Raw genomic sequence first — 57671 nt, 5'->3', positions numbered from 1 at the left:
AAATAACGTTGATGAGTCGGGCCACCGGCAGTTTAGGGTTTATCCTGTTACCCATTGCAGTCACGTGGGAAACCCCTGCGTTCTCTGTGGCCCGATTACTTTACCTGTGCTGCCTGAGCAGCCTGTTGTTACATCAACCCTTTCTTCGCCAGCTCGGCTTTGAAGTTATCGCGGGTGATTAACACCACGTCGGTGACTTCGGTAAATTTCGGTGGTTCCTGACCTTTGCTCACCCAGTTGTAGAGCATCTGGCTGCTCTTATAACCGTGGATATCCGGGCTTGGCAGCAGAGAACCGTAGAAGCCGGTAGCGTTAGCTTTTGACAGTTCACTCACCGCATCCACACCGTTAATGCCGATACCGATGACGTCAGCGGCCTTAAAGCCCTGACCTTCTGTTGCGCGCACGCCGCCCAGCACGGTGTTATCGTTCATGCCGACAATCAGCCAGTGTTTCACTTCAGGATGCTGTACCAGCAGGGAGTTACCGGCATCGAATGCGCCGGGGATGTCATTAGACTTGGTTGGTACCTGATAGATCTGTTTTGCCGGGAATCCCGCAGCTTTCAACGCATCCATCGAGCCCCCGGTGCGGCGACGGGCGGTATCCAGCTCGTTGGCGGTAATCGCCATTACAGCCGTATCTTTCGCGTCCCAGCCGCGTTTTTGCATTTCTTTATACAGTTCCTGACCCTGACGCTCACCGATCTTGGTCGCCGCCATCATGACTAATGGCACGGTATCCATTGGCTTGCCTTTGGCGTTAACAAACTGGTCATCCACTGCGATCACTTTCAGACCATAGCCGCGCGCCTTGGCCATAATGGCCGAGCCCAGTTTGGGGTCCGGTGTACAGATAACAAAACCTTTCGCGCCACTTGCCGCAAGGCTGTCGATGGCATTCAGGGTTTTTTCACCATCCGGAACGGCGATTTTAATCACGTCAAAGCCCAGATCTTTACCGGCCTTATCAGCGAACTTCCATTCTGTCTGGAACCACGGTTCCTCCGGTTGCTTGACCAGGAAGCCCAGCTTCATGGTTTCGGCGATAGCTGATTGTGACATAACCGCTGCCAGCCCAATGGCTGCCAACGCTTTAGTGAATTTATGCATGATGCTCTCCGGCGCTAGTTGTTTTATCGCTGTTAAAAACGAATTGGTGTAAACGTTACCAGTTAACTTTCTTTTTTGGGTACAGAAGTAAATCAGGACGTTAGCGCGAGCCGCGATGGGAGCCTGCTTAAACGTTGGCCTATTTTTAGCGGGAATGGAGAAGAAAAATGTAGAGCGGTATCACATCTTAAAATCACGACAGAATGATCCATACATTTAGCAAATTTAACCGTCTATTAACTTTTGCAATGGATCACAATTTCACTGCTCATGGCAGAAAAGTGCATATTCTCAGCCAGCCATGACTAACCGTTATTTCTTACACATCACAGGATAAGGAGGTTTATTCATAACAGGAGATTCAAATGCGTACTGAAGCCATCACCCTGGGACTGGACTTTGGTAGTGATTCGGTGCGTGCGCTGGCGGTGGATTGTCACTCTGGTCAGGAGCTGCAAAGTGCCGTGGCAAACTATGCACGCTGGCAGCAAGGACTTTACAGCGATCCTCACAGCAACCGCTTCCGCCACCATCCACAAGATTATATCGACGCCATGGAGCAGGCGATGCTCGGCGTATTAAATGCGCTGAGTGAAACGCAACGTGCGGCCGTCGTCGGCATCGGCGTTGACAGCACCGGCTCCACCCCGGCCCCTATCGATCGTGACGGCAATGTACTGGCTCTGCGGCCTGAGTTTGCTGAAAACCCGAATGCAATGTTTGTGCTGTGGAAAGATCACACGGCAATAGAAGAAGCCGAGGAAATCAACCAGCTTTGTCACAGTGGCCGCTTTACCGACTACAGCCGGTATATTGGCGGGATTTACTCTTCTGAATGGTTCTGGGCAAAAATCCTTCACGTTACCCGCAACGATGCTGCGGTGCGCGAGGCCGCCGTGTCCTGGGTTGAACTGTGCGACTGGGTACCGGCGCTGCTTAGCGATACCGTCGCCCCTGATAAACTGCGGCGTGGGCGCTGCGCGGCAGGACACAAAGCCCTGTGGCACGGTGACTGGAACGGGTTGCCCGATGTTGAATTCCTGAATGCGCTGGACCCCAGTCTGACTCAACAGCTGGATTCGCCGCTGTTTAAAGAGACCTGGACGGCGGAGTTGCCGGTGGGCACCCTGAGTGCCGAATGGTCACAGCGCCTGGGTTTATCACAGCAGGTCACCCTTTCGGGCGGTGCGTTTGACTGTCACATGGGCGCAGTGGGCGCAGGCGCGCGGCCTTATACGCTGGTCAAAGTGATTGGTACCTCCACCTGCGACATTCTGATTGCTGACACCGAAAAAGTCGGCGATCGTGCCATTAAAGGCATATGCGGCCAGGTCGATGGCAGCGTGGTGCCTGGCGCAATAGGTCTGGAAGCCGGTCAGTCGGCATTTGGCGATATTTATGCCTGGTTCAGCCGTCTGCTGGGCTGGCCGTTACAGCAGGCAGCGCAGCAACATCCTGAACTCAAGCCGCAGCTGGCGGAGATACAAAAGTCGCTGATCAAAAACCTGACTGACGCCTGGGCCGCTAATCCTCAGTTGGATCACCTGCCGGTGGTGCTGGACTGGTTCAATGGCCGCCGCACACCCAACGCCAATCAGCGTCTTAAAGGCGTGATTACCGACCTTAATCTCGGCACCGACGCGCCGGCCCTGTTTGGTGGCCTGATTGCAGCGACCGCCTTTGGCGCTCGCGCCATCATGGAGTGCTTCGAGCAACAGGCTATTCCGGTTGAGAACATTTTGACCCTGGGCGGTATTGCCCGTAAATCCCCCGCCATCATGCAGGCCTGCTGCGACGTGATGAATCGTCCGCTGGATATCGTCGCCTCGGATGAATGCTGTGCGCTGGGTGCGGCGATCTTTGCCGCCGTGGCCGCCGGTGTTCACCGCGACGTCGAGCAGGCACAGAAAGTGATGGCCAGCCCGATTGACGTCACGCTGCAGCCCGATCCGCAGCGCGTCGCGCGCTATCAGGAACTTTATCAACGCTATCAACAATGGTGCGTGACGGCAGAACCTCATTATGCCGCACGTTCCGCTTCCGCTAAGTAAAGGAGTGGTTTATGCAACAGTTCAACGTGTGGTTTGTCATTGGTACACAGCACCTCTACGGAGCGGAAACGTTACGTCAGGTTGAGCAGAATGCCCGTCAGGTGGTGGAAGGTTTAAATCAGGCGGGACTGCCTGTGCGCCTGGAACTGAAACCGCTGGTGAAATCGCCTGATGAAGCGCTGTCGCTGTGCCGCGACGCCAGTCACGATCAAAACTGTGTGGGTATTATTACCTGGCTGCATACTTTTTCGCCGGCCAAAATGTGGATCGGCGGTTTAAACGTATTAACGAAACCGTTATTGCAGTTTCATACACAGTTCAATGCTGAAATCCCGTGGGACAGCATGGACATGGACTTCATGAACCTGAACCAGACGGCCCACGGCGGCCGTGAGTTTGGCTTTATTGGCGCACGTATGGGCCTGCAACACAGCGTGGTGACCGGTCACTGGCAGGATAAACACAGCCAGCAGCGCGTTGCCAACTGGATGCGTGCCGCACTGGCTAAACAGGCCAGTCAGAACCTGAAAGTGGCCCGTTTCGGCGATAACATGCGTGAAGTGGCCGTCACGGAAGGCGATAAAGTCGCCGCGCAAATCACGTTTGGCTATGCCGTCAACGGCTGGGGTGTGGGTGATTTGGTCGAGGTGATTAACAGCGTCAGCGATGGTGATGTTAACGCGCTGGTCGATGAGTACGAAAGCCACTACCGCTTTACCCCTGTGGCCGCCGTCGGCGGTGAAAAGCGTCAACATGTTCTGGATGCTGCACGCATTGAGCTGGGCCTGAAGCGTTTTCTGGACGATGAAGGCTGTAAGGCGTTTACCACCAACTTCCAGACGCTCCATGGGATGACCCAGTTACCCGGTCTGGCGGTACAGCGCTTAATGGGCCAGGGTTATGGTTTTGCGGGCGAAGGCGACTGGAAAACGGCTGCCCTGCTGCGCATTTTCAAAGTGCTGGCGGGCGACCGTCCCGGCGGAACCTCCTTTATGGAGGATTACACCTACCACTTCTCACCGGGTAACGATTTAGTTCTGGGCTCACACATGCTGGAAGTGTGCCCGTCCATCGCGCTGGAAGAGAAACCGCTGATTGACGTTCAGTTCCTGGGCATTGGCGACAAAGCCGATCCGGCGCGCATGATCTTCTCGACACCCGCAGGCCGCGCGATCAACGCCAGCGTGATTGATATGGGTGACCGCTTCCGTCTGTTGGTCAACGTGGTGGATGCCATTGAACAGCCTAAACCGCTGCCAAAACTGCCTGTCGCCCGTGCGCTGTGGAAGGCTCAACCGTCACTGGCAACCGCCTCTGAAGCCTGGATTCTGGCCGGCGGCGCGCATCATACCGTGTTCAGTCAGGCATTGAGCCTGGATGATATGTATCTGTACGGTGAGATGCACGGCATTGAAGTGCTGGTTATAGATGAACATACCCGGTTGCCTGCTTTCAAAGATGCCCTGCGCTGGAACGATGCGTACTACCATATGAAACGTTAAGATTGCTGAGACGTTGCGAACGGGTCAGATTGCTGGCCCGTTTTCATGGTTCACCGGTTACTCCATAAATTCAAGCGTCTGCCCGTCAGGACTCATCACGTATATCACTCTGGTTCCCTTTAACGGGCCGGCGGCGATGGTCTGGGGTTGGCCCGGCGTCTTCCAGCCGTGTAGGGAAACACGCTCCAGCAGTGCATCCAGATGTTCAACCCTGAAAGCCAGATGTGCATAGCCCGGCGCATAGGGAGGCGACGATTCATCCGGCACCACAATATTGTCATATTGCAGGAGCTCTATTTTCATGCCTGCCAGTTCAACCAGTGCCATTTGCACATCCGCGCCTCGCGCTCCCGTTACCTCATCAATTATCGCGCCGGACATGTTCCCTTCACGTAACAGTGTGCCGCCCAGCACCGCTGTCCAGAAGTGCAAGGACTGCTTGATGTTTCTCACTGAAAACCCGACATGATCGTAACTTTTTATCATCTGATATAGCCTTTGCGTTGAGGAATCGAGCTTTTTAAGAATGTATCATTAGCTTCATCGGCATAAATCACAGGGCGTGCTTTGCCGGAGTCGATATAAACCCAGGCAGCATAACCGCGACCGAAATAACAGAACGTCCAGGCTTCTGATCCCGCTCGTTCCAGTCACAGAAGCCAGAATAATCATTCAGTCTGGCGCTGTCGTGAGGTGATGGCTATTTGGCAACAAGCCCGGCAGGTAAACGATTATCGGGACAATAGCGGTAAGTGACTGCGCCCTGACCTTGTCTGAAGGTAAACCGGTGATGATTTATCATCGTCAGGGTAAACGTATCGCTGACGTCAGGGCCAGCCCCCACACCGGCATCAATGCAACGCTGAGTGACAACATAGTTGCGGCCCTGAGCAGACTGAATATTCAGCTTGCAGGCGTGGGTATGCGCACTATTCAGTCCCACCCCGTCATAGTGTTTTATCCCGGCGTTCGCGGGGTCACGACACGATTGTGATGTATCGACATAAATGCCCTTTTGCAGCGCTAATACCCCCTCCGCACAGGCCGGGGCGATAAACAGGACGGTCACTGAGGCTAAAATCATTTTTAAGCTGCTGACTTGCGCTCGCCCCTGAAAAATTTGTAGTGGTTTTTTTTGCATCCTCATCCTGCCGCTCCCTTTTCTGCCAGGTGATGCACCATCTGTTAAACATCAGACGATGGCTGGCATGCGTTCTGGATAGTAAATCCGGCGTTAAATGACCGGTTATCGTTCATACGACTGCGCGTTAAATTCTAGTGGTTAAAAGGATAAGCAGGCTTTTTATCGCAATAATTTAGCGGATGATAATCTTTGACCCTGCGTATGCCGATATCGTTTTCAAACGTCAGGTAGGCTGTGTGCGGTTTTTTCGTCAGCACATTCGCCACAAGTTCGATAAAATGCGCTTTGTTGCCCTCTTGAGGATAGCGTTCGAAGATTTCCTCAAAAAATGACAGGGGGAACATGTCTGCGTTCATCCCTCCATCCATAAATGCCCCTAAATGTACCAGCGCGATTTCAGGTCTTTTACGTACGGGGATTTCCATACTGGCATGAAGCGCGATTGCATCCCAAATCACCTCTGCTTTGGTTTCTGAAAACCCGTTTTCAATCAGATAATGGTGGGCCGCATCCGCCCCATCCAGTTCAAATCGCGCCTCTTTGATGTAGTTATCTGTTAACCCTAAATCGTGCATGATGCAGCCAAGATACAGCATCTCTTCATCAAAAACTTTTCCCAGCTTTTTCCCAATTGATGCGCCGAAAAGATAGGTTCTGACAACATGATTAAACAACGGCACTGATGAGCTGGCGGCCACCAGCGCGGTGGCGCCATCGGCGATGGCGCTATGCGGGATGGTAATTCCCGCAATGCTGGCCGGCAGTATCGCTTTCCCCTTTGTTAACGCTATTGCTGGCATCGCCTTGCCTGCGGCGTTAACTATCGAAGCACACATTACGCAACAGCATGAATAAAGAAACTCTCTGCGTTTCATATCCGTCTTTCCTGAATAAAGTCTATCGTTAACCCCGGTGTGCCGACGCAGGCGCCAGTTTTTGGGCGGCCTTCTCAATGAGAGGTTTTTTCGCGTTAATCATTTCGGCTGAGCGCGCCATCACGTCCTTTCTGACAGCGGCGGGGGCCGTTTCCAGTCGACCGGCGTTGAAAGGGGGCGCTGGCGCATATTCGAGTCCGAGCTGCGCTTTCATCGCCGTTTCTTCTCCGCAAAGTTCGGCAATGAGGGTCAGGGCAAAATCAATTCCAGCGGTTACGCCTCCGCCGGTAATGATGTTTCCATCCCTGACCACGCGCCCAGCATCAGGTATGGCACCGAACAGCGGCAGTTGGTCACGCCATGCCCAGTGACTGGCTGCCCGCTTGCCCACCAGCAAACCTGCCGCCCCCAAAATGATCGAGCCAGAGCAGACCGAGGTTATATACGTCGCGGATGATGCGAGTTTCTTTATTGCCGCCATATAGACGTCGTCCTCAAGGGCATTGGTGCAGCCACTGCCCCCCGGGACGCACAGCACGTCACATTTCTCAATTTGCATCAGGTCTTTCAACTCAGCGCCCGTCAGCATGGACAGCTCTTCCGCCGACAGAGGCAAGGATGGGCGTAAACTGCGGCGTACGAGAGAAGAACTGATAGGGCCCGGTAAAATCCAGTTGCGTCACACCGTCATAGAGGGGAATGAGTACGTCAAAATGTCCGGTCATGATTTTTACCTTAATCAATGAAGTTTTCAGGACACAAACTAGCATCTGGCGTAATATCCTAAATGACATTAATCGTTCAATTTAGGACATCATGAGAATCTGCTTCTACATTTTTGACGATTTTCAACTGCTCGATCTGAGTGGCCCACTGGCCGCTTTTCAGATGGTGTCGTTTACCGAGCACCCTTTCCCCTACACGCTCAAGGTCTGCTCTTTTCAGGGCGGAATGATAAAATGTACCGCGGGATTTGCGCTTGAATCTGAGCGCCTCGATCCTCAACAAGCCTGCGATTTACTGCTGGTTGTCGGCGGAAAAGGTGCCCGAAGGATTAAAGGATCGACGCCCGAGGGCGAAGCGATCAAGACGGCCTGCCTGAACAGCAAACAATTTGGCAGCATCTGCACCGGCGCGTTCGTCCTGGCCTCGCTGGGGCTGCTGGCGGGCAAAAATGCCACGACGCACTGGAAGCAAAAACGTGCTTTTGCTCAGCAATATCCTGATGTCCAGCTGTCGATTGATAGCCTGTTTGTGCGTGATAGCAACGTCTGGACGTCGGCAGGCATCATCAGCGGGATCGATCTTGCGCTGGCCATTATCGAAGACCATCTTGGCGGGGATATTTCCCGAAAGGTCGCGCAGGAACTGGTTGTGGCTCAGCGCCGGGCGGGCGGCCAGACACAATTTTCGCCACTGTTACTGTCTGAGCCTGAGTCATCCAACATTCGCAGCGTGCTGAATTATATTCATACGCACCTGGATGCAGACCTGTCTGTGACTCGCCTGGCGGAGATAGCCTGCCTCAGCCCCAGGCAGTTCAGCCGCAAATTCACCGCTGAAACCGGTGAAACGGTGGCGAGAGTGGTCGAGCGGATTCGGGTAGATGCTGCAAAAGGGATGCTGGAAAACGGGGTGGGCAATGTTGAAAAAGTCGCCAGGCTCTGCGGTTTTGGCAGTACCGGACGAATGAGGCGGGCATTTTTAAAATACTGGGATAAATCTTCCCAGGCCTTTAAATAACACCGGCCTTCTTTCGGGCAGCGCGACATCAGCCCTGCCCGTCGTTGTTCGGGCTTATCCTGGCTGACAAGGCATTTTTAAAATGACTGACGTGACAGCAACGGACTGTCGACCAGCACGCTATTGCGGTGGCTATCCCCGTTAATGATATGCAACGTACTCAGGCGACCAATTTCGTAATGCGGCAACTGCACCGTCGACAAAGGCGGCAAAAACAGATTACCGATGCCAACCAGATTATCGTAACCCAGCACCGCAATATCCTGTGGGATACGTATTCCCTGCCCCAGCAACGTCTGATAAACCATAAACGCAATGCGGTCATTGCCACATATCACGGCATCGAACTGCGGCTGCCCCTGATGAATATGTGCCATCAGCATGTCCGGGATATCGCGGTAGTGCTCGTCACCATATTGCATATAACAATGATCAAGATTATCGGGGTTAATATTGGCTTCACGACAGGCCTGATCCAACCCCTTACGGCGGCGGCGCGTCGCCAGATGGTTGATCGGTAAATGCAGACAGAGCGGTCGGCGGTATCCTGCCGCGAGCAGTGACTGCACTGCGTGATACTGGCCTTGTTCGTCGTCAGGGATATAGCTGGCCACCGGCTCCCCTTTATTCTCACAATTCGCCAGCACGCAGGGATGCGTCAGTAGCTTGGGTGGCACGCTGACTTCGCGCAGTCCCATGGTCGTAAAGATGATGCCGCCAGGCCGGTGCGCAAGAAGCAGATCGACAATATCATCGGGGTTATCATCTGAAAACATGTTCACCACGAAGCTGTTCCAGCCATACGCGCGCGCGGTTTCCTCAATGGACAGCGTGATCTCGACAGAAAAAGGCGTGGTGACCGTATCCAGCGCAAGCACACCAATCGTTTTGTTTTTGGCACCGACACGCCGAACCTGCCTGGCAGAAAGATCCGGCACATAGTTAAGCTGTAATATTGCCGCCTGCACCCTGGCAAGGGTTTCTGCCTTCACACGGTCAGGGTCATTCAGCACCCGCGATACCGTCATTAACGATACATTAGCCAGTCTGGCCACATCTTTTAAAGACGCCATACCTCTCCATTAAGCCTGCCCACGATTCCGGCCTGGTTTTCATGCATCCCGCTATTAACGGATGCTGTGCCACTACCCATGCCCTTACCACAGCGTAAATCTCAGAAATATGCAAACCCGAATCAAAAAGTTGATCGAGGTCTCAACACATCGATGTTAACGTTAACTTTTGTGATTAACATCGACTATTGCACTCAAACGCAGTGTACACCACAAATGTTAACGTTACCATTCTGGCATATCCTTCTTATGAGATTATGTAGATGAAAAAACGGCCTTCCCGCAGCTATTTGCTACTCAGCGCACTGCTGTTCTTTTTCTTTATGACCTGGTCCTCTTCCAGTTCACTTCTCTCCATTTGGCTTCACCAGGAAGTCGGCCTTAAGGCGTCGCAAACCGGCATCATCTATTCGGTCTTATCCGTATCGGCCCTCTTTGCCCAGGTTTGTTATGGTTTTATTCAGGACCGACTGGGTCTGCGCAAACATCTGCTGTGGTTTATTACCGCCCTGCTGATTCTCTCTGGCCCTGCTTACCTGCTGTTTAGCTATTTGCTGAGTGTGAATATTCTGTTGGGTAGCCTGTTCGGCGGTGTGTTTATTGGCCTGACCTTTAACGGCGGTATCGGTGTGCTGGAATCCTATACCGAACGCGTTGCCCGTCAGAGCAGCTTCGAGTTTGGCCGGGCCAGGATGTGGGGCTCCCTCGGTTGGGCTATCGCCACGTTTTTTGCCGGGCTGCTGTTTAATATCAACCCCAATCTTAATTTCCTGGTGGCATCATGCTCCGGACTGGTTTTCTTCTGCCTGCTGGCGCGTTTGAAAGTGGCGGCCCCGGCAAGTATGGAGAAACTCGAAATCGGGGCTAAAAAAGTCTCGCTTGCCGATGCCTTTCGCCTGCTTACTCTGCCGCACTTTTGGGCGCTGATCTTTTTCGTGGTCGGCACCTGTATTTATGGCGTGTACGATCAGCAATTCCCGGTTTATTTCTCTTCTCAGTTTCCGACGTTAAAAGAAGGGAACGCCATGTTTGGCTATTTAAACTCCGTCCAGGTCTTTCTGGAGGCAGCAGGTATGTTTTGCGCGCCCTGGCTGGTTAACCGGATTGGCGCTAAAAATGGTTTGATATTCGCCGGTATGGTGATGGCGCTGCGCATGGTGGCATCAGGCCTGGTGGTAGGTCCGCTGCTGATTTCCATCACCAAACTGCTTCACGCTGTTGAACTCCCTATCCTGTTGGTCGCCATTTTTAAATATAACAGTCTGAATTTCGATAAGCGTCTGTCTTCCACGATCTATCTGGTGGGCTTCGCCTGTACCAGCTCAATTATTGGCACCGTGTTATCGCCGCTGGCGGGCTTTAGCTATGAGCGGTTTGGCTTCGCCCAGTCCTATCTGATTATGGGCATCATGGTGTTCTGCACGACGTTTATTTCCATTTTCCTTTTGCGCTCAACTAAGTCCTCCTCTGAGCCATCCTTGTTACAGCAAAACGCTGTGTAATTTATTGAGAGTAAACACAATGACATCTTTATTAAAACAGGCTGAACAGGCACTTGAAACCTCGCAATCCGGGATTAATCCACGCTGGTATCCACGTTATCACCTTGCCGCTCGCGCAGGCTGGATGAACGATCCTAACGGCCTGGTCTGGTTTGAAGGCTGGTATCACGCGTTCTACCAGCATCACCCCTACTCCACAAAATGGGGACCGATGCACTGGGGGCACGCCCGCAGTCAAGATCTGGTGCACTGGGAGCATCTGCCGGTTGCGCTGGCACCGGAAGGCCCGGCAGACAAAGACGGCTGCTTCTCAGGCTCTGCCGTGGTGGACGGCGACACGCTGGCATTGATTTATACAGGCCATAAATTTCACGGAGCCGCCGACACGGATGACAACCTCTATCAGGTTCAGTGCCTGGCAACCAGTCGCGACGGTATCCACTTTGAACGCCAGGGTTGCGTGATCGATACCCCGCCAGGCCTGCATCATTTCCGCGATCCCAAGGTATGGCGCGAAGGTGAGTTCTGGTACATGGTTGTCGGCTCCCGCGTCGAGGACACAGGTCAGGTGCGCCTGTATCGCTCCGCCGATCTGCGTGAATGGCACGACGAAGGTGTTTTTGCCGAGGCGGCAGACGGAATGGGCTTTATGTGGGAGTGCCCGGACTTCTTTTCCCTGGGCAATCGACGCGTCCTGATGTTCTCCCCGCAGGGGATCGCAGCGACAGGTTATCACCATCGCAATCTGTTTCAGAGCGGCTATCTGCTCGGCGAATGGCAACCCGGTGAAGCCTTCACCCATGATGGACAATTCATTGAGCTGGACCATGGTCACGATTTTTATGCGCCGCAAAGCTTCCTGACCCCGGATGGTCGCCGCATTGTCATCGGCTGGCTGGATATGTGGGAATCACCGATGCCCGAACAGCAGGACGGTTGGGCCGGGATGCTTTCTCTGCCACGTGAGTTAAGCCTGGGCGATGATAACCGTGTGCGGATGAAGCCCGCGGCCGAGGTCGCCGCCCTGCGTGGCCGTTATTATGCGGTACCGGTGCGCGAGCTGAACAATCAAACCCTGTCTATCGGGGAACATGCCGAGGCGGTTGAAGTGCGGCTGGAATGGGATCTCAACGCATCTTCGGCGGAGCAATATGGTCTTGCGCTGGGCGACGGGCTGCGAATTTACGTCGACAATCAGGCCCAACGGCTAATTGTAGAGCGTCGTTACCCGGAATTTTTGCTTGAGGGAACACGCAGCATTTCCCTGCCAGCAGACAAGCGACTGTCGCTGCAAATTTTCATTGACCGTTCCTCTGTGGAAGTGTTTGTCAATGCGGGCACCGCATGCCTGAGTAGCCGAATTTACCCTCAGCCTGACAAGCGTGATTTAACATTGTTTGCCCATAACGGCGTCGCCGCCTTAGAAGACGCTGGGTACTGGTCTCTGGACAGATAATTCCGTCCTGATCCGTAACGCCTCTTAGCTACTGATTTTTTATTTCTGTCAGTCTCTGACTGGCTGCTCTCGCCTGAAATAATGAGACAGAAAAATGGATGAAATATTAACGCCGTTCCACCGGGTTAGTGTGATGAATAGAAAAAATAGGGTTTCGGGAAAAGAAACACTGGCATTGATGCTGTCATTAGCGGCCTTTCCTGCTGTAGCCGAAAACACACCGGACTCGTCAAATGTTTATACCGGGAACTATCAAAGTTATTTTTATGATGAAACGGATAATCACCCTATCCGCACGGCGCCTGCTAAAAAGGAACCTGCGCCGCCGGTCAGCCACGTTTCCTCCTCGCCGGTTACGGTGGACAGGACAGCCGAACATGCCGCACCACCCGTGCCGGCGACCTTATCCCCTGCAGGCGAAAATAACATAACCGACCCTGAACTCAGCAGTAAGGTGGCTATGCCAGCAGATGTCAGCCTGCTGCGTTTAAGACAGGAAGATCCGCCGGTTCACTGGAACAGTATCGGCCGCAATATGGAGGCTGGCGGCTTACACGGCAACATTGGCACACAGATAGAAATTGATGATGTTCGCTGGCGTGATAAGAGTAGAAACAGCGGAAAGTTTAAGCTCGCAACCATACAGGCTTTTTTAAGGCATGATGAGTTACCAAACTGGTACTTTGGTTTCTGGAATGCCCGGGAAGACAGCTATAAAGGCCAGTTTAGCAATCAGAAATACGATGCCACCAATACGATTAATGAGTTTTTTGTTGGCCATATCTTTGAAACCTGGCGAGGTAATATAGGCACAGAAGCCATGATCGGTTCCGAAACGGCCACGAAACGCTGGAAGAATCGTTTTAAAGTCTGGCAGGACCTGCGACTCAGTAATAAATGGAGTCTTGCCGGTTATGCTTATGGCGAATATCAGCCCCAGGGCAATGAACCGGGAAATGGCGATCTTGAACAATATATTTTTGAAACTGAGCCGGCTATTCAATATCGCGTGAATCCGGATATGGGATTGTATTTACGGCCTTATTATTACTATAACCGTCAGGTACGTGAAAACTGGGGTGACATTGTTGAAGTGGAATGGAAAGTAACGGCCGGGCTTTGGCGAAACTGGTATCCGCTTTTAACCTCGCTGTATGTGGGCTTCGGTCAGGACAAAACCGAGAACGCCAGTAACGCCAACGAAGTTTTTTATAACGGCCGCTATAAATTTATCGGCGGCACCCTCAGCTATCCGGTGTTTGGTGAAGTCAGACTCTATGGTGAATTCAGAGCAGAATTTACGAAAGAAGACGGACTCTGGACATATAAAGGTCACTCATGGAATCCCTTTACCGTGGTTGGCGTGAATTATAACTTCTGATATTCAGGTGCAGCATGAAAAAATTAACGTTAGCGACATTCGTCGCACTGCTGACGCTTTCCGTTGGAAATACGCCAGTTTATTCACAACCCTCTAAAGAAACATTACAAAATAAAAGCATTACGCGAATTAATGGCTTTTTTCCGCGAGTGGAAGGCTCATTTATTGGCGATCCCATGCCGGTGTATAACAATGGCGAATTTGATATTTTTTATCTTAATGATGTCCGTGGCGGCAGTGACTTAGGCGTGCACGCGATTCATCTGCTGTCGAGTGCCAACTTATATGATTATCAGAACCACTCTGAAGTGATTCCCTACGTCAATAACGTTGACAACCCGGAACTGCTGTTGGGAACCGGATCGATCATTAAAGTCGGCGACACCTGGCATGCCTGGTATACCGCCCACAATGAAAACGTGTTTCCGGTGGAGTCCATTATGCACGCCACCAGTAAAGATCGTCTTCACTGGGTTAAACATCCCAATGACACCCTTCTGCCGGGCAAGAAGTATCGCGGTAATGACTTCCGCGATCCTCACGTTGTCTGGATTGAAGAAAAAAAAGAATACTGGATGTTAATTACCACGCGTAGCAACGGCCGAGGGGTTATTGCCCGTTACCGTTCAACCGATTTAACAAACTGGGAAGACAGCGGTATCTTTTTCGATAATGACACTATCACCACGAACGCCAATCTCGAATGTCCGACACTGGTGTTCTTCAACGGGCGTTGGTATCTCAGCTTTAGCGATCAGTGGCCGCTGCGTCTGACACAGTACCGTGTCGCGGATAATCCGGAAGGGCCGTGGCGAAAAACGAATAATTATGTGGTCGATGGCTCAGGTTTTTACGCGGGAAAACTGGTACGCAAAAACGACCGCTTATTCGTTTTCGGTTGGATACCTACCAAAGCAGGAAACCGTGACAGCGGCAATATTGACTGGGCAGGGAATCTGGTTGTTCACGAGTTAATCGCGGAGCCTCAGGGCCAGCTCAAGAGTGTTATTCCGCAGGAATTGCAGACCGCCATCGACGCGAATCCAGGTCCGGTTACCACGCTGACAGAAAGTAAAACGCTAAAAACGACCACACAGTTCGCATCGCTACAGTCCTCTGTGTATCCGCCCCTGCCTAAACGCGCGGTGCTGACTGCCACCGTGGATATTCCCTCTGCCGGCATGGTTATGAGCTTTGGCCTTACTGACGACAGCATCAGTAAGGCCGGGCTGAACGTGGTGTTCAATAAGAGCAAAGGGAAAGTTTATTTTTTTAACTCTCCGCTGACCTCAATTCATCAGGACAATGCGGAATCCTGGGTAGATGTTCCGCTTGATGAAAAAATTGAGTTGCGCGTCCTGATACAAAACTCAATTGCTGTTTTTTACATCAACAATAAGGCGGCATTCAGTACCCGGATGTATTCCATGGAGGGGAAACCCTGGAGCATCAGCCTGCCTCAAAACGATCATTTTCACGCGACGTTGAAAATAAAAGAAATGATTTAATGGGATCGTATTATGAAAAAACATCATGCCCTGAGTATTATTTTTGCCCTGCTGTGTCCAACCCTGACCCATGCGAGCATGAGCGTCATGAAGGATTTATCAGGCACCGTTATTGCGGTCGATCCGTGGTCCTATCTGGATGAAGATATCATGTGGACCTCTGCCCGCTCATCAAACCCAGCTGGCGGTCGCGTTCATGGCCAGTTAAAAATGAAATATGCGATTGAGGATAACAACTGGCGTAACAGCCATTTTCATAACGGCAATGACTCACTCACCTTTGTGCAGGGCGTAATGCGTCATGATGCATTACCCGGCTGGTATCTGGCCTTTTCTGAAGGGCGAACCACCAATTATAACGGTACCTGGGAAGACCAGACTTACCTCAGCCAGAATCAGTGGACTCAACTTATTGTCGGCCACGAATATTTCTACAAACGTCTGCGCTACGGCTGGGATGTGATGGGCGGAAGTTCGTCTGTAGAGGACCGCTGGCAGGGGCGCGTCAAATTCTTTACCGATTTACGTTTAACAGACCGCCTCTCATTCTTTAATTATCTTTATCAGCAAATCGATCACCGCCGCAGTGGCGGTTCACAAAATGATCGTGATGTGCGTTCATTCCAGATTGAGCCGGGTGTGCAGTATATTATCAACAACACAACGGGCATCTGGTTTCGCCAGCAATTCGCCTCGGGAATTTTAGACAGAGAACAATGGGGCGATATAGACGAAAAAAGCTGGACCACATCCGTAGGCGTCTGGCATAACTGGGGAAAACTCTCTACAACCCTCAGCGGGGGATATGGACATTATAAGAAAAATAATGCCCAACCTGAGGATGGTGAAATATTCCAGAACACACGCAGTCGTTTCCTGAAAGTGTCGATGAATTATCCGCTGACTACGCGCTTTACTGTTTCTGGCGAAGTCACGGGGGCATTGAAAAATCAGAGTGGCAGTTGGGTCACTCAAGGCGATGCGATCACTACCCGTTACACGTTGATGCTGGATTATAATTTTTAAACAGGGGCGTAAATCATTCGCGGTGTAAGGGAACGGATCATGTTATTCGACACAGCCGGACTTACGCCGCGAACCTGATCACGATAGTGATAATGATGATAACTCTGAGGTTACGGAGAGATGATGGATAATGAGGCGTTCAGGTCAGTAATATCACTGTATGAAAGAAACGCTGCCGCATTTGCAAAACTGCGCGCCACCAACCTGTCAGAAAAACCCTGGCTGGACAGATTCCTCCATCATGTTCGTCCCAACGGACATATTCTGGATCTGGGATGTGGCAATGGAACGCCGATTGCCGGGTATCTGCTGAGCCGTGGGTTCCGTGTGACAGGCATTGACGGCTCGCCTTCAATGATTGCCCGCTGCAAAGAAACCTTTCCTGAACACACCTGGCAAGTGGCGGATATGCGGGAGCTGCAGTTGGGACATCGTTTCGATGGTATTCTTGCCTGGGACAGTTTTTTTCATCTTACCCGTGCCGATCAGCGGCAGATGTTTGCCATTTTTTCTGCGCATGCCAGTAAGGGCACCGCACTGATGTTTAACGCTGGCCCGGCGGACGGCGAAGCCATAGGTGAATTTCAGGGTGAGCCGCTTTATCATTCCAGCCTGTCGCCGCTTGAATACGCGTCACTCCTGCAGCAGTACGATTTCCATATTGTGCATCATGTTGTCGAGGATCAGCAGTGCAATGGCCGGACATTATGGCTCGCAGCTAAAGATTAATCCTCCCGTTGCCACCCACAACAGCCCTTACTCGTCGCATTCTCGCCAGCATCGTGTGTGAGTCTGCACCAGCAGGCTGATGCCGTCTTGTCAGCAAGGGCCGCATTAATCGCATTGATATAAGCCTGTGGCAGTCGGGTTCTGCAACCGGCCCCATTCGCCTGACCGTTAATAATTCGCTATCATCCCTCCCTGCTCACTCCTCAGGCTTACTGATGTCTACGATCGTTGATACTTTTATTGCTCCGCCGTGCCACGAGGCGATAAACATTCTCTATGAGGATGACCATCTGGTGCTGATCGACAAGCCCAGTGGACTACTGAGCCTGTCGGGTAAAAACCCACAAAACCTGGACTCGGTACATCATCGCCTGGTGCAACTGTTTCCTGGTTGCACACTGGTTCACCGGCTGGATTTTGGCACCTCGGGGCTGATGGTCGTGGCGCGAAATAAAACCATTAACGCCGCGCTTTGCCAGCAATTCAGCGCGCGCGCAGTCACCAAGCAATACAGCGCGCTGCTGTGCGGTCATGTAACGGATGAGCAAGGTGTGATTGATGCCCCCATTGCCAAAGATGCGGCCAGCTTTCCACGGATGTCGATTTGCCCGCGCCATGGCAAACCAGCCCGGTCTGGTTACCAGGTTACTGAACGTTTATATCAAAAACGGGATGACGCCACGGCCCTTCCCCTGACGCGGGTGACGCTGAGCCCGGAAACCGGGCGCACGCATCAGCTACGTATTCACTGCCAGCTGTTGGGTCATCCGATTCTGGGCTGTGATCTCTATGGCGGTCTTGATCTGCCGGGTACGCAGCAGACGCCGCGGCTCATGCTTCATGCCAGTGAACTGCACTTTGTCCATCCCGTCAGTGGCACGCCGTTTCACGCTCGCTGCCCCAGCCCGTTTTAACGCACGTTAATCATACCGCTGGCCCGGCCGCCTTGCACTGCGCGGCACCGGCTCTTCGCATCGCACCGGATATCGGTTTATTTCAGCCGTAAGTTGTCCAGGAAGTCTGCGATCACGCTCGCAATCACCTGGCCGTGCGTTTCGAGCGCGAAGTGTCCGGTATCAAAGAAACGAATCTCTGCCGCAGGCAGATCCCGTTTCCACGCACGTGCGCCAGCAGGCAGGAAGAAGGGATCGTTCTTTCCCCACACCGCTAACAATGGCGGCTGATACTGGCGGAAGTAGTTCTGGAACACCGGATACATAGCAACATTTGACGCGTAATCCAGCAGCAGATCGAGTTGAATGTCCGCGTTACCCGGCCTAAGAATTTGCAGGCCTTCAAGCGTGTAACCATCGGGTGAGACACGACTTTTATCCGGCACGCCCTCAAGATATTGCCATTTGATGGAGGCGGGCGTTGGGAAGTCTTGCAGCGCATTGCGGTTCTCCTGAGTCGGTTCCTGCCAGTAGCGCTGAATCGGTTTCCAGCCCTCTCCCAGCCCTTCCTCGTAGGCGTTACCGTTCTGAGAAATAATGGCCGTGATCCGCTCCGGATGACTGACGGCAAGCCGCCAGCCGACAGGTGCGCCGTAGTCGTGCACCATCAGTGCATAGTTATTCAGCCTGAGCTGCTGTGTTAACTGTTCGATAGTCATCGCCAGTTGCTCGAAGGTGTAAGCGTACGCGTCCCGCGCGGGCGCTTCGGTAAACCCGAATGCAGGCAGGTCGGGAGCGATCACGTGATAGCGCCCAGCCAGTTGTGGAATCAGTTCTCTGAACATAAATGATGACCCCGCAAAGCCATGCAGTAACAGTATTGTTGGCCTGCTGGGATCGCCCGCTTCGCGATAAAACACCTTGACGTCGCCGACCTGCTCGTAGCGGTATTTTACGCCATCCAGTTGCTGTGCATCGTTAACGTCGTGCGTACGCAAACTGTCTGTCGTCGTAATGGATTTTGAAGCCGCCATGATGTTTCCTTATGGTGTAACCGTTAAAGTTGTTATTTGAAGGTTACGATCTTATTTGCTAACCTGTCAAATATGTTTTTAACAGTTACAGGCAGCTATGAATCCCGATCTCAACACCCACGACTTCCTTTTCCTGGCGGATAACCTCGCACTGGACTTTATCAATAGTGAATACGGCGTGGTCGAGCAGCGACATGACGGTTTCAGCGACGATCGACGCGTGATGCTCTGGCTGGAGATGGCAGGGATCTGGCCGGATGGCGCGCCTTTACAGGCACCTGATGGGCTGTTACATGAAGCGCGGGCGCTGCGCCATAGTGCACGTGCATTAGTCGATGCTGCGATGAATGGCTTATCTGCGGAACTGACCGTTCTTAACAGGCTCTATAAGGACGGGCGCCCGACGGAGCGACTGGCGTGGGATGATGACGCGCAGCGATACCAGATCGCGATTAGCCACGAGGAGATAAGTACAGCCATCCTGCTTTGGCCGGTGGTCAACGCACTGGTCGAGCTTGTTGTCAGTGACAGCTTTACGTACGTGCGCCAGTGTGAAGCACATGACTGTATCCTGCTTTTCCATGACCTCAGTAAATCGCACCGCCGCCGCTGGTGCAGCATGGCGACCTGTGGCAATCGCATGAAAGTCGCGGCGTTTCGATCCCGAAAGCGATCGGATCAGGCTTGATTATGTATCCCGGCTCGCCTGAGGATGCCGGGACGATGTTATCGATGCTCAATACCGATAAATGCGCGGTCAACCTGGCCCAGGGTAATGCGCCCTGCCGCCGCCGTCCGAGCGGCAAACGGCGCGAGCCCTGCGGCGAGAGTGCACAGCACTTTGCTGCAAGGCTCAGCGGTTATCCCGCCTGATTGCAGTCATTACCACATCAGATCATCGGGTACTTTGAAATCAGCATAAGGATCGTCTTCATCCTGCGCTTCCTGACTCAGCGCACTGTTTAAGACGATACTGTTCGCATCACGTTCGGCAATTTTATCGGCAACGCTCGCGGGGATAATGGCGTAATGACTCTCTTCGCTGTTGTCTGCCTGCAAACGCGCAATCGCCAGACGGCCACTAATAAGCTGTGACTGGGTCAGCTTATCGACCATTATCTTTTTAATCAGATTATTATCGGTGAAGTTAAAACCAATATTGCCTTTAGAAATGTCGATTTTATTCATTTCGATCAGCTGCTTCACCTGCGCCTTATATTCTTTTGAAAGCGCAGCCTGCCGGTGTTGTTCATTGAGCTGTTTGTCGCGTTCAAGCTGGGCTTTTTTGTTTTCTTCCACAGCTTCGCGCGCCTCGCGGGCCTGAACACGCGATTTTTTGGCCGTTCTCTGGACCTTGTCCATTTTCTTACTGGTGACCAATCCCGCTTTTAACAGCTGCTCTTGTAAGGTGAGTTTTGCCATCTTCTTCTCTGAATCTGATAAGGAATGGGCGGGATTATACCTGAGGCAGTGTCAGATTGCAGACGCTGATGTGGTGCGCGCTTAAGATCGGAGAGTCAGTTGTACGTTGCATGAGGTGTAGCGGGTTACTGCGATTTTCCTGGCGTGAAAGTTGTCGTTGTCGATGCCACCGGAATGCTTACAGGCTGCCAGTGCCTTGTTGAGAAAGGCGCTGGCAGTTCTGGCCCGAAGCTGTCAGACCTTGAGCAGTTTCACCGTGGCATCGATATCAATCTCATCCTCAGAGAAGATTAAGGTCGCCCCCTGAAAAGTGGTGATCGCCAGTTTCTTCAGCGTACGCATCTCATCGGCCTGGTCGGCTGATTTGGGTTTGATATTGTTCATCAGAATGCCCACAGACAGCACCGTATTTTCTTTATCAATGCGGCTACTGGCAGGGACTTCTTCGCTGTAAACCACAAAAGACTTAATGGCGGTAAGCTTAAGCCGCTCGCCCGCAATGAAGATGTATTTGCTTTCCGGCAGGACTTTCACCGCATAGGCCGACAGCCCTTTATTGTTCGTGGTGGGCTCAAACGTGACCGACGCATCTTTCTTAATCAGATCAGGGTTGGCGACCTTAATCACGTGAAAATAGCGGTTATCGCCGTTTTCATCTTTTATAAAGCCAAAGCCTTTATCCTGAAACCAGGTTGTGATTGTTCCATTCATCGCCATTACCGCCTACCTAATCGTTAATCTACTCAATTTTTTCAGCGCGCAGTGTAAAACACAATGCAGGCGCAAACTACGCCTTTGGGCTAAGTCGGGCTGATAAATTTCTGCGCTGCCGGTGGGCGGCCCCGGGGAACGACGCTGACGAAGCCATCGGGGCATGATTAACGCTATGCGGATAATGCCGCGTGCTATGGCGAATTGAGCAAAAACCACTCCATTCAGTGGTCAATAAGAAATTATCTGTTCGCTCACCACGATATACTTCTTTTATACAAATGAAAGGGGTTAATCACATGATTTATAAACCAAAATTTATCAGCTTCGATTGCTATGGAACGCTAATTAATTTTGAAATGGGACCGACAGCAAAGACACTTTTTGCCGATCGCATCGCAGAACAGCGGATGCCCGCCTTTCTTGAAAGCTTTCGTTTCTATCGTCTTGATGAAGTGCTGGGCGACTGGAAGCCCTTTTTCCAGGTGGTGGAAAACGCCATTCAGCGGGCCTGTAAAGCTCATGATGTGGCCTACCGCGATACTGACGCGCAGGCTCTCTATGACGCCGTGCCCACCTGGCAGCCGCATCCTCACGTTGTGGAAACGCTGGAACTGATATCCCAACATTTTCCTTTAGTGATCCTGTCGAATTCGATGACCGATCTTATCCCACACAGCGTCGCCCATCTTAAAGCGCCCTTTCATGCTGTCTATACCGCAGAAGAGGCGCGTGCCTATAAGCCGCGTGCGCAGATTTTTGAATACATGTTTGACCAACTGGGCTGCGGGCCAGAACACATCATGCACTGCTCCTCCAGCTTCCGTTATGACCTGATGACGGCATCCGACCTCGGCTTTATGGGCAAAGCATTTATCGATCGTGGGCATGAGCCCGCCGTCGACGGCTATGGCGTTGAACGGCTCACCAACTTCCGCCAGCTTGCCGGCCTGTTGGGCCTTTGATTTGTCTCCAAAGACGGTAAAGCGAGGGAAAATGATGCTTGATGAACACACCAACCCTGCTGTCGCATTGAGCACAGCCGCGCCGGCCCTCTCACTTCCGGCCATTCAATCTTTAGTGTCTGAAATGTATGGCATTGAGGGCAACATTCGGTCACTGGCCAGTGAGCGCGATCAGAACTGTTGCATCGAGCAGGCAGACGGCACGCGCTATGTGTTGAAGATCAGTAATCCTTCTGAAGCGCTGTCGATTGTGGATTTCCAGATTAAGGCGCTCAACCATGTCGCTGAGGTTGCACCCGACCTGCTGATTCCGCGTGTTGTGCGGACGCGCAAAGGACAGGATTGTGACAACGTCACTCTAGTTGATGGTGCAAAAACCACTGTCAGGATGCTGACCTATCTGGACGGGATGCAGGTTAAGGACACGGACCGAACGCCTGCACAACGTCGTGCCATGGGCACCTGCCTGGCCCAACTCGATCTGGCTTTACAGGGTTTCACACATCCTGCCGCCAGCCATGATCTACTGTGGAACGTTTCTGCCGCACATCGTCTGATGGATAAACTGGAGGAACTCGTCGACCCCACGCGCCGCAGGCTGGCGGAGAAATTTATGACGCGTTTCACCACGCACGTCCTGCCGCGCCTGTCGGCAGTCAGGGCGCAGGTCATCCATAACGATTTTCACCTCTACAACGTGATGGTGGCGCCAGAGGAACAGGACCGCATTACCGGGATTATCGATTTTGGCGACATGCTTTATGCCCCACTGGTGGGCGAAGTCGCGACCGCTGCGGCCTTTCAAATGTCAGGCCAGCCCGATCCGTTTGAAGGCGCAGCCCAGTTCGTGGGTGCCTATCACAAAACGCTCCCGCTCAACGACATGGAGCAAGACATCGTTACCGATCTGATGGCCACCCGTCATCTGATTACCGTCCTGATTACCGAATGGCGCGCGGTCCGCTATCCCCATAACCGCGCCTATATCATGCGTCATAATCCAGCCGCCTGGGAGGCGCTGTCCTTCATGGCGGATCTGTCTCGCGATGCGGCACGTGACCGATTGCTGACTGAACTCTGAAACGGGAGAAATTAATGAAAAGCACCACCGATCTTAATATGGTAAACGCCTATATCCCCGGTCAGGCCGACGTGGGACCGGAAACGGCCGCGATGATCGAAAGGCGCGATGCGCTGTTGGGTCCGGCTTATCGTCTGATGTACGAGCATCCCTTACACATCGTGCGCGGTGAAGGCGTGTGGCTTATCGATCCTGAAGGCCGTCGCTACCTGGACATTTATAACAATGTGACCTCACTTGGGCATTGTCATCCTGCCGTCACCGAGGCCATTTGTCAGCAGGTTAAAACCCTCGCGACGAATACCCGCTACCTGCACGACACCATTCTGGAACTGGCCGAACGTCTGCTGGCAACCGTGCCGGAAACGGCGCTTGCGCATCTGATGCTGACCTGCACAGGCAGTGAAGCCAACGATCTGGCCTACCGTATTGCCAAAATACGGACCGGCGGCACCGGCATCATCGTGACCGAAACTGCTTACCATGGCATCACGGACGCGGTTTCTCAGTTCTCGCCCTCGCTGGGCACCTCGGTTGACCTTGGACCTCATGTGCGTCTGGTGCCCGCGCCCCGTCTCTACCATGCCGAGGGGGCCGATCTCGGCGAGCGCTTCACGCGTGATGTCGAAAACGCCATTGCCGATCTGCAGCGCCACGGCATTAAGCCCGCCGCACTGATCGTCGATTCGCTGTTTACCAGCGATGGCATCCTGCCTGGCACAGCGGGTTTCCTGAAAGGCGCGGTCGATGCCATCAAACAGGCCGGAGGATTGTTTATTGCCGACGAGGTGCAGCCTGGCTTCGGACGCACGGGCGAAAACATGTGGGGCTTTCAGCGTCATAACGTCATCCCGGACATCGTTACGCTGGGCAAACCGATGGGCAACGGTCAACCGATTGCCGGGCTGCTGGCCACGGCTGACGTTCTGGCAGAGTTCGGTCAACGCGCCCGTTATTTCAATACGTTTGCGGGCAATACGGTTTCCTGTGCCGCCGCGCTGGCCGTCCTGAAAACCATTGAACAGGATGACCTGATTGCCCATGCCCGCAAGGTAGGCGCACTTCTGCTTGAGGGCATTACCGCCCTCAGTCACAAGCATGAAGCCATCGGCGATGTGCGTGGCGCGGGCCTCTTTGTTGGCGTGGAACTGGTTTCCGATCGCCCTTCCCGTACTCCGGACCGCTGGCTAACCAGTCAGGTGGTGAACAGAATGCGCCAGAAAGGTGTCCTGCTGAGTGCATGCGCAATGGGACATAACGTGCTGAAGATTCGTCCGCCCCTGGTGTTGACGGCGGAACAGGCGCAAATGATAATCGAGGTACTCGATCAGTCGTTAACGGAAGCGACTGCCGCCAGGGCGTCACAGCCCATTCCGAGGTAATCACCTGTCTATGTCACATCCTAAGCCTCTCGATCGTACTGATATCAGAATACTTGAGCATCTTCAGCGCGAGGGGCGTTGTTCAATAGTTGAACTGGCTGAGGCGATTAGCCTCAGCCCCAGTCCCTGTTTAGCGCGTACCCGACGCCTGGAACAAAGCGGCATTATTTCGGGTTACGCCGCCAGGGTCACGCTGAACAAACTGGGCAACAATCTGGTGGTGTTTTCCGAGATCACGCTTAATAGCCATTATCCTGCCGATTTTATTAAATTTGAATCCGGCGCCTGTCAGTACCGGGAGATCGTGGAGTGCTATAACATCAGCGGCGGCTACGACTATCTGTTGAAAATTATCGCCCCCAATTTATACAAGTTTCAGGACCTGATGGAGCGTTTGCTGGAAGATGAGATTGGCATAGCAAAATTCGCCAGCCGCGTGGTACTTCGGCAACCCTGGCAGTGGCGCGAGGAGCCGCTAACCGAGATTGCGACAGGCCAGACAAGCTGGAAACAAGGCTAACGGCGCGCCTTCACCGCTCGCGCCTGTGCCGACAGAGACGCTTTACCTCAACGTATTACTGATGCAGCATGGAAAATGGCTATCCCGATGTATAACCTCTGAACGGTGTGGGAAATGATCATGCGACTTGAACTGGCTGTCCTGCTATTTACAGGTTCAACCGCAGCGCTGGCAGCAGCACCTGCCGACGATGCCTGGCATACTTACATGGCTGAACTCACCCGGCAGTGCCCATCTAAGCACCTGGAATGGCTCGCTCCGGCTGATATTCGTGATGCGCTTGATGATTACAAATCACATATGAATACCGATTTACAGCATGCGATGACGGCTTCTGAACATCACCGCTGCCAGGGCGTTTCGGCAGGTGCGACATGTGACAATAGCGGTGACCTGGATATCGCGCAGAAAAACGGTCTCGTCCCCTCTGTGGCGGCCTCATTTTGTCACCGCTTTGTGAGGTGCAGCAAGCAATCGGACTGCGACAGCCAGAGCGCACCCTGACGCAGACTTATAATTTACTGCGCTGCCCCTGTTAACTTCGACCGTACGGTTTTGTATTAACCCAGTTGGTCGCTCAAGACATCGCCCTTAAAACGCTAAATCTGCCTGCGCCTTAGCCTGTTCGCGAGCATGGCCCGGCGCACTTGCTGCATCGCATCACGACATTAATCGTTAGCACCTGCCTTCATCCGCACATCCCTCGCGCTCCTCTTTTAGAAAATCAACAAATGCGCGCAAGGGCGCAGACATAAACCGGCTGGGAAAATAGAGCCACGGCCCTTCAAAAGCAGGCCACCATGCTTCGAGTAACGGATGGAGTTCGCCTGTTTCAAAGTGAGGCTGAAGCCAGTTTTCAAACGTCGCGATAATGCCCTGGCCTTTTATTGCCAGATCGATCGCCCCCGACACACCATTGACCCCAATAGTCAGACGTCCGGGCGCATCGACGCGGACAGTTTCTCCGTTATGCGCAAACTCCCATGGGATCAGCGCGCCACTGGAATATCGCAGGCGAATGCAGTCAAGTTCCGTTAACCTGGCGGGATGTGACGGCGAGCCGTGAGCGGCGAGATAAGCCGGTGACGCCGCCAGCGCTAAACGCTGTTGACGAGGGCCGATGGGAATGGCAATGGCATCCTGGGCAAGGTGCTCGCCATAACGTATTCCCGCATCGCAGCCTTCCGATGTGGCTTCGATGAGGCGATCATCGACCATGATTTCCACCTGTAAGCGCGGATGACGAGCAAGAAACCGATCGATCAGCGCGGGAAGGATATCCACCATGACGGCACCCGTGACGTTCAGTTTAAGCACCCCGCGCACCGCCTGCTGAGAGCTGGCAACGTCGTTCAGTATGCTCCGCATTTCGCTGAGCAGTGGCGACATACGTTCGGACAACATCCGGCCGGCTTCAGTCGGCGTTACGCTGCGCGTCGTGCGGATAAAAAGCGGCACGCCAAGGCTCAGCTCAAGCGCGGTCACCCTTTCACTGACGGTAGAAGGAGACAGCCCCAGCTTTTTGGCTGCCGCACGAAAGCCCTTAGCATTAAACACTGCCAGAAAAATCGATAAATCGTTCATCTACACGGCCTACGATTGTTCGCCATTTCGATCAGGTTATTCGTATTAGCCTCTGTTATCAAACAGCATTGCCTGGGCTATAAATGCTGAACACGCCCGGTAATGCGTTTAGCGGGGCCATATCACCAGCAGAGATAACTGAGGCAGCAGAAAATGACCAACAAAAGTGTTCTTATCACCGGCGCGAACAAAAGCATTGGATTTGAGACGGCCAGGCAACTGGGCTTACTGGGTTATAAGGTCTGGTTGGCTTGTCGTGACGAGCAGCCTGGCCACGCAGCGCTGAACACGCTCGCCGCAGAAGGGCTGGATGTGCATCTGACGGTGATGGATGTGACCCAGGCCGCCAGCGTTCAGGCGGCGGCTGAACAGGTACTGAAGTCAGATGGAAAACTGGATATTCTTATCAACAATGCTGGCATTGCCGGGATTCAACCTGTCGCCCCCAGCGAGCAGCCAGTCAGCGATATTATGGCGGTGTATAACACTAACGTTTTTGGTGCCATCAGCGTGACCCAGTGTTTTATTCCGTTACTTAAACTCGCGCCCCAAGCCAGAGTGATTATGGTGAGTAGCGGGCTGGGATCGCTGGCGTGGGTCGCCGATCGGGCACATCCCTATTCACGCGTCCAGGCAATGGGTTATACCAGTTCGAAAACGGCGATGAATGGCGTGACCGTGGCATTTGCTCATGAACTGACTGCGTTTGGCATTAGCGTAAACGCCGTCGACCCAGGCTACACCGCCACCGATTTTAATGGGCATACAGGCTACAGAACGGTTGAGGAAGCGGCCGATGGCATTGTCTGGCTTGCCGATCAGGCTCCCCAGGCGATGACTGCGGGCTTCTTTTTTGATCGAAACCGCGCGCCCTGGTAATCGCCCTTTCAGTCACCTTGTCGGTTAAAAGAATCTCACGCTTTTCGCCCTGGAAGCGATCCGCGCATCATGCTCATGGATGGGGCTTACCTTCAGCTAAGGCTTCCAATACCGACAGGTCTGTTTTACTGATAAAGAAAGGTTTTCATTTAGAGGCTGAACGCCCGCAGTCTGGTTCACGCGCACTTGGGCGTACTCACCAGACTGGGGCAATCATGGTAATGACGAACGACTTAAGGTTTTAAAATCACTTTTGTCCAACCGCTGTCGCGATCGTCAAAGTGCTTATAGCCTTCTGCCGCTTCAGACAGTTTTAAGCGATGCGAGATAATCTGCCCTGGATTCGCTTTATCCTGCGAAATCAGTCGTGCAAGCTGGCGGTTATAAGCTTTAACATTCGCCTGACCGGTACGGATGGATTGTCCTTTGAACCAGAAACTACCAAAGTCAAAAGGCATTTTGCCCTCTTTCGCCAGATCAGTCGCTGCACCCGGGTCCTGTGGAACAAACACGCCCACCACGCCAATACCGCCCGTGGCTTTTGTTGAGGCAACCAGGCTGTTCATCGTGTCAGAATTGTCTTCAGCACCATGTTTGTTGCAGCACTGATAACCCACACATTCACAACCGCAATCGGTGCCGCGACCATCGGTGAGATCGAGAATCTTATTTACCGCATCAGCCCCCGTGGCATTGATGGCAATCGCACCGATTTTTTCCGCCAGTGCCAGCCTGTCGGCATGCGTATCGACAACATAGACCTCCGATGCGCCTTTGATAATGGCCGAATGCGCTGCCATGAGTCCCACCGGGCCGGCACCGTAAATAGCCACACTTTCACCAGCTTTTAAGCCCGCAAGCTCTGTGGCGTGCCAGCCGGTCGGGAAAATGTCGGACAGCATGACGTAGTCATCTTCCTTCTCAATCGCATCGGGCGGTAATACCAGGCAGTTAAAATCGGCAAAGGGGACGCGAAGCAACTCGGCCTGACCGCCTTCCCAACTTCCCATTTCGGCAAAGCCATAGGCAGCGCCAGCAGTACCGGGGTTGGCTGTCAGACAGTATCCCGTCAGCCCTTTTTCACAGTTTTCACAGAATCCACAGCCTACGTTGAACGGCAGGCAGACATAGTCACCTACGCTGATTCGCTCTACGCCACTGCCAATTTCAACCACCTGCCCCAAATTTTCATGCCCTAAAATACGGCCCTGCTCGAAGCTGGTGCGTCCTTCATACATGTGAAGATCTGAGCCGCAGATATTGGTGGTGGTGATGCGAACCAGAACATCGGTGGGGCGGACAATTTTGGCATCGGGCACATCTTTAACTGAAACATCAAAGGGTCCGTTATAAACGACTGCTTTCATACTCTTTCCTCTCGGGTCATTGATGATTCTGCGTTAGCGTTTCCTTATTCACAGGACATGGCAATACAGAATCAGCGTTATCTGGCTTATTCATTCGGCCTTTGGCAGATAATAAAGTTACTGCGAAGATAATGCGGTTTTTCTTAAAAAAGCATTTCAACCAAAACAAAATTAATTATCGACAAGGAAGTTTACGCCCATTAAAAAAAGGCATTTTCAGACTATTCCGGCCTGATTTATTACAAACAATAACGTTGCCACTTAAAATGATGGCAGTGCCAGTCAATCAGGTAGTTATAAATATCATTCGCCGTCTTGTTTGCTTTCAATCACCTTTCAAAGCGTAACTTATATGACGGAAATTGCAGGCAGCCAGGAGAAATAAATGAATAAAAATTTAATTATACTTATTAAACAGCAGCTTATTCCACTCCAGTATTATGTGATCGGACGTTACAGAGACGGCAAGCGAAACCGTAAATGATTCATTTTTAAGCATTGATTTCAGCACCCATGATAATATCATGCCAGTGATAACGATATTTCCCCCTCCAGGCAGATACTCATAATTCGCTATCATGCTAAGCACGCCTCCGCTTTTATTCATTATTGACCCCATTATTTTTACTACCGCGCACCGCGAATTAAAATACGGGTTACAACAGGGCGCTATTTCATTCAATGACGTTTATCCCTGCCCTGGCTTCTGGTCATGGGTAAAATCATCGCGTTATTGATAGTCAGAGGGTGAACGCGTTTATCTCACATTAGCGCCCCTCTTACCCAGCCGCTGTTTGGCTGTACCCTGTGGCACTAAGCAGTAACAAAATGGGATATCTTTTCGCCCAAATCCAAAAGAAAAGTATCTCGCGAGGCAAAGGAATCGGTGACGTGCGGAGGCAATGTATTCATAAAGGTAAAATGACCGGCATCTTTCACAACATGAAGATCTGTCTGCGTGTGATGCGCTAATGCCGCGTTGAGAAAGAGTGCCTCTGAAAGTGGCGTAACGCTGTCCTTTTCACCCGCCCAAATCTGAACAGGGAGGTTGACGGATGCCAGCGACGACGGCGCGCGAAAAAAATCTGCTGGCGGTGCTAAAAGCACCAGTTGATTTAACCTCTGCCTGCCGTCAAAAACGACCGACTCTCTTGCTTTGGTCCAGGCTGTGGCCCCGGCGTGCATCAATAAAATCACCGTGCCAAGTGAATGCCCAACCCCGGTTATCGAGGCATAGTGGTTGCAAAAGTTGTTCCCGGCTAAGGCGAGCCTTTGGCTACGTTCCAGCAATTCAGCCCTGGAGGGAAAGGGAGAGGTCAGGCGTTCAAAATGCGGCGCGACAACGGAAATACCCTGCCGGGTAAAGGTCTGCAGAAGCTCAAGGTGGCGCAGTGGGCTTCCCCCCAGCCCGGCGACAAACAGGATACATCGCGTCGCCTCCTTTACCTGCAACAAGGTGACTTCAACATTTTTGTCTGCGTGTTTAACGATGGAGGTTTCCACCCCAATGCGTTTAATCATGAAGATGGCACCCTGCTGAACGTCTGTCGGGACAGCCTAACAAGTTATCACAGGCGATGGAATGGATGTTTTATGCCCTGCCTCGCAAGCTAAAAACGACGCTCTGCACGAGGAGATGTGCCGGGCGAAAATCCTTGAACGACCCAAAAATAAGAGCGCATGGCGGCCCTGAGCCGGAGCGACAGGGGCTTACTCAGACAAAGCGCCATTCAAACCCGTTTGCGGTTTTATTCAGATAACCCGCAGACGACTGGGCGAAGTGCGAACTGAAACATAATGCCTGATGATCGGCGGCCCATTCCATTGCCCACCGGCGTTGCACTTCCGCCTGGTCGGCATCTGCACAAAAGCGAGAGGCCAGATGGGGTTGCCTGACCTGAAGTTCGTTATGCATAAGATCGCCGGTAAATAAGGCATATTCTCCCGCGCTGTGCAGAATAATTGACGCGTGATCGTGGCTGTGACCGGGCGTGGGCACAAAGCGTAATAATTCAGCAAGGATCGGTTTTGTCGTCATATCCAGCGTTTCAAGTAAGCCAGCCTCGATAACCGGATTGATGCTGTCCTCTAACAGGGTTTGTCTTGCAGGATCGTTTTGCCAGTTTTTCAGACCGATATCGGAACAGTAATAGCGCGCATTCCTGAAAAACGGCGTCCACTTGCCTTCCACCTGGTGGGTGTTCCAGCCCACATGATCGCCGTGCAAGTGGGTGATCAAAACAAAATCCACCTCATCGGGATCGATGCCCGTCTCGCGGAAACGATGTTCATAAGGTGTATCCAGTTGATGAGAAAGCGGAGATCCGGGACGCTCACGCCCGTTGCCACTGGCTGTATCAATGACAAGGGTGGCGCCCGGTGTCCGGACAATCCAGCTATGCACCGAAAGCGAGATGTTTTCAGGGGAAAGGCTATCCAGTTGCTGGTCAGGATAGAGCATACTTACCGATAAAGACGCCTCAAGTTCAGGCACTTTAAAAACCTCACAGTCACCCACGCGATAGATCGATTTGTGTTTCATAAGGCCCCTTAAAAACAGAATGGAATGATGCGTCCGGTTTGCATCATCGAATCATGCCATCCACTACGGATGTAAACAAACAGCAGAAGTACAGTTGTCCTGACGTTTATACGGCGATCAGCACCTCTGTACGTTCCACTCTCCCCAAATACGCGATTAGCAGCGGGCTTCTTTGTCTACCGCATCGGCGTCGGTCAGGGTTGCCCTGACATGAGGCAAACTCTGCGGATAATTTTGCTGAATAAACTCAATCATTTTTTCCCGTACGTAACAGCGTAAATCCCAGGCTGTGGGGGAATTCTGTGCCGTCATCAATAACCTGATGGTCATGGTTCTTTCGGTCGTATCGGTCACCTGAAGCACCTGAGTCTGTTGATCCCAGAGTTTTGTTTCGCTCAGCACTTTTTCAAAATGTCTGCGGAGCGGCTCCAACGGCATGGAGTAATCCACATAAAGAAACACCGATCCTAATATTTGTGCGTTATTACGCGTCCAGTTCTGGAAGGCATTTTCTGTAAAATAGGTAATGGGCAGCACCAGTCGGCGTAGATCCCAGATACGCACAACGACATAGGTCAGATTTATCTCCTCAATCCATCCCCATTCTTTTTCAACGACCACGGCATCGTCAATTTTTATTGGTTGCGTAAAGGCGATCTGGATGCCAGCAAACAGGTTGACCAGCGACTTCTGCAGGGCAAAACCAATGATGATCCCTGCTACCCCGGCACCGGCCAGAATTGTCGTGCCGAATTTACGCACACCCGGAAAACTGAGCAGAATCATCGACAAACAGAATGACACAAGGATGACGATTGCCACTTTTTTTACATAGATTAACTGCGTGCGAATTTTACGGGCACGAAGGTTATTTGAAAGATTAATGTCATAGCGTATAAAAAGCATATCCTGTGCGACATTCGTCAATCGAATCAAAATAGAGCAGACGGATAAAATAATAAATATATTGGCGGTAGCCGTTATGAAATTAAGGGATTGCGGGGGGATATTGATATAATTCACCCCGATATTGATTAACACTAAAGGGATAAAAAGAAACAGGGACCCACGAAGATGCTTTTCAAGGGATTTGAATAACTTTCTGTCGCGACTCTGCCAGTAACGGATAAACCTGAGAAGAATAAATCGAGCAAGAAACCCCACTATTAATGAGAGAATAACGAGTAATACTGCAGGTACCCAGGCTGGCGCACCCGATAACTCACCAAAAATCAAAGACATCATATTCCCTTCCATTCCACCGACAACATTCAGTTGCCAGACAAGTCACTAAAATCAGTAACCGTTGTTCTCTCGGTTATCTGCGAACGACGTGATCACGTTTAATAGTTTATGAAAAATTTGACCCACTGCATTCTTAAGCGGGTAAAAAACCGCTATACGGAGCGAGCAGCCTATCGGCAAGCTGCCACTAACCTTATGAATATGATGTATTTAATTACCCTGCCAGCCAGTACAATTAAGACATGTATTGTTACCTTCTTATTAAAACAGTGATGTTTGCATAGCCTGTTTGTGGCACAAAACGGACCGGCGCGTTGAGCAATAGCAAACTTCCGTTATACCAGGCGATTTTGCTCAAGATCGGCAAGTAAACCTGGCCCTTGCGGCTTCCAGGCCAGTTCCCGTTGAGTGATTGTCGCAGAAGCAGACATGTCCTGAGTGACAAATTTGCTTAACCAGCCAAAATGTTCAGATGCTTCGGCAGGCTCAATATTCACCACCGGCACATTGAGCATGTGGCCAATCGTTTCGGCAATCCTGTGCATCGCAATGCCTTCTTCTGCAACGGCATGATAGCGATCACCCGCGCGGTTTTTTTCAAGTGCCAGTCGATAAAGATGAGCAGCATCACTGATGTGCACCGCCGACCAGCGGTTCTGGCCCTCTCCAACACAGGCAGAAAAACCTTTTTGCCGGGCCGTCTCAATCAGTGCGGTTACCAGGCCTTGCTTCAGAGGATTGTGTACCTGCGAAAGCCTGATGACAGAAACATTAACCCCCTGTTGTAAGGCAGTTATTGCGCCCAGCTCTGACGCCTTGCGCGGATTAGGATGTTGAGGGTTAAAGTGGTTTTCAACCGCCATGCTGTCCGGGCTGGGAGAGCCCAGCGCCACAGCGGATGTAACAATCAACGGCCGCTGCGTTCCCACCAGCGCTTCGCCCATCGTCTGAATCGCCAGTCTGTCCTTTTCGCAATTAGAGATGAAAGTGGAAAAATCGTGATTGAACGCCGCATGAATGACGCCGTCGCTCAATAGCGCTCCGCTTCGCAGGCAGGCATGATCGTCAACGTCGCCAAAAAAGGGTTCGACACCTGCAGCAGTCAGGACATCAGCCCCCTTCCGACTTCGGGTAAGGCCTGAAACCTGGTAGCATGATGCAATGAGCTGAGCGGCAACGGCAGTGCCAATAAACCCCGTTGCACCTGTAAGAAAAATTCGCATCTTATTACTCCTTTATGAACCATGAATTATTTTGCCACCCGATGCGGCTAATTTAGACGTGGGACGTAATACAATCTATGCTGCAACGTCGCTGTTTTATGTCCAATCGTCCGGAGCAGATTATGGATCCCCTTTCACAACTGTTATCGCTACTCAAACCTGAAAGTTATGCTTCGGGCGGCGTTGTGCTGAATCCGACGCTGGCGGTTCAGTGGCCCGCTCACGATGGCGTTAAATGCTACGCCGTGGTATCAGGCGAGTGCTGGCTGTCGGTAGAGGGCATTGCAGAGCCCGTAAGGCTCACCGCCGGAGAGTGTTATCTCTTACCGCCCGGCCCGCCTTTCAGACTGGCGACAGACCTGGGATTAACGCCCGTCGACTTTCGGGAGGTTCGTTCTGAAATGATTTCAGATATCGCCGCAAGGACGCATGAGACGGCAGGTTGTTTTCTGGTCGGTGGCCATTTTCTGTTGGCTGGCCAGGCTGCGCGCATGCTTCTGAATCCACTGTCACCCGTTGTGCATCTTCGTCAGGAGACAGATAAAAAGGCGATGCACTGGGCGCTTGAACGGATGGCGCAGGAGGTCCGCAATCCTCTGCCGGGCAGCGGACTTATCGTGCATCAACTGGCTTTTATGCTGTTAATACAGGCACTGCGATTGCATGCGGATGACAACGCAGCCGCCAGCGCGGGCTGGCTTTTTGCGCTTCGGGATAAAAAACTGAGCACGGCGATAGCCTGTATACATGACGCGCCCGGATATGGCTGGACACTGGAAAAGCTTGCCATAAAAGTGGCCATGTCGCGTTCAGCGTTTGCACAGCATTTCAGGCAAACCGTGGGAACATCCCCCATTGAATATCTTACGCAGTGGAGAATGCTGTTAGCCTGCGACCGGTTACACCGCACCGATGACTCTGTCCTGCATATTGCAACCTCCCTGGGATACGCATCAGAAAGCGCCTTCAGGAAAGCTTTTAAACGCGTTATCGGTTGTTCGCCAGGCAAATTACCGGCAAGGGAGAGCAATGACCCTGCAACCCACCCTCTTTTTACCTGAGTGTAGTTTTCCCCTTCGCTTTAGGGCTATGCCCGCCGAAGCCAGGAGTGGCGCGCAGCACGCGTTAAAAAAATCACCGGGAGGAGGCGCGATAATCATCACAGCCGCGCCGCCTGGTGACCGGCACACTGTTATTCGTGCGGAAAGACTGAAGATTCGAGTTTACCCCGGCGATCCCATCGGCTGGCGATCAGCCATAGCAGTGCCGTCACCAACCAGCCAATAATCCACGAGATGTCATTGCCGGCAAAAACCCAGGTAAGAGAACCATGATGTAACGGGTTATCGATAAAGGGCAACTGCACCATCACCCCCAGGCAGTAGACCGTAATACCGGCCCAGTTCCAGCGGCCATAGCGTCCGTCTGGCGTTGACAGTGCCGGGACATCCACTTTGCCTTTCGTGATGAGATAGAAATCAGTCAGGCTTATCGCGCTCCAGGGGACAAAGAAGGCCAACAGGAACAGCAGGAAATGCGTGAAGGATTTCAGGAAGGCCGGTTCACTGAGCAGTGCAATGATGCAGGCAACGGTGACCATCAGGACCACAAACAGAACGCGTGCCCCCCGACTGAGCGAAGTTTGCTGGCGGAAGCCCGATACAATTGTCGTCAGAGACATAAAGCTGCCGTAGGCATTCAGGGTAGTAAAGGTGATTTTCCCAAAGCAGATCGCAAAATAGATCACCATCGCCATCGTTGCGGTGCTGCCTAAGCTCACAATATAGCCGACCTCATTGCCTGAAAACGCCTTCCCGGCAATCGCGGCAACAATAACTCCCAGGCTCATCGAAGCCTGGGTGCCAGACAGGCTGCCAAAGAACACCGAACTGAACAGCTTCACCGCAGAGACATTGGCGGGCAGATAGCGCGAATAGTCGGAGACGTAAGGACAAAAAGCAATTTGCCAGGAGGAGGAAAGCGACACCGCCAACAGGAAGTTAGCCAGGGTGAAATGCCGGTTCTGCCATACCGCTGTTAAGTCATGGGTCGAGAGCAGCGTAATAAACAGATAGGCAAAAGCCAAAACGCCAATCACGCTCGCCAGTTTTCCTAGCTGATGAATCACGCGATAACCCAGTACGGCAATGACCACGATGAGGACGCTAAACAGGATCATCCCGGCAGCGTTACTGACACTGATAAGCTTAGCCAGCGCCTGTCCTGCCAACACCGTACCGCTGGCAGAAAATCCCACGTACATGATGCACACCAGCACCAGGGGAATGACCGCGCCAAAAACGCCGAACTGCATGCGGCTGGTAATCATCTGCGGTAAACCGAGTCGCGGCCCCTGGATCGCATGTAAGGACATGATACCCGCACCGACGATCTGCCCGACCAGCAACCCCACCAGCGACCAGACGACATCGCCCCCCAGAACGACAGCCAGCGCACCTGTGACAATCGCCGTGATTTGAAGATTGCCGCCAAACCAGAGCGTGAACTGGCTAAAAGGATGACCGTGACGTTCGCGCAACGGGATGTAATCAATAGAACGGGTTTCAGACAGGCGCTGTTTCTCTGCGCCTGAATAATCTGCTGCAGATGGTTCGGCTGACATCGTTACCTCGCTGGACCCTGTTCGGGGTAAGTTGGGGTTTTATTGTTGATCGGGTGTTACTGCAATTGGAGATACATGTATATACATGTAGCGATGTTGTCATGCGAGACAGGAAGTTACAAGGCAGTCGGTCATTGGAAAATGTGATGGTGCTGGCAAGCCTGACAGATGTTCGTAGCAGAATGCACTCCCTTGCCGCCGTGTCGTCTTGCCCTTTTTCTCGCGATCTATACCGGTGGCTCAGATCTTCATGCGCTGTTGTTCCCCCTGCCTGAGCGCCTTCGGCTAGCAGGGAAGACGGGCAAAAACGAATGCTGGAGAACCTTACACGCGAGCGCTTTGTAGTTTATCTGCCGGAACGATTTCGTTCACCACGCCCCACGCTTTCGCCGTTTGTGCATCCAGAATCTGGCGGGTTAGCAGGAAATAACGTCCGCGGATTGAGCCAATCACCTCAGGCCAGAGCACCTGGCCGCCCTTCCCTGAATCGCCTTACCAGAATAGGGAGCAATCCATTCTCGTCAGGTAAAAAAAAGCGGCTCCAGAGAGCCGCCTTGATTTCATGACACGGTCAACTCAGCCGTTTCACCGGCGCGTTCCGTTGGCGATCCCACATAACGGTCAACAGACGCTGCAGTGCGATAAACGCAAACAACAGAATGCCGATAGCAATCTTGGTCCACCAGGAGCTGAGCGTGCCGTCGAAGTTGATCCAGGTTTGGATAAGCCCCTGGATTAACACGCCAAACAACGTGCCCAGTACCGTGCCCACGCCACCGGACAGTAAGGTACCGCCGATCACGACGGACGCAATCGCATCCAGTTCTACGCCCAACCCTGCCAGAGCATAGCCCGCCGAGGTATAGATGGAAAAAACAATGCCCGCCAGCGTCGCTAAGGTGGTCGACAGCATGTAGATCTTGATGGTGGTGGCGCGGGTTGAAACGCCCATGAGCTGCGCGGAGGTCAGGCTGCCGCCAATTGCATAAACCTGATTACCAAAGCGGGTACGGTGCGCCAGAATAATGCCTCCGGCGACTACCAGCAGCATGATCAGCGCCAGCAGACTGAGCCGACCGCCGCCAGGAACCTTCCATGCCATGCTGGACAGCGTGGCGTAAAGCGGATGATCGATGGGAATCGAGTTCTCAGACACCAGGTAGCTGCAGCCGCGCAGAAAAAACATCCCCGCCAGGGTGATAATAAACGCAGGAATTTTCAGCGCATCGATCAGCCAGCCCATCATGGCACCAAACATCGCCCCCATACTCAGGACCAGGGCGAACGCCAGGACCGGATTGAGGTGGTAATCGCCGATAACCTTTGCCAGAAACACGCCAGAAAACGCGATGACGGCCCCCACCGACAGATCGATCCCGCCCGACAGAATCACAAAGGTCATTCCAACAGCGATGATGCCGAGGAAGGCGTTATCCGTCAAAATGTTACAGATCACCCGGGTTGAGGCAAAGCCGGGAAACTGGCTCAGGCAAAACAAATAGCCCATCACAAACACCAGCAGTGTGATCATTAAAGGCAGATGACGTTTAATCATGATGGACGTCTCCGTTTAAACATCGCAATAAAGCGCGGGGATTGCAGCAACAGGACGCACATCACGACTATCGCCTTCACCACCTGATTCAGCTCTGGCGGAAAGCCAGACAGTAAAATACCGGTATTCATCGACTGGATAATCAACGCGCCAATCAGTGACAGTGCGATATTAAACCGACCGCCCATCAGCGATGCCCCGCCAATCACGACGGCCAGAATCGCATCCAGTTCCAGCCACAATCCGGCATTATTGGCATCCGCACCGCGAATATCCGCCGCCACAATCAGGCCGGCTACCGCTGCGCAGAGCCCGCTGATGGCGTAGGTGGACATCACCACCAGCCAGCCATTCACCCCGGCATTACGTGCGGCGCGCAAGTTGATGCCCACGGCCTCAATAAACAGCCCCAGCGCCGTTTTGCGCGCCAGCAGCCAGACCAGCAGCGCCACCGCCACGGTAATCCACACCGGCACCGGTAATAACCAGAGTGAACCATTGCCAAACCAGCCCAGGCTGTCGTTGTTAAAGGTCACGATTTGCCCTTGAGTGATAAGCTGAGCAATACCGCGTCCGGCCACCATTAAAATCAGCGTGGCAACAAACGGCTGGATACGGAGCAAGGCCACCAGAATGCCGTTCCATATGCCGCAGGCCAGACCGCTGGCCAGCGTCACCATAATGATAAAGGGTACACCGTGCCCGGCGACGGTCAGCGTAGCGGCGGTGGCGCCGGCAATCGCCATCACGGCGCCGACCGACAGGTCGATCCCGCCGGTGGCGATGACCAGCGTCATGCCGATGGCCAGTAAAGCAACGGGCGCGGCGCGGTTGATAATGTCGATCGGACTGCCAAACAGCCGTCCGTCCTGAAGATGAATCGCAAAAAAGTTATTCGCGACCAGGCTGTCAACTAACAGCACCAGCAACAGGGCAATAATCTGCGGCATGCCGGGCGGCAGCCTGAACTTGCGACGTTGAGGTTTGGTCGCGGTGACCGGGGATTCAAGCATGCTGCGTACCTCCATCAGCAATAGCGTTAACGATTGCCGCCACAGAAAGCTGCTCCAGTGGAATCTCAGCCACCTGTTTCAGGTCACGCATGATCAATACGCGATCGGCGTAGCCCACCAGCTCTTCCAGCTCCGATGAAATCACCAACAATGCCAGGCCATCGGCACATAAGGATTCTATCAAGCGGATAATTTCGGCATGAGCGCCCACGTCAATCCCGCGCGTCGGCTCATCCAGGATCAGAAACTGCGGTTTCGTCACCAGCCAGCGTGACAACAGGACCTTTTGCTGATTACCGCCGGATAACAGCTCCACAGGTTGCTCCGCGTGCGGTGTGCGAATACCCAGACTTTTAATAAAGCGCTCGGCAATGGCCTGCTGTTCCCGCTTTTTAATCGGACGTAACCAGCCGCGCTGCGCCTGTAATGCCAGAATGATATTTTCACGCACCGAGGCTGCGCCGATGATGCCGTCTGTTTTACGGTCTTCCGGGCAGAACCCCATGCCAAGGCGAGAAGCCTGTGCAGGCGTGCGAATATGTTCAACCTTCCCTTTGATTTTTGCCGTACCGCGATCGGCGCGACGAATGCCAAACAGGACTTCTGCCGTCTCCGTGCGACCGGACCCCAACAATCCGGCCAGCCCCACCACTTCGCCAGGTCTGACCTGCAGGTTGAAGGGCTCGATAGTGCCCTTTTTGCCGTAGTCTTCAAACGACACCACAGGCTGATTGCTGCGTAGCGTACTGCCCTGCCGTTGCAATGCGGTGGCCATCAGCTCTCGGCCAATCATCAACTTTACCAGCTCAATCTGCGGCAGGGTTGCTGTGTCATGCGTGGCGATGAATTTACCATTGCGCAGGACGGTGATGCGGTCGGTAATGCGGTAAACCTGATCCAGAAAATGCGTCACAAATATCAGGCTCATGCCGCGATTCTTTAGCTGCGTCATGAGGGTAAAAAGCATTTCAACTTCACTGGCATCCAGACTGGCGGTGGGCTCGTCCAGAATCAGGACCTGCGCAGAGAGATCGACGGCCCGGCAGATGGCGATGATCTGCTGCATCGCGACCGAGTAGTGACCGAGAGGTCGGGTGACGTCCAGGGCAAAACCGTAATTACGCATCAGGGCATCGGCATCGCGAACCATGCGCTTACGGTCAATCATGCCGAAACGGCGCGGTTCCCGACCGATATACAGGTTGTCAGCCACCGACATGTTCGGCAGCAGATTAACTTCCTGATAGACCGTCCCGATACCGATCTCCTGGGCTTCGGCGGTGCTGCGCGGCGAAATCGACTGACCGTTTAACGTGATCGTGCCGCTGTCCCGGGTATATACGCCGGTCAGGACTTTAATCAGTGTGGATTTTCCTGCGCCGTTTTCACCCAGCAGCGCCATGATTTCGCCTTTGCGCAGGCTGAGTGAGACATCATCCAGCGCTTTCACGCCGGGGAAGCCTTTGCTGACGCCGCTGATGGCTAAAAGAGGGTGTTCATCGTGTGTGGTCATGCTGTCAACTCCGCACTACATCATAGAAAGCCGCCCCGAAGGGCGGCCTGCGGCTTAGTAACCCATGTTCTTTTTCTTATCTAACTCTGCCTGCGCGTCAGCAGGTAAAAAGAGTTTTGATTCTGTTCTGATAATTTTTGGCGGTAAGGTGCCGTCTTTTTTGAATTTTTCCAGTGCATCAAATGCCGGGCCGGCCATATTTGGCGTTAACTCCACGTTGGCATTGGCTTCGCCTGCCAGCATGGCTTTATAGATGTCTGGCACACCGTCAATGGAACCGGTAAGGATATCTTTACCCGGCTTCAGACCGGCTTCTTTAATTGCCTGGATAGCACCGATGGCCATGTCATCGTTATGGGCATAAACCATGCAAATGTTTTTGCCGTTATTCTCTGCTTTGATAAAGCTTTCCATGACTTCTTTCCCTTTACTGCGGGTAAAGTCGCCAGACTGAGAACGAATGACCTTGATATTCGGATGACCGCTGATCGCTTCAGCAAAGCCTTTCTTACGATCGATGGCAACGCTGGCACCCACGGTGCCCTGCAGCTCTACGACGTTACACTTCTTGTCGCCCACGGTCTTAACCAGCCAGTCACCGATAAGCTTGCCTTCCAGCACGTTATCCGCCGTTACCACAGCCTGATACAGCGAGTTGTCTTTAACAACAATGGCGCGGTCCAGAAGGTAAACCGGGATTTTGGCGTCTTTTGCTTCTTCCAACACCGGTTCCCAGCCTGTCTGAACGACAGGTGCGATAAAGATGGCATCAACGCCCTGAGCAATAAAAGAACGTACGGCTTTGATTTGGTTCTCTTGTTTCTGTTGTCCATCGGCAATTTTCAAATTAATGCCGCGTTTTTTTGCTTCGCTTTTTGCCACGTTGGTTTCAGCCGAGCGCCAGCCGGATTCTGAACCTACCTGCGAGAATCCCACCGTCATTTCCGCCGCTAACACTGAGCCACTTAATGCGGCGCTGACCAGCGTGGTCAGGAGTAAACGTTTCCACATAGTTTTTATTCCTCTGAAGGGCGTTTGCTGTATAGGGTAAAGTGCCTGTAAAGACTGACGTAAAAAACGCTGAATTAGGGCGACATGCTTCACAAAATCGAGCTATTTAAAGGAGTTACGCTCCTGGTGGCGGAAAATCTGGCGAGGCATTATGGACAAAACGCCTGTTTATTTTTTCAACATATGCTAAATAAATGTAATAAACAGAATCGCTTAAGTGTGACGCAGTTGAAAACGATTACAGGGAGGCGTACATAATGAGTTATGGCATTTATTCGCCCACAAAAAGTGTATTTTGTGATTTCCAGCACATCGCCAGGCGGGCCTGTATATCGAATGAAACGATTCCGCTATAAGCGTTTGTTGAGGGTTTAGTGTCTTTATCTTCTTCAGGTCACGCAAACCGGTATTAACAACAGCGGATTTGTGCATATAAACAGATAAAAAGTTACCTGGTCTCTTTAGCGTAACAGGCATAACATCTCTTTAACGCCTGACCCGATAACGGCAACGCCTGTTACCCAGGACTAAAGTCGTTAAAACTGTTGTTTAGCGAGCAATCTCTCACGATTGTCTGATTTTGGCTTTTTTTACGCCCTGGCGCTGGACACAGTCCGGTGTCTCCCTATACTTGGCATTCTTTCACCCTCATTCGTTATGACAAAAATGACTGCGCACGATTATCTTTTAAAATTTCGCAAAGTGAACAACCTCGATAGTCTTGAAAAACTGTATGACCATCTGAATTATTCGCTTTCTGACGATATCGACATTATCAATATGTACCGTGCCGCCGATCATCGACGTGCAGAGCTGGTGTCCGGTGGTCGTCTGTTTGATCTGGGCTGCGTGCCTAAGTCGGTATGGCGCTACGTCGTCTGATACTGCCGTGAATGACGTTTATTGATACATCGTCATATTGGTTCCCTTCGGTCTTAACATGCTATTCTGAGCCGCTTCCAACGTTGAGACAGGATTAACCGCAATGAACACACAGGATGCCGCACCACGTATTGGTGGCTGGCTTTTGCTGCCGCTGGCATGGTTATTGATGACGCTGCTGACCACGGCGCTGGTCATGGCGATGTATCTGACGCCGCTGTTTGATGCGCAATGGCGCGCCACCCTGTTTAACCACAGTTCACTTGTCACCAGCTACTGGGCCATTTCACTGTTTACCGCGACGCTGCTGTGGGCTTACAGCATGTGGGTCGTCTGGATATTCTTCAAACGCTCTTACCGGCTGCCGCGCCACTATATCGTCTGGCTGCTGATTACCGTTCTGCTGGCCATAAAGACCTTTGCTTTTACGCCGGTGTCTGACGCCCGCGCCTTGCAGACGCTACTGCTTTCACTCGCGGCAGCGGCGGTTTTTGTGCCCTATTTCAAGCGCTCGGAACGGGTTAAAGCGACGTTTATCCAGCGGTGATGCCCTGATTATCGTCAAAAGTTTAATCCTGAGTGCGGTTGCCCGCAGGCAATGTTGTGTCACAGTTGTGATACAACGCGTTATCAATGATAATAAGCCGCTTTGTGGCAATCAGGCGAAAAAATGACCGATTATCTCCTCCTTTTTGTTGGTACTGTGCTGGTGAATAACTTCGTGTTAGTGAAGTTTCTCGGCCTGTGTCCCTTTATGGGCGTTTCCAAAAAGCTGGAAACGGCCATTGGCATGGGCCTCGCCACCACATTTGTTATCACACTGGCCTCCATTTGTGCATGGCTGGTGAACCACCTTATTCTGGTGCCGCTGGACTTAGTGTATCTGCGGACCATGGCCTATATCCTGGTGATCGCCGTGGTCGTGCAGTTCACCGAAATGGTGGTGCGTAAAACCAGCCCGTCGCTCTATCGACTGCTGGGTATTTTCCTGCCCCTGATTACCACCAACTGTGCCGTGCTGGGCGTGCCGTTGCTGAGCGTTAATCTCAACCATACCTTTTTGCAGGCGGCGCTGTATGGATTCAGCGCGTCGCTGGGTTTCTCACTGGTTATGGTGCTGTTTGCCGGTATGCGTGAGCGTCTGGTGCTGGCGAACGTCCCCGCGCCGTTCAAAGGAAACTCCATTGCGCTGATCACCGCGGGTCTGATGGCACTGGCCTTTATGGGCTTTACCGGTCTGGTGAAATTCTGATGAGTGCGATTTGGATAGCTGTTGCTGTATTGAGCGCCCTGAGCCTGGTCTTTGGCGCGCTGCTGGGTTACGCCTCGCGACGCTTTGAGGTGGAAGAAGATCCGATTGTCGAACAGATTGACGCCATTCTTCCGCAGAGCCAGTGCGGTCAGTGTGGTTATCCCGGCTGTCGTCCCTATGCTGATGCGGTGGGAAATAACGGTGAAGCCATCAATAAATGTGCGCCCGGCGGCGAACAGACCATGCTGAAGCTGGCGGCGCTGCTCAACGTGGAACCGCAACCGATTGACGGTGACGAAGACGCCAAAGCGCCCGTGCGTACCGTGGCGTGGATTGACGAAGCAAACTGCATTGGCTGCACCAAATGTATTCAGGCCTGTCCGGTTGATGCCATCGTCGGCGCAACGCGCGCCATGCACACCGTGCTGAGTGATGTCTGTACGGGCTGCGACCTTTGTGTGGCGCCCTGTCCTACCGACTGTATTGAGATGCGTCCGGTTGCCACCACCACGGCTAACTGGAAATGGGATCTTGAAGCCATTCCTGTTCGGGTGATCCCGGTAGAGAGTCATGCTTAATCTGCTCAATTTTTTCAAAAAAGATAAGGTCTGGGATTTTCAGGGCGGCATTCATCCGCCGGAAATGAAAACCCAGTCCAACGGCACGCCGCTTGCCGAATTGCCGCTGCCGCACCGGTTTATTATTCCGCTTAAGCAGCATATTGGTCATGAAGGTGAGATCGGTGTCTCGCCGGGCGATAAGGTGCTGCGTGGTCAGGCGCTGACGTTTGGCCAGGGCAGAATGCTACCGGTGCACGCGCCAACCTCTGGCGTGATTGAAGCGATTGGCCCGCACATGACGGCTCACCCGTCTGGCCTGTCTGAACTGTGCATTTTCCTGACGCCTGATGGTGAAGACCGCTGGATCTCGCTGGAACCGCTGCCGGACTATCGCCAGCACGAACGTGCCGCTATCCTGAAACGCATTCATGACGCCGGCATCGCGGGTCTGGGCGGCGCGGGCTTCCCGACCGCCACCAAACTGAAAGGCGGCTTGCGCGGCGTTAACACCCTGATTATCAATGCGGCGGAGTGCGAACCCTATATCACCGCTGACGATCGTCTGATGCAGGACTACGCAGCCGAAGTGCTGGAAGGCAGCCGTATTCTGGCCTGGGTATTACAGGCAGAACGGGTGTTAATTGGCATCGAAGATAACAAGCCTGAGGCCATCGCTGCACTGAAACAGGCGCTGGGTGGCGAGCGCGATCTGCAGATTCGCGTTATCCCCACCAAGTATCCGTCTGGCGGTGCCAAGCAGCTCACCAAAATTCTGACCGGCAAGGAAGTTCCGCATGGCGGACGCTCCACTGATATCGGCGTGCTGATGCAAAACGTCGGGACGGCCTGGGCGGTAAAACGCGCCATTATCAATGGCGAGCCCATTACCGAGCGCGTAGTCACCCTGACCGGTGAGGCGATTGCCCAGCCGCGTAACGTCTGGAGCCGCTTAGGCACGCCCATCAGTCATCTGTTACATCAGGTCGGTTTTCATCCCTCGCCACGCCAGATGGTTATTATGGGTGGCCCGCTGATGGGCTTTACCCTGCCATCACTGGATGTGCCGGTCGTAAAAATCACCAACTGCATTCTGGCCCCGTCCAGCACCGAAATGGGCAATGACGAACAGGAGCAATCCTGTATCCGTTGCTCTGCCTGTGCTGACGCGTGCCCGGCTAAACTGCTGCCGCAGCAACTTTACTGGTACAGCAAGGGCGGCGATCACGATAAAGCCCGCGCGCATCACATCGATGACTGTATTGAGTGCGGTGCCTGCGCCTATGTCTGTCCCAGCAATATCCCGCTGGTCCAGTATTATCGTCAGGAAAAAGCCGAGCTGCGGGCTATCGACCTTGAAGCCAAACGCACACTTGAAGCCAAAGCGCGATTTGAAGCGCGTCAGGCCCGACTGGAACGGGAAAAACAAGCGCGTGAAGCGCGCCATACTGAAGCGAAACAGCGCGTGGCCCGTAGCGACAGTGGCGAACTGGCTGCGGCGAAAGCGCGCGCCAAAGCGCAACAAGGTGTTGAAAGTGAAGAGGCCGTCGCCGAGGCTCGCCACGCTCAGGCACGTTTACGCCAGGCCGAGGCGCAGGCAGAAACTCAGGCGCTGAGCCGTCAGGCCACCGATCCGCGTAAAGCGGCTGTTGAAGCCGCTATTGCGCGTGCTAAAGCAAAAAAATCAGCCGTGCCTGATGCACCAGAATCCACCGAAGAGGTGGCGGAAGACCCACGCAAAGCCGCGGTCGCTGCCGCCGTTGAACGTGCCAAAGCCAAAAAAGCCGCGCAGGCGGCGGACAGTACTGATGCGGCGCAGGACGCCCCGACGACGGAAGGAGACCCACGCAAAGCGGCGGTCGCCGCCGCCGTTGAACGCGCCAAAGCCAGAAAAGCCGCGCAGGCTGCTGCGGCGGCGGACTGTGCTGATGCGGCGCAGGACGCCCCGACGGAAGAAGATCCGCGCAAAGCGGCAGTCGCCGCCGCCGTTGAACGTGCCAAAGCCAGAAAAGCCGCGCAGGCTGCTGCGGCTGCGGACAGTGCTGATGCGGCGCAGGACGCCCCGACGACGGAAGAGGACCCTCGTAAAGCGGCAGTCGCCGCCGCCGTTGAACGTGCGAAAGCCAAAAAAGCCGCTGCCGCACTTGCCCGGGCAGAGGCCGCCTCGCGGGATGCAGCACTGGCGGCTACGGAGGCGCACCAGGACGTCGAGCAGGCAGAAATGGCACAAGAACAAGCCAATAATGCGAATGCCGAAGCCGAACAGGCACCTGAACTTGAGCACCCCACGGATGCGCGCAAAGCCGCTATTGCGGCAGCCATCGAACGTGCCAAAGCGCGTAAAGCGCAATCGACATTGACACCTGAGGAATAAATGGCTTTCCGTATAGCAAGTTCACCTTATACCCATAACCGTCGCAGCACCGGCAACATCATGATGCTGGTTGTGTTGGCTGCCCTGCCGGGCTTTGCGGCACAGTGTTATTTCTTTGGTGTTGGCACCCTGTTGCAGGTCATTCTGGCCTCGCTGACCGCATTGCTCACCGAGGCGGCAATACTGCGTCTGCGCAAAACGCCGGTTGCTGCCAATCTGGCCGATAACTCAGCTTTGCTGACGGCGATTCTGTTGGGGATAAGCATCCCCTCTTTGGCCCCCTGGTGGCTGGTGGTCATCGGTACGATCTTTGCCATTGTGATCGCCAAACAGCTGTACGGCGGACTGGGACAAAACCCCTTTAACCCGGCGATGGTGGGTTATGTGGTGTTACTCATCTCGTTTCCGGTGCAGATGACCAGTTGGATGCCGCCGGAATCGCTGCAGATGATCAAACCGGGGATGCTGGATTCGCTGAATATGATCTTTACCGGTCATACCCTGGCGGGCGACACCTTGCAGCAGTTGCAGCTCGGGGCCGACGGCGTGAGTCAGGCGACACCGCTCGATACGTTTAAAACCGGCCTGCGCGCCGGACACAGCGCAGAGCAGCTGCTGGCTCAGCCTATTTACAGCGGTGTGCTCGCGGGTCTCGGCTGGCAGTGGATTAACCTGGGTTACCTGGTTGGCGGCCTGTTCCTACTGTGGAAAAACGCCATTCGCTGGCACATCCCGGCCGCCATCTTGCTGTCTCTCGCCTTCTGCGCGACGCTGGGCTGGCTGTTTTCGCCCGCCTCACTGAACAGCCCGATGATTCACCTGTTTTCCGGTGCGACGATGCTCGGGGCGTTTTTCATTGCGACCGATCCGGTCACCGCATCGACGACCGATCGTGGTCGTTTGATCTACGGTGCCCTGATCGGATTGCTCATCTGGCTAATTCGTAGCTTTGGCGGTTACCCGGACGGCGTTGCTTTCGCCGTATTGCTGGCTAATATATGCGTACCGCTGATTGACTATTACACTCAGCCGCGTGTTTACGGCCATCAAAAGGATTAAATGATGCTGGACACGATACGCAAAAATGGCGTGACGCTGGCGTTGTTCGCCGCCATCACAACCGGCGTCACTGCCATTGTGAATACGGTAACCAAGCCCACCGTTGAGCACCAGACGCAGTTACAGCAAAAAAATCTGCTGGATCAGGTGGTGCCAACTGATATGTATGATAACCACATTCAGCAGGAATGTTACGTTGTCACTGATGCGGCGCTGGGAAATGCCAGCCCTCACCATCTGTACCTGGCGCGTAAAGGCAATCAGCCTGTCGCTGCCGCTCTGGAAACAACGGCACCCGACGGTTACTCTGGTGCTATCCAGATGCTGGTCGGGGCGGACTTTAACGGCAAGGTCCTGGGCGTGCGCGTGATTGAACATCATGAAACGCCAGGCCTGGGCGATAAAATAGAGCTGCGTATTTCTGACTGGATCAACAGTTTTAATGGCAAAGTGGTGACGGGCCCGAACGATAAAGCGTTTGCCGTTAAAAAAGATGGCGGCGAATTTGATCAGTTTACCGGTGCCACGATTACACCCCGTGCCGTCGTCAATGCCACCAAACGGACGGCATTGTTAATTGAAACCCTTAAGGGAAAACTCTCTTCGTTACCCGAGTGTGGAGACGCAAATGAGTGAAGCTAAAAACCTGCTGGTAGGCGGGCTATGGAAAAACAACTCGGCGCTGGTTCAGTTGCTGGGCCTGTGTCCGCTGCTGGCGGTGACCGCCACCGCCACCAATGCGCTAGGGCTTGGTCTGGCGACCACGCTGGTGCTGACACTGACCAACAGTTTTATTTCCGCCTCGCGCCGTTGGGTGCCATCGGAAATTCGTATCCCTATCTACGTGATGATCATTGCGTCCGTGGTGAGCTGTGTTCAGATGCTGATCAATGCTTATGCTTACGGCCTGTACCAGTCGCTCGGCATTTTTATTCCGCTGATCGTAACGAACTGTATCGTGGTGGGACGGGCCGAGGCTGTCGCGTCGAAAAGCAGTATTCCCCTTGCCGCGCTTGATGGTTTTGCCATTGGCATGGGCGCGACCTGCGCGATGGTGGTATTAGGTTCCCTTCGGGAAATTATTGGCAGCGGTACATTGTTTAACGGCGCGGACCAGCTTTTAGGCCCGTGGGCCAAAGTGTTGCGCATCGAAGTGATCCACTTTAATTCGCCGATGCTGTTGGCCATGTTACCGCCTGGCGCATTTATTGGTCTGGGCATGATGCTGGCGGGTAAATACCTGATCGATCAGAAAATGAAGCAGCGCGCGCTGCGCCGTGCTGAAGAGCAGGCCCTTGCCGCACCGCAAGGCACGACCGGAAGCGCCGTGTGAACCAGACAAAACGTACAGAGATTCTCAGCCGTCTGCAGCAGGCTAATCCCCATCCGACGACCGAGTTGCAGTTTAGCTCGCCGTTTGAATTGCTGATTGCGGTACTACTCTCGGCTCAGGCGACTGACGTCAGCGTCAATAAAGCCACCGCAAAGCTCTACCCGGTCGCCAATACGCCCGCCGCGATGCTGGCGCTGGGCGTGGATGGCGTTAAGGAATACATCAAAACTATCGGCCTGTTTAACAGCAAAGCAGAGAATGTGATTAAGACCTGCCGCATTCTGCTGGAACAGCACGGCGGTAACGTGCCAGAAGACCGTGCCGCGCTGGAGGCGCTGCCCGGCGTGGGCCGTAAAACGGCAAACGTGGTGCTTAATACTGCCTTTGGCTGGCCCACCATCGCCGTGGATACCCATATTTTCCGCGTCTGCAACCGAACGAATTTTGCCCCCGGCAAAAACGTCGAACAGGTTGAAGAAAAGCTGTTGAAGGTGGTGCCGAAGGCGTTCAAAGTTGACTGTCATCACTGGTTGATTCTGCACGGTCGTTATACCTGCGTCGCCCGCAAGCCGCGCTGTGGGTCCTGCCTGATTGAAGACCTGTGCGAATATCCTGATAAAGTCGAATAGGCTGATATCCTGCCTGATAAACAGCCCCGACTGAGAGAAGCCTGTGGAGACACAGGCTTTTTGCTTTTTGACCTAACGCTGCTTCAGCGCCGCCTGCATCCAGGCAATCACCAACGGAGAATCCTTGTTCTGTAATGCGGCGCGCTCAGACTGGAACAGCGTGGCGACATAAAAAGGGTGATCGGTCAGTTCTATGCCGCGCACATCACCATCCAGATCCCAGGCCGTAATCCGCAGGTTTCTGCCTTCCAGCGCCGCGATGAATGCCGGGTTAACGCCAAAGTTACAGTGATATCCTTCGTCACTGGATAATTCCCCGTAGGCCCTGGCAATGCGCGAATCGGGTGCAAAAGTGACCTCGCCGCGCCGCTCCACCAGCGAGCAACTTAACGGCGCAATGACCATCCGCCCTTCATCATGGGTTTCGGCATGATTTGCATCGTGCCAGCCAAGCACATTTCTCGCATAGTCGATAACGGCATACTGGAAACCGCCACAGGAGCCCAGAAAAGGTTTGCCGCTTTCCCGCACGCTGCGCAGCATGCTGTATACGCCTTCATCATTTTTATAGGGGCTGCCCGGTACCAGCCAGACGGCATCGCTTTGCCTGATGGCGGATAAGTCGCCCAGCTCAGGCGTAGGAACCCACTGCGGGTCAATATCGATAGCGAGAAATTCAGCGGCACGGGCAAGCGCCAGAGGAATGGCCTGATGTGCAACGGCTTCTGGGCGGTAGTCGCCCACCAGCGCGAGACGTAAAGGTAACGGCATAGCGAAATCCTTGTTAAGGAAATAATGATGCTACGTTAAGCTTAATTTTCTGTCGAGCATTCGGATACTTTCGCGCCCTGTTCAGACAGGATTAGTGAAGCTTCACAGGCATTATTTCCGCTGGAAACCTTTTTTCTCTCTATGAATTAACATTGATAAATGTGACCTTAATCAACATTTTCACGCCTTTGCCGGTCATTTCCGCCATAATCCGCAGACTATTTCATCAAATCGGCTTCAGAACCTGCATTTTAGCCAGATTATCCTGATGAAATATCACATTTCGATGTAAAGCTCGGCGCAACGGTCTTTCAGCAGTTAATATCATTATTAACGCTCTGATAACCACCGGATTGCGGTTTTATTTTGTCAAATCAACTTAAATCATAACAAAATGCTAATTAATAATATTTATTTAGGTTTTAACGCCAGATAACCGGTTTCCCGCAGAAGGTAGAAAAGGCTTGCCCTGTCGCCTTTATTCAGCCAAATTAGTCGCCGTTTTTCCCATCTAATAAAAATCTGGCCCATGGTCCGATCACATGGCGCGGACTTAATTCCTGTCGCAACACAGGATATGAAATAACAGAGGTACAAGTGTCAACTGCAAACAAACACACCGACGAGGCGGTCAGCCTTAATGCATTTAAACAGCCTAAAGCGTTTTATTTGATCTTTACGATCGAATTATGGGAACGTTTTGGTTATTACGGCCTGCAGGCCATCATGGCGGTTTACCTGGTCAGGCAACTGGGGATGTCAGAGTCCGACTCTATCACCCTGTTCTCCTCCTTTAGCGCCCTGGTTTATGGTCTGGTCGCCATCGGCGGCTGGCTGGGCGATAAAGTTCTGGGCACCAAACGCGTTATCGTGTTGGGCGTGCTGGTGCTGGCAATAGGTTACGCGCTGGTGGCCTTCTCGGGCCACAACGTCAGCGTGGTGTATATTGGTATGGCAACCATCGCCGTCGGAAGTGGCTTATTTAAAGCTAACCCCTCTTCGCTGCTCTCTACGTGTTATGACAAAGACGACCCGCGCATTGATGGTGCATTCACCATGTTTTATATGTCCATCAACATCGGCTCGCTGTTTTCAATGATGCTGACCCCATGGTTAGCAGAGAAATATGGCTACAACGTGGCGTTTTCGCTGTCGGTGGTTGGCCTGGTCATTACGCTGCTTAATTTCCTGTTCTGTAAACGCCTGGTGAAAGACTTCGGGTCCAAACCGGACTTTGCGCCACTTCAGTTCGGCAAACTGCTGATGACCCTGGTGGGGATTGTGGTCCTGATCGCCCTGGCAAACTGGATGCTGCATCATCAGTCGATCGCCCGTGTGCTGTTGGGCCTGATCGCGCTGGGCATCTTTGTCATCTTTGCCAAAGAAGCCTTTGCCCTGCATGGTGCAGCGCGCCGTCGTATGATTGTGGCCTTCCTGCTGATGGTAGAAGCCATCGTGTTCTTCGTCCTCTATATGCAGATGCCAACGTCGCTTAACTTCTTTGCCATTCGCAACGTTGAGCACACCATTTTTGGTATCACCTTTGCCCCTGAGCAATTCCAGGCGCTGAACCCGTTCTGGATTATGCTTGCCAGCCCGATTCTGGCCGCAGTCTATAACAAGCTGGGCGATAAACTGCCCATGCCACATAAGTTCGCCATCGGTATGGTGCTGTGTTCAGCGGCCTTCCTGGTGTTACCGGTTGGCGCGAAGTTTGCCAGCGACGCGGGTATCGTTTCCGTTAACTGGTTAATTCTCAGCTATGGTCTGCAGAGCATTGGTGAACTGATGATTTCCGGTCTGGGCCTGGCGATGGTGGCGCAGCTGGTTCCTCAGCGCCTGATGGGCTTTATTATGGGCTCATGGTTCCTGACGACGGCTGGCGCAGCAGTGATTGCCGGTAAAGTCGCTAATCTGATGGCGGTCCCTGAAAACGTTACCGACCCGCTGATCTCTCTGGCCACCTACGGCAAAGTGTTCCAGGAGATTGGTATTGCTACCGCGGTCATTGCCGTACTGATGATGATAACCGCGCCGCTGCTGAATCGTATGACCCAGGATACGGCAGCCGACAAAGTCTGATGACCTTATGCCTTTTCATCAAAACCGGGCCTGGCCCGGTTTTTTTGTTTTTGTCGCCGGTCAATTTCCAGTGAGTGCCACATTCTTATTACTGGCAATTCCGCGTCAGGCGATTACTATGCAAACACGATTCGCAATATGGTGACCTCGTTATGAAACTGTTTTGTAAAGCTGGTGCCTGTTCCCTTTCACCGCATATCGTTATGCGTGAATGTGGTCTGGACTTCACCCAGGTTAATGTCGATCTGCAAACTAAGCTCACCGAACGCGGTGAAGATTTTCGCCAGATTAATCCCAAAGGCCAGGTTCCGGCACTGCAACTGAGTGATGGCAATGTGTTGACCGAAGGCGGGGCCATTGTGCAGTATCTGGCCGATCTCAAGCCCGACCGTCACCTGCTGGCGCCGGTGGGAAGCCTGACCCGCTACCATACGATTGAGTGGCTCGGCTATATCGGCAGCGAGTTACACAAGAGCTTCTCTCCGCTGTTCCGCAACGATGCGCCAGAGGAGTACAAAGCCCTGGTACGTCGCCAGCTGGAAGCGAAATTTGCCTGGGTGAACGGTGAACTCGAAGACAAACAGTGGCTGATGGGCGTGCATTTCAGCGTCGCGGATGCTTATTTATATGTGGTGACCCGCTGGGCGAAAGCCCTGAGTCTGGACCTGGCAGCACTGGATCACCTGCAACGCTGGTTTGAACGCGTTGCAGAGCGGCCGTCGGTACAGGCCGCGCTTAAAGCGGAAGGACTTAACTAATAAGCAAAGGGCCTTACCGGCCCTTTGCTTTACAGCTTCACAGCTTCTCAGCCGGGAAAGCGTGCGTCGGTCGGGCGATGGCGTCCTGCGCGGCAACCAGCTGCAGTTCATACTCACCCATTTCATGCGTTTTCAGCATCACTTCATAGACCGCCGCCGTCACGTGTTCCAGTGCAGCCTGTAGCGATAGCCCGTGCAGCAGATCGACCAGCAATAAGCCGCTGGTTAAATCGCCCACGCCCACCGGCTGACGTACGCCAAAATCCACCAGCGGACGGCTGATGTGCCAGGCTTCATCGGCGGTAACCAGCAGCATCTCAAAACGGTCACTGCGACGTCCTGCGCGCGCCAGATGCTTAATAAGCACCACTTTCGGCCCCTGACTTATCAGCATACGTGCCGCGTCTACGGCCGATTCCACGCTGGTTACGGTGCGTTCGCTGAGCATTTCCAGCTCCAGCAGGTTCGGCGCGATGATATCGCTGGCGGGTAACGCCATCTTGCAGTGGAACTCGGCTACGCCGGGCGCGACGATACAGCCTTTCTCCGGGTGCCCCATCACCGGGTCGCAAAAATACCAGGCTTCCGGATTCGCGACTTTCACCTGACGCACAATTTCCAGAATCTTTTCGCCTTGCTCGGCCGATCCCAGATAACCGCTTAATACCGCATCACAGGTTTTCAGGCGGTCAATATCGGCGATGCCTTTAACAATGTCGGTTAAATGCGTGGCCGGCATAACAGTACCGGTCCAGTGTCCATATTGCGTATGGTTAGAAAACTGCACGGTATTCAGCGGCCAGACGTTCACACCCATACGGCGCATCGGGAACTCTGCCGCCGCGTTACCCGCGTGACCAAACACCACGTGCGACTGAATTGCTAAAACGTTTTTCACTTTTTTGCCCTGTAGTGCCTTGCCATAAAAAAGGGCCGGAAACCGGCCCTGAAAGGTTACTGCCAGTTAATCAGGCAATAATGTTTTTTACCGCGACGCAGCAGCGTAAAGCGGTTAAACAGCTTATCGCTGTCGCTAAAACGGTATTCGGCATCAGACTGCTTTTCACCATTAAGCGACACGGCATTCGACCCAATCATAGTGCGCGCCTGACCGCGTGAAGGCACCAGCTCAGCGTTGACCAGCGCCTGTTGCAGATCGTCCTCGGCACTCAGCGTGATGGTCGGCATACCGTCCTGGGCCAGCTGTTCGAAGTCGGCCTCTGTCATATCGCTTAACGCGCCAGAGAAAAGGCTCTCGGTAATACGTTTTGCCGCCGCCAGGCCGTCTTCTCCATGCACCAGGCGCGTGACCTGCTCAGCCAGCACATACTGTGCGCGCGGCGCGGTTCCGCTGTTTTTATCTTCTTCTTCCAGGGCATTAATCTCGTCGATGCTCAGGAAAGTGAAGAATTTCAGGAAGCGGTAAACATCCGCATCGGCGGTGTTGATCCAGAACTGGTAGAACTTATATGGACTGGTTTTCTTCGCATCCAGCCAGACCGCGCCGCCTTCGGTTTTACCGAACTTGGTGCCGTCCGATTTGGTGATCAGCGGGACGGTCAGACCAAACACCTGATTCTGGTGCAGACGACGCGTCAGATCGATACCGGAGGTGATGTTACCCCACTGGTCAGAACCACCGATCTGCAAGGCGACGCCATGCAGCTCGTTCAGACAGGCGAAGTCGTAACCCTGCAACAGGTTGTAGGAGAATTCGGTGAACGAGATGCCCTGATCGTCACGGTTCAGGCGCTGTTTAACCGCTTCCTTGTTGATCATCTGGTTAACAGAGAAGTGTTTACCGATGTCGCGCAGAAAGGTCAGCACGTTCATATTGCCAAACCAGTCATAGTTGTTGGCGGCAATCGCGCTGTTGGCCCCGCAGTCAAAGTCCAGGAAAGGTGCGACCTGGCTGCGAATCTTTTCTACCCACTCACCCACGGTTTCGCTGGTATTGAGTTTACGCTCTGCGGCTTTAAAACTGGGATCGCCAATCAACCCCGTTGCGCCGCCTACCAGCGCAACCGGTTTGTGCCCGGCATCCTGAAAACGTTTAAGGCAGAGTAGCGGTACCAGATGGCCCAAATGCAAGCTGTCAGCAGTGGGGTCAAAGCCGCAATAGAGCGAAATTGGCCCTTGCGCCAGTTTCTCGACTAACGCGTCTTCATCCGTCACCTGGGCGATCAGGCCCCTCTCTTGCAATTGTTGTATCAGGTTACTGCTGGTCATCACTGACTCCAAATTGATCAGGCTGCACCTATGCTGGTACACAGCTTTCCGCTGAGTTGCGGAAGGAAAAAATTAAGGGCTATAGCATAAAGCGCTGACGCTTTCTGTGCCAGCGCTGATGAGGGGGAAAGCGCAGTTTTAGGGGGCGAGTCGGTCAATTTTCCAGCCGTCGTGATCCCGCTGATAAAGGAAACGATCGTGAAGACGATGTTCGCCCCCCTGCCAGAATTCCATGGTGGTAAATTTCACCCGATAACCGCCCCAGAAACTGGGTAGCGGTACATCACCCTGCTGGAATTTTTGCTTCAGCTCCAGAAACTTGCCTTCCAGCACGCCACGGGCAGAAATCCGACTTGACTGTTTGGAAACCCAGGCACCGATCTGACTGTCACGCGGACGGCTGCTGAAATACTTTAATACCTCCAGCGGCGACAGCTTCTCGACCTCGCCTAAAACCATCACCTGTCGCTCAAGGAAGTGCCAGGGAAAATGAAGCGAAATACGCGGATTATGACCAAGCTGCTGTGCTTTGCGACTGCCCAGATTGGTGTAAAACACCATGCCCTGCTCATCGAAATGTTTTAACAGCACAATGCGTTGATAAGGCTGTCCATGCTCGTCCACCGTGGCCACTGTCATGGCGGTGGGATCAGGCAGTTGCGCCTCACAGGCCTGCTTTAGCCAGCTTTCGAACAGCTCCAGCGGATTATCGGGTAAATCTTTGCGACGTAGCCCACCCCGCGTGTATTCACGGCGCAGATGGGCAATAGTTTGTAGCATGTCACTGTCACTCATGATGCACACTCACTCCGGTAAACGTTAACTGGCCGGTTGCAATTCGCAATCGTTTACAACGATCTTATCATTACGCTCAATGAACGCGCCGTTCCCTTTAGACCAGAAAACGTAGTTACCGTCGCTATACCGTGCGCCGGACGCAGAAACCGTTTGCGTCAGCGTCAGCGGCTTGCCATCCATAATAAAGCTGACCTGCTGTTTGGCATTATCCAGGGTGACGGTAAGGGGCAATGTGCCACAGCGGTAATGCAACGTTTCTGGTGCTGGCGGAGCCTTGTGCATCAGGCTGCAGCCCGACAGCATGACCACGGCGGCAACGGTGAGTCCTTTTAACATCAGCGATTCTCCTGTAAGGAAAGCAGGTAATGGGGCCTTCTGCTTTGTTAGGTGTTTTTGACCTTGCACCGGATAGCGCCTTGCGCGCGCTCCGGCCTCTCAGGGCAATTTAACCGATGATAGCCTGGGCATCAGCAAAAGTTTTTAAACAAGTCGGCAGAATGAGGAAGAACGGGGGTGAAAGCACCGCCGCCCTGCCGGGTGAGCAGTTGTGTTTAATGTCAGCCAAGGAGAGTGTTTAAAGACGTGAAGTAATTACAGGTGATGAATGTCCGCTGTGAGCGAGGAACAGACCTTTACTTGTCGATTTAAAGGTAGGTAATGAGTACTATAGCTTTATCCATATACGCTACTAAAAGAGACAGTGGATGACGACATTTGGTGCTATTTTAAAGGCTCAAAATATCGACTATAAGCCCATTAACTGTTCATCTCTGGATGAGTGGTTTTCATCTATTTTGGATATACCAATCGATGAGCTCAGTATTTTTGATATATCCCGCTCAATCAGATAGGGGGTCTTTTTAGAGTATATTTTACCAAGAGCTGAATTTTTTTAAAAGAAGATCCTTTGGCTGGAGATTATGACGGACAACTTCTTCATGATGTTTCGATGCTGTCTGAAGAACAGCCCACCTCGGCAATCACAATTTTGAAGCGGATTAGCACCTATTTAAGTCAGTTGGATAAAAGTAAGCTTGATAGCAACTTAGTTGAATATGTTGAAAAAATATTCGTATTGGCTCGTAACTAATTTTTGAGCATTGAGAAACTTGCACCAAAAACTAACTAAATATGGCTTACGTCTCCTGAGCATCTGACAACGGGGCGAACCTACGCGCCGCAACGTCCGCTATGAGCTGTGAGTTCAACGCTATCCTTAATCAAGGGGGACGTTGCCATGAAACGAAGAACTCGGATTAACTACACGCCAGAGCAGAAGGCG

At 53.0% G+C, this 57671-nt stretch carries 59 protein-coding genes; 31 read left to right on the top strand and 28 right to left on the bottom strand.

The window, feature by feature from the left end; genetic code table 11:
- Positions 1-128: 128 nt before the first annotated feature.
- Entirely contained in the window at positions 129-1112 is a 984-nt protein-coding gene (locus tag NR177_RS07165) for an arabinose ABC transporter substrate-binding protein (RefSeq protein ID WP_063879511.1), read from the bottom strand.
- Between the two features lie 365 nt (positions 1113-1477).
- Between NR177_RS07165 and NR177_RS07160 the strand changes: the two genes are divergently transcribed.
- Both NR177_RS07160 and araA read left to right on the top strand, forming a co-directional pair.
- Positions 1478-3163, top strand: coding sequence for a ribulokinase (locus NR177_RS07160; RefSeq protein ID WP_256852553.1), 1686 nt, complete (start codon positions 1478-1480; stop codon positions 3161-3163).
- Between the two features lie 11 nt (positions 3164-3174).
- Positions 3175-4665, top strand: a complete 1491-nt coding sequence (araA, locus tag NR177_RS07155; RefSeq protein WP_096010690.1) for an L-arabinose isomerase — start codon at positions 3175-3177, stop codon at positions 4663-4665.
- A gap of 57 nt (positions 4666-4722) precedes the next feature.
- On the opposite strand, the gene NR177_RS07150 is transcribed toward araA, so the two are convergent.
- The 5 genes from NR177_RS07150 to NR177_RS23870 form a co-directional block, all read right to left on the bottom strand.
- On the bottom strand, positions 4723-5151 hold the full coding sequence (locus NR177_RS07150; protein ID WP_063879508.1) for a VOC family protein: 429 nt from the start codon (positions 5149-5151) through the stop codon (positions 4723-4725).
- A gap of 214 nt (positions 5152-5365) precedes the next feature.
- Positions 5366-5749, bottom strand: a complete 384-nt coding sequence (locus tag NR177_RS07145) for a hypothetical protein (protein WP_128604270.1) — start codon at positions 5747-5749, stop codon at positions 5366-5368.
- 191 nt (positions 5750-5940) lie between these two features.
- Entirely contained in the window at positions 5941-6684 is a 744-nt protein-coding gene (locus tag NR177_RS07140; protein ID WP_096010693.1) for an HD domain-containing protein, read from the bottom strand.
- A gap of 28 nt (positions 6685-6712) precedes the next feature.
- The gene (locus NR177_RS07135) at positions 6713-7273 is read right to left on the bottom strand and encodes a DJ-1/PfpI family protein (protein WP_306277991.1); all 561 of its coding nucleotides are present in this window, start codon (positions 7271-7273) and stop codon (positions 6713-6715) included.
- Positions 7257-7409 (bottom strand): hypothetical protein, encoded by a 153-nt coding sequence (locus NR177_RS23870; RefSeq protein ID WP_306277990.1) that lies wholly within the window; start codon positions 7407-7409, stop codon positions 7257-7259. The genes NR177_RS07135 and NR177_RS23870 overlap by 17 nt, the downstream gene beginning before the upstream one ends.
- Positions 7410-7500: 91 nt before the next feature.
- Here NR177_RS23870 and NR177_RS07130 point away from each other — a divergent pair, with 91 nt between their 5' ends.
- On the top strand, positions 7501-8427 hold the full coding sequence (locus NR177_RS07130) for a GlxA family transcriptional regulator (RefSeq protein WP_109716297.1): 927 nt from the start codon (positions 7501-7503) through the stop codon (positions 8425-8427).
- A 77-nt stretch (positions 8428-8504) separates the two neighbouring features.
- On the opposite strand, the gene NR177_RS07125 is transcribed toward NR177_RS07130, so the two are convergent.
- A complete protein-coding gene (locus NR177_RS07125; protein ID WP_063879505.1) occupies positions 8505-9500 on the bottom strand; it encodes a LacI family DNA-binding transcriptional regulator in 996 nt (331 codons plus the stop codon).
- 263 nt (positions 9501-9763) lie between these two features.
- Between NR177_RS07125 and NR177_RS07120 the strand changes: the two genes are divergently transcribed.
- The 7 genes from NR177_RS07120 (at position 9764) to NR177_RS07090 (ending at position 18016) form a co-directional block, all read left to right on the top strand.
- Positions 9764-11002, top strand: coding sequence for an MFS transporter (locus NR177_RS07120; protein WP_063879504.1), 1239 nt, complete (start codon positions 9764-9766; stop codon positions 11000-11002).
- A 19-nt stretch (positions 11003-11021) separates the two neighbouring features.
- Positions 11022-12458, top strand: a complete 1437-nt coding sequence (locus tag NR177_RS07115; protein WP_256852552.1) for a glycoside hydrolase family 32 protein — start codon at positions 11022-11024, stop codon at positions 12456-12458.
- 94 nt (positions 12459-12552) lie between these two features.
- Entirely contained in the window at positions 12553-13839 is a 1287-nt protein-coding gene (locus tag NR177_RS07110; protein WP_372340333.1) for an OmpG porin family protein, read from the top strand.
- Between the two features lie 14 nt (positions 13840-13853).
- On the top strand, positions 13854-15347 hold the full coding sequence (locus NR177_RS07105) for a glycoside hydrolase family 32 protein (RefSeq protein ID WP_256852550.1): 1494 nt from the start codon (positions 13854-13856) through the stop codon (positions 15345-15347).
- 12 nt (positions 15348-15359) lie between these two features.
- On the top strand, positions 15360-16373 hold the full coding sequence (locus NR177_RS07100) for an OmpG porin family protein (protein WP_096010700.1): 1014 nt from the start codon (positions 15360-15362) through the stop codon (positions 16371-16373).
- Between the two features lie 123 nt (positions 16374-16496).
- On the top strand, positions 16497-17102 hold the full coding sequence (locus NR177_RS07095; RefSeq protein ID WP_256852647.1) for a class I SAM-dependent methyltransferase: 606 nt from the start codon (positions 16497-16499) through the stop codon (positions 17100-17102).
- A gap of 215 nt (positions 17103-17317) precedes the next feature.
- Positions 17318-18016 carry an RluA family pseudouridine synthase gene (locus tag NR177_RS07090; RefSeq protein WP_256852549.1) on the top strand — a complete coding sequence of 233 codons (699 nt, stop codon included), beginning with the start codon at positions 17318-17320 and terminating at the stop codon, positions 18014-18016.
- Positions 18017-18093: 77 nt separating this feature from the next.
- Here the strand turns inward: NR177_RS07090 and NR177_RS07085 are convergent, their stop codons facing one another.
- On the bottom strand, positions 18094-19029 hold the full coding sequence (locus NR177_RS07085) for an alpha/beta fold hydrolase (RefSeq protein WP_256852548.1): 936 nt from the start codon (positions 19027-19029) through the stop codon (positions 18094-18096).
- Between the two features lie 97 nt (positions 19030-19126).
- Between NR177_RS07085 and NR177_RS07080 the strand changes: the two genes are divergently transcribed.
- On the top strand, positions 19127-19717 hold the full coding sequence (locus NR177_RS07080; protein WP_256852547.1) for an ABATE domain-containing protein: 591 nt from the start codon (positions 19127-19129) through the stop codon (positions 19715-19717).
- Positions 19718-19719: 2 nt separating this feature from the next.
- Positions 19720-19902 (top strand): hypothetical protein, encoded by a 183-nt coding sequence (locus tag NR177_RS07075; protein WP_063879495.1) that lies wholly within the window; start codon positions 19720-19722, stop codon positions 19900-19902.
- 9 nt (positions 19903-19911) lie between these two features.
- Here the strand turns inward: NR177_RS07075 and NR177_RS07070 are convergent, their stop codons facing one another.
- Both NR177_RS07070 and NR177_RS07065 read right to left on the bottom strand, forming a co-directional pair.
- On the bottom strand, positions 19912-20451 hold the full coding sequence (locus NR177_RS07070) for a DUF2058 domain-containing protein (protein ID WP_256852546.1): 540 nt from the start codon (positions 20449-20451) through the stop codon (positions 19912-19914).
- Between the two features lie 234 nt (positions 20452-20685).
- Complete coding sequence (locus NR177_RS07065; RefSeq protein WP_063879484.1) at positions 20686-21168, bottom strand: cold-shock protein; 483 nt, start codon at positions 21166-21168, stop codon at positions 20686-20688.
- A gap of 293 nt (positions 21169-21461) precedes the next feature.
- Here NR177_RS07065 and NR177_RS07060 point away from each other — a divergent pair, with 293 nt between their 5' ends.
- The 5 genes from NR177_RS07060 to NR177_RS07040 all read left to right on the top strand — a co-directional run bounded on the left by NR177_RS07060 (position 21462) and on the right by NR177_RS07040 (position 25614).
- Entirely contained in the window at positions 21462-22127 is a 666-nt protein-coding gene (locus tag NR177_RS07060) for a haloacid dehalogenase type II (RefSeq protein ID WP_256852545.1), read from the top strand.
- A 31-nt stretch (positions 22128-22158) separates the two neighbouring features.
- The gene (locus NR177_RS07055; protein ID WP_256852544.1) at positions 22159-23208 is read left to right on the top strand and encodes a phosphotransferase; all 1050 of its coding nucleotides are present in this window, start codon (positions 22159-22161) and stop codon (positions 23206-23208) included.
- A gap of 14 nt (positions 23209-23222) precedes the next feature.
- Positions 23223-24590 (top strand): aspartate aminotransferase family protein, encoded by a 1368-nt coding sequence (locus tag NR177_RS07050; protein WP_063879481.1) that lies wholly within the window; start codon positions 23223-23225, stop codon positions 24588-24590.
- 10 nt (positions 24591-24600) lie between these two features.
- Positions 24601-25110, top strand: coding sequence for an Lrp/AsnC family transcriptional regulator (locus NR177_RS07045; protein WP_063879480.1), 510 nt, complete (start codon positions 24601-24603; stop codon positions 25108-25110).
- A 114-nt stretch (positions 25111-25224) separates the two neighbouring features.
- Positions 25225-25614: a hypothetical protein gene (locus NR177_RS07040; RefSeq protein WP_244915402.1), complete on the top strand. Its 390-nt coding sequence runs from the start codon at positions 25225-25227 to the stop codon at positions 25612-25614.
- 171 nt (positions 25615-25785) lie between these two features.
- Here NR177_RS07040 and NR177_RS07035 read toward each other — a convergent pair whose 3' ends face one another.
- Complete coding sequence (locus NR177_RS07035; protein ID WP_256852543.1) at positions 25786-26694, bottom strand: LysR family transcriptional regulator; 909 nt, start codon at positions 26692-26694, stop codon at positions 25786-25788.
- Between the two features lie 153 nt (positions 26695-26847).
- Between NR177_RS07035 and NR177_RS07030 the strand changes: the two genes are divergently transcribed.
- On the top strand, positions 26848-27573 hold the full coding sequence (locus NR177_RS07030) for an SDR family oxidoreductase (RefSeq protein ID WP_096012605.1): 726 nt from the start codon (positions 26848-26850) through the stop codon (positions 27571-27573).
- Between the two features lie 233 nt (positions 27574-27806).
- On the opposite strand, the gene NR177_RS07025 is transcribed toward NR177_RS07030, so the two are convergent.
- From NR177_RS07025 to NR177_RS07000, 6 genes are all read right to left on the bottom strand, one after another.
- Entirely contained in the window at positions 27807-28940 is a 1134-nt protein-coding gene (locus NR177_RS07025; RefSeq protein ID WP_256852542.1) for a glutathione-independent formaldehyde dehydrogenase, read from the bottom strand.
- Between the two features lie 397 nt (positions 28941-29337).
- Positions 29338-29547, bottom strand: a complete 210-nt coding sequence (locus NR177_RS07020; RefSeq protein ID WP_109716285.1) for a hypothetical protein — start codon at positions 29545-29547, stop codon at positions 29338-29340.
- A 206-nt stretch (positions 29548-29753) separates the two neighbouring features.
- Positions 29754-30461 carry an alpha/beta fold hydrolase gene (locus NR177_RS07015; protein WP_256852541.1) on the bottom strand — a complete coding sequence of 236 codons (708 nt, stop codon included), beginning with the start codon at positions 30459-30461 and terminating at the stop codon, positions 29754-29756.
- Positions 30462-30654: 193 nt separating this feature from the next.
- Complete coding sequence (locus NR177_RS07010) at positions 30655-31482, bottom strand: MBL fold metallo-hydrolase (RefSeq protein ID WP_172896846.1); 828 nt, start codon at positions 31480-31482, stop codon at positions 30655-30657.
- A gap of 156 nt (positions 31483-31638) precedes the next feature.
- A complete protein-coding gene (locus tag NR177_RS07005) occupies positions 31639-32724 on the bottom strand; it encodes a mechanosensitive ion channel family protein (RefSeq protein WP_172823924.1) in 1086 nt (361 codons plus the stop codon).
- 338 nt (positions 32725-33062) lie between these two features.
- Positions 33063-33950 carry an SDR family oxidoreductase gene (locus NR177_RS07000; protein ID WP_256852540.1) on the bottom strand — a complete coding sequence of 296 codons (888 nt, stop codon included), beginning with the start codon at positions 33948-33950 and terminating at the stop codon, positions 33063-33065.
- Between the two features lie 77 nt (positions 33951-34027).
- Between NR177_RS07000 and NR177_RS06995 the strand changes: the two genes are divergently transcribed.
- Positions 34028-35011 (top strand): AraC family transcriptional regulator, encoded by a 984-nt coding sequence (locus NR177_RS06995; protein WP_256852539.1) that lies wholly within the window; start codon positions 34028-34030, stop codon positions 35009-35011.
- Positions 35012-35142: 131 nt separating this feature from the next.
- On the opposite strand, the gene NR177_RS06990 is transcribed toward NR177_RS06995, so the two are convergent.
- The 6 genes from NR177_RS06990 to ytfQ all read right to left on the bottom strand — a co-directional run bounded on the left by NR177_RS06990 (position 35143) and on the right by ytfQ (position 41665).
- Entirely contained in the window at positions 35143-36573 is a 1431-nt protein-coding gene (locus NR177_RS06990) for a cytosine permease (RefSeq protein ID WP_256852538.1), read from the bottom strand.
- Positions 36574-36897: 324 nt separating this feature from the next.
- Positions 36898-37041 carry a hypothetical protein gene (locus NR177_RS06985; protein ID WP_256852537.1) on the bottom strand — a complete coding sequence of 48 codons (144 nt, stop codon included), beginning with the start codon at positions 37039-37041 and terminating at the stop codon, positions 36898-36900.
- A 103-nt stretch (positions 37042-37144) separates the two neighbouring features.
- Positions 37145-38128 (bottom strand): galactofuranose ABC transporter, permease protein YjfF, encoded by a 984-nt coding sequence (gene yjfF, locus NR177_RS06980; protein ID WP_256852536.1) that lies wholly within the window; start codon positions 38126-38128, stop codon positions 37145-37147.
- A complete protein-coding gene (ytfT, locus tag NR177_RS06975) occupies positions 38125-39141 on the bottom strand; it encodes a galactofuranose ABC transporter, ATP-binding protein YtfT (RefSeq protein ID WP_256852535.1) in 1017 nt (338 codons plus the stop codon). The genes yjfF and ytfT overlap by 4 nt, the downstream gene beginning before the upstream one ends.
- Positions 39134-40654 carry a sugar ABC transporter ATP-binding protein gene (locus NR177_RS06970; RefSeq protein ID WP_096012617.1) on the bottom strand — a complete coding sequence of 507 codons (1521 nt, stop codon included), beginning with the start codon at positions 40652-40654 and terminating at the stop codon, positions 39134-39136. Before NR177_RS06970 ends, ytfT begins: the two co-directional genes overlap by 8 nt.
- Positions 40655-40708: 54 nt before the next feature.
- Positions 40709-41665, bottom strand: coding sequence for a galactofuranose ABC transporter, galactofuranose-binding protein YtfQ (ytfQ, locus tag NR177_RS06965; RefSeq protein ID WP_063879460.1), 957 nt, complete (start codon positions 41663-41665; stop codon positions 40709-40711).
- A 666-nt stretch (positions 41666-42331) separates the two neighbouring features.
- Here ytfQ and ydgT point away from each other — a divergent pair.
- From ydgT to nth, 9 genes are all read left to right on the top strand, one after another.
- On the top strand, positions 42332-42547 hold the full coding sequence (gene ydgT, locus NR177_RS06960; protein ID WP_063879459.1) for a transcription modulator YdgT: 216 nt from the start codon (positions 42332-42334) through the stop codon (positions 42545-42547).
- A 103-nt stretch (positions 42548-42650) separates the two neighbouring features.
- On the top strand, positions 42651-43094 hold the full coding sequence (locus tag NR177_RS06955; RefSeq protein WP_096012618.1) for a DUF2569 domain-containing protein: 444 nt from the start codon (positions 42651-42653) through the stop codon (positions 43092-43094).
- A gap of 123 nt (positions 43095-43217) precedes the next feature.
- Complete coding sequence (rsxA, locus tag NR177_RS06950) at positions 43218-43799, top strand: electron transport complex subunit RsxA (RefSeq protein ID WP_013025663.1); 582 nt, start codon at positions 43218-43220, stop codon at positions 43797-43799.
- Entirely contained in the window at positions 43799-44377 is a 579-nt protein-coding gene (gene rsxB / locus NR177_RS06945; RefSeq protein ID WP_063879457.1) for an electron transport complex subunit RsxB, read from the top strand. The genes rsxA and rsxB overlap by 1 nt, the downstream gene beginning before the upstream one ends.
- Positions 44370-46730 (top strand): electron transport complex subunit RsxC, encoded by a 2361-nt coding sequence (rsxC, locus tag NR177_RS06940; protein ID WP_256852534.1) that lies wholly within the window; start codon positions 44370-44372, stop codon positions 46728-46730. Before rsxB ends, rsxC begins: the two co-directional genes overlap by 8 nt.
- On the top strand, positions 46731-47789 hold the full coding sequence (gene rsxD / locus NR177_RS06935; RefSeq protein WP_063879455.1) for an electron transport complex subunit RsxD: 1059 nt from the start codon (positions 46731-46733) through the stop codon (positions 47787-47789).
- Between the two features lie 3 nt (positions 47790-47792).
- On the top strand, positions 47793-48425 hold the full coding sequence (rsxG, locus tag NR177_RS06930) for an electron transport complex subunit RsxG (protein WP_256852646.1): 633 nt from the start codon (positions 47793-47795) through the stop codon (positions 48423-48425).
- Positions 48418-49122 carry an electron transport complex subunit E gene (locus NR177_RS06925; protein ID WP_145393290.1) on the top strand — a complete coding sequence of 235 codons (705 nt, stop codon included), beginning with the start codon at positions 48418-48420 and terminating at the stop codon, positions 49120-49122. Before rsxG ends, NR177_RS06925 begins: the two co-directional genes overlap by 8 nt.
- Positions 49119-49751: an endonuclease III gene (nth, locus tag NR177_RS06920; RefSeq protein WP_063879453.1), complete on the top strand. Its 633-nt coding sequence runs from the start codon at positions 49119-49121 to the stop codon at positions 49749-49751. The genes NR177_RS06925 and nth overlap by 4 nt, the downstream gene beginning before the upstream one ends.
- Before the next feature lie 72 nt (positions 49752-49823).
- Here the strand turns inward: nth and NR177_RS06915 are convergent, their stop codons facing one another.
- Positions 49824-50522, bottom strand: a complete 699-nt coding sequence (locus NR177_RS06915; protein ID WP_256852533.1) for a CTP synthase — start codon at positions 50520-50522, stop codon at positions 49824-49826.
- Between the two features lie 597 nt (positions 50523-51119).
- Here NR177_RS06915 and dtpA point away from each other — a divergent pair.
- Together dtpA and gstA are read left to right on the top strand one after the other, a co-directional pair.
- Complete coding sequence (gene dtpA / locus NR177_RS06910; protein WP_109716273.1) at positions 51120-52604, top strand: dipeptide/tripeptide permease DtpA; 1485 nt, start codon at positions 51120-51122, stop codon at positions 52602-52604.
- Positions 52605-52756: 152 nt separating this feature from the next.
- The gene (gene gstA, locus NR177_RS06905; RefSeq protein WP_063879450.1) at positions 52757-53362 is read left to right on the top strand and encodes a glutathione transferase GstA; all 606 of its coding nucleotides are present in this window, start codon (positions 52757-52759) and stop codon (positions 53360-53362) included.
- Between the two features lie 37 nt (positions 53363-53399).
- Here the strand turns inward: gstA and pdxY are convergent, their stop codons facing one another.
- The 4 genes from pdxY to NR177_RS06885 form a co-directional block, all read right to left on the bottom strand.
- Positions 53400-54260, bottom strand: coding sequence for a pyridoxal kinase PdxY (gene pdxY, locus NR177_RS06900; protein ID WP_063879449.1), 861 nt, complete (start codon positions 54258-54260; stop codon positions 53400-53402).
- Between the two features lie 56 nt (positions 54261-54316).
- Entirely contained in the window at positions 54317-55591 is a 1275-nt protein-coding gene (tyrS, locus tag NR177_RS06895) for a tyrosine--tRNA ligase (RefSeq protein ID WP_256852532.1), read from the bottom strand.
- A 138-nt stretch (positions 55592-55729) separates the two neighbouring features.
- The gene (gene pdxH, locus NR177_RS06890) at positions 55730-56386 is read right to left on the bottom strand and encodes a pyridoxamine 5'-phosphate oxidase (RefSeq protein ID WP_256852531.1); all 657 of its coding nucleotides are present in this window, start codon (positions 56384-56386) and stop codon (positions 55730-55732) included.
- A 24-nt stretch (positions 56387-56410) separates the two neighbouring features.
- A complete protein-coding gene (locus NR177_RS06885) occupies positions 56411-56725 on the bottom strand; it encodes an MliC family protein (protein ID WP_063879446.1) in 315 nt (104 codons plus the stop codon).
- A gap of 571 nt (positions 56726-57296) precedes the next feature.
- Here NR177_RS06885 and NR177_RS06880 point away from each other — a divergent pair.
- The gene (locus NR177_RS06880) at positions 57297-57479 is read left to right on the top strand and encodes a hypothetical protein (protein ID WP_256852530.1); all 183 of its coding nucleotides are present in this window, start codon (positions 57297-57299) and stop codon (positions 57477-57479) included.
- Positions 57480-57671: the final 192 nt, after the last annotated feature.

It is taken from the genome of Pantoea sp. Fr+CA_20 (assembly GCF_024520835.1).
Lineage (GTDB): Bacteria > Pseudomonadota > Gammaproteobacteria > Enterobacterales > Enterobacteriaceae > Pantoea > Pantoea allii.
This window is presented reverse-complemented; position numbering and strand designations above follow the sequence as displayed.

Coding starts and splice junctions, on each gene's coding strand:
- NR177_RS07165 (WP_063879511.1), bottom strand. CDS start 1,112: ATGCATAAATTCACTAAAGCGTTGGCAGCCATTGGGCTGGCAGCGGTT.
- NR177_RS07160 (WP_256852553.1), top strand. CDS start 1,478: ATGCGTACTGAAGCCATCACCCTGGGACTGGACTTTGGTAGTGATTCG.
- araA (WP_096010690.1), top strand. CDS start 3,175: ATGCAACAGTTCAACGTGTGGTTTGTCATTGGTACACAGCACCTCTAC.
- NR177_RS07150 (WP_063879508.1), bottom strand. CDS start 5,151: ATGATAAAAAGTTACGATCATGTCGGGTTTTCAGTGAGAAACATCAAG.
- NR177_RS07145 (WP_128604270.1), bottom strand. CDS start 5,749: ATGATTTTAGCCTCAGTGACCGTCCTGTTTATCGCCCCGGCCTGTGCG.
- NR177_RS07140 (WP_096010693.1), bottom strand. CDS start 6,684: ATGAAACGCAGAGAGTTTCTTTATTCATGCTGTTGCGTAATGTGTGCT.
- NR177_RS07135 (WP_306277991.1), bottom strand. CDS start 7,273: ATGCTGACGGGCGCTGAGTTGAAAGACCTGATGCAAATTGAGAAATGT.
- NR177_RS23870 (WP_306277990.1), bottom strand. CDS start 7,409: ATGACCGGACATTTTGACGTACTCATTCCCCTCTATGACGGTGTGACG.
- NR177_RS07130 (WP_109716297.1), top strand. CDS start 7,501: ATGAGAATCTGCTTCTACATTTTTGACGATTTTCAACTGCTCGATCTG.
- NR177_RS07125 (WP_063879505.1), bottom strand. CDS start 9,500: ATGGCGTCTTTAAAAGATGTGGCCAGACTGGCTAATGTATCGTTAATG.
- NR177_RS07120 (WP_063879504.1), top strand. CDS start 9,764: ATGAAAAAACGGCCTTCCCGCAGCTATTTGCTACTCAGCGCACTGCTG.
- NR177_RS07115 (WP_256852552.1), top strand. CDS start 11,022: ATGACATCTTTATTAAAACAGGCTGAACAGGCACTTGAAACCTCGCAA.
- NR177_RS07110 (WP_372340333.1), top strand. CDS start 12,553: ATGGATGAAATATTAACGCCGTTCCACCGGGTTAGTGTGATGAATAGA.
- NR177_RS07105 (WP_256852550.1), top strand. CDS start 13,854: ATGAAAAAATTAACGTTAGCGACATTCGTCGCACTGCTGACGCTTTCC.
- NR177_RS07100 (WP_096010700.1), top strand. CDS start 15,360: ATGAAAAAACATCATGCCCTGAGTATTATTTTTGCCCTGCTGTGTCCA.
- NR177_RS07095 (WP_256852647.1), top strand. CDS start 16,497: ATGGATAATGAGGCGTTCAGGTCAGTAATATCACTGTATGAAAGAAAC.
- NR177_RS07090 (WP_256852549.1), top strand. CDS start 17,318: ATGTCTACGATCGTTGATACTTTTATTGCTCCGCCGTGCCACGAGGCG.
- NR177_RS07085 (WP_256852548.1), bottom strand. CDS start 19,029: ATGGCGGCTTCAAAATCCATTACGACGACAGACAGTTTGCGTACGCAC.
- NR177_RS07080 (WP_256852547.1), top strand. CDS start 19,127: ATGAATCCCGATCTCAACACCCACGACTTCCTTTTCCTGGCGGATAAC.
- NR177_RS07075 (WP_063879495.1), top strand. CDS start 19,720: ATGTATCCCGGCTCGCCTGAGGATGCCGGGACGATGTTATCGATGCTC.
- NR177_RS07070 (WP_256852546.1), bottom strand. CDS start 20,451: ATGGCAAAACTCACCTTACAAGAGCAGCTGTTAAAAGCGGGATTGGTC.
- NR177_RS07065 (WP_063879484.1), bottom strand. CDS start 21,168: ATGGCGATGAATGGAACAATCACAACCTGGTTTCAGGATAAAGGCTTT.
- NR177_RS07060 (WP_256852545.1), top strand. CDS start 21,462: ATGATTTATAAACCAAAATTTATCAGCTTCGATTGCTATGGAACGCTA.
- NR177_RS07055 (WP_256852544.1), top strand. CDS start 22,159: ATGATGCTTGATGAACACACCAACCCTGCTGTCGCATTGAGCACAGCC.
- NR177_RS07050 (WP_063879481.1), top strand. CDS start 23,223: ATGAAAAGCACCACCGATCTTAATATGGTAAACGCCTATATCCCCGGT.
- NR177_RS07045 (WP_063879480.1), top strand. CDS start 24,601: ATGTCACATCCTAAGCCTCTCGATCGTACTGATATCAGAATACTTGAG.
- NR177_RS07040 (WP_244915402.1), top strand. CDS start 25,225: ATGATCATGCGACTTGAACTGGCTGTCCTGCTATTTACAGGTTCAACC.
- NR177_RS07035 (WP_256852543.1), bottom strand. CDS start 26,694: ATGAACGATTTATCGATTTTTCTGGCAGTGTTTAATGCTAAGGGCTTT.
- NR177_RS07030 (WP_096012605.1), top strand. CDS start 26,848: ATGACCAACAAAAGTGTTCTTATCACCGGCGCGAACAAAAGCATTGGA.
- NR177_RS07025 (WP_256852542.1), bottom strand. CDS start 28,940: ATGAAAGCAGTCGTTTATAACGGACCCTTTGATGTTTCAGTTAAAGAT.
- NR177_RS07020 (WP_109716285.1), bottom strand. CDS start 29,547: ATGAATAAAAGCGGAGGCGTGCTTAGCATGATAGCGAATTATGAGTAT.
- NR177_RS07015 (WP_256852541.1), bottom strand. CDS start 30,461: ATGATTAAACGCATTGGGGTGGAAACCTCCATCGTTAAACACGCAGAC.
- NR177_RS07010 (WP_172896846.1), bottom strand. CDS start 31,482: ATGAAACACAAATCGATCTATCGCGTGGGTGACTGTGAGGTTTTTAAA.
- NR177_RS07005 (WP_172823924.1), bottom strand. CDS start 32,724: ATGTCTTTGATTTTTGGTGAGTTATCGGGTGCGCCAGCCTGGGTACCT.
- NR177_RS07000 (WP_256852540.1), bottom strand. CDS start 33,950: ATGCGAATTTTTCTTACAGGTGCAACGGGGTTTATTGGCACTGCCGTT.
- NR177_RS06995 (WP_256852539.1), top strand. CDS start 34,028: ATGCTGCAACGTCGCTGTTTTATGTCCAATCGTCCGGAGCAGATTATG.
- NR177_RS06990 (WP_256852538.1), bottom strand. CDS start 36,573: ATGTCAGCCGAACCATCTGCAGCAGATTATTCAGGCGCAGAGAAACAG.
- yjfF (WP_256852536.1), bottom strand. CDS start 38,128: ATGATTAAACGTCATCTGCCTTTAATGATCACACTGCTGGTGTTTGTG.
- ytfT (WP_256852535.1), bottom strand. CDS start 39,141: ATGCTTGAATCCCCGGTCACCGCGACCAAACCTCAACGTCGCAAGTTC.
- NR177_RS06970 (WP_096012617.1), bottom strand. CDS start 40,654: ATGACCACACACGATGAACACCCTCTTTTAGCCATCAGCGGCGTCAGC.
- ytfQ (WP_063879460.1), bottom strand. CDS start 41,665: ATGTGGAAACGTTTACTCCTGACCACGCTGGTCAGCGCCGCATTAAGT.
- ydgT (WP_063879459.1), top strand. CDS start 42,332: ATGACTGCGCACGATTATCTTTTAAAATTTCGCAAAGTGAACAACCTC.
- NR177_RS06955 (WP_096012618.1), top strand. CDS start 42,651: ATGAACACACAGGATGCCGCACCACGTATTGGTGGCTGGCTTTTGCTG.
- rsxA (WP_013025663.1), top strand. CDS start 43,218: ATGACCGATTATCTCCTCCTTTTTGTTGGTACTGTGCTGGTGAATAAC.
- rsxB (WP_063879457.1), top strand. CDS start 43,799: ATGAGTGCGATTTGGATAGCTGTTGCTGTATTGAGCGCCCTGAGCCTG.
- rsxC (WP_256852534.1), top strand. CDS start 44,370: ATGCTTAATCTGCTCAATTTTTTCAAAAAAGATAAGGTCTGGGATTTT.
- rsxD (WP_063879455.1), top strand. CDS start 46,731: ATGGCTTTCCGTATAGCAAGTTCACCTTATACCCATAACCGTCGCAGC.
- rsxG (WP_256852646.1), top strand. CDS start 47,793: ATGCTGGACACGATACGCAAAAATGGCGTGACGCTGGCGTTGTTCGCC.
- NR177_RS06925 (WP_145393290.1), top strand. CDS start 48,418: ATGAGTGAAGCTAAAAACCTGCTGGTAGGCGGGCTATGGAAAAACAAC.
- NR177_RS06915 (WP_256852533.1), bottom strand. CDS start 50,522: ATGCCGTTACCTTTACGTCTCGCGCTGGTGGGCGACTACCGCCCAGAA.
- gstA (WP_063879450.1), top strand. CDS start 52,757: ATGAAACTGTTTTGTAAAGCTGGTGCCTGTTCCCTTTCACCGCATATC.
- tyrS (WP_256852532.1), bottom strand. CDS start 55,591: ATGACCAGCAGTAACCTGATACAACAATTGCAAGAGAGGGGCCTGATC.
- pdxH (WP_256852531.1), bottom strand. CDS start 56,386: ATGAGTGACAGTGACATGCTACAAACTATTGCCCATCTGCGCCGTGAA.
- NR177_RS06885 (WP_063879446.1), bottom strand. CDS start 56,725: ATGTTAAAAGGACTCACCGTTGCCGCCGTGGTCATGCTGTCGGGCTGC.